The following is a 57,671-nucleotide window of genomic DNA, read 5'->3' as shown; positions in this document are numbered from 1 at the left end:
TTTGGTGGATAATAAAAAAAATATATAATAAAAATTTATTATATAAAGAATATAAAGTATTACCATATTCCCCTATAGCTGGTACACCAATTAGTTATCAAGAACTTAATTTTCCATATACTCATAAACCAATTATTGATATTTCAATATATGTATTTTTTGAGTTAAAAAATAATAATTTTTTTAAAAAAAAAAATATATATTTATTAGCTTGGACTACAACACCATGGACTTTACCATCTAATTCTGCATTATTGGTAAAACATGATATGTATTATTATTTAGTAAAAATATATAATATATATGATTTTAAATATATTTATATAATTTTATCTAAATATTCAATAAAAAAAATATTAAATAATAAAAAATATAAAATATTATTAAAATTTTTAGGTAAAAAATTAATTGGTTTAAAATATAAACAATTAATTAAATGGTTTAAACCAATAGATAATAAAAAAAATAATTTTTTAATAATTAATGATACATTGAATATAATAAAAAAAAACGTAGGTACAGGTATTATACATATAGCACCAAATTATGGTAAAGAAGATTTTGAAATAGCTAAATTAAATAATATTGATAATTTCTATCCTATAGTAGATAATAATGGTAAATTTATAAAACAAGTTCCATTAGGATTGGGGGGAAAATATATTAAAAAAGAATATTATAAAAATAAAAAATTTTCAGTAGATAAAATAATAATAAAATATTTAAAAAAAAAAAAAAAAATATTAAAAATAAAAAAATATAAACATTTATATCCACATTGTTGGAGAACTAATAAACCAATTATATATTATCCAATAAAATCATGGTTTATAAATTTAAAAAAAATAAAAAATAAATTAATTAAATTAAGTAATAATATAAATTGGTGTTCTACTAATTTTATAAAAAATAAATTTAAAAATTGGTTAAAAAATATAAAAAATTGGAATATTTCAAGATCTAGATTTTGGGGAACTCCATTACCAATATGGAAAACTAAAAATGAAAAAGAATTTATAGTTATAGGATCATTAAAAGAATTAAATAAAGAAATTAAAAAATCAATAAAATTAGGATTTATGAAAATAAATCCTTTAAAAAATAATATTGATTTACATAAACATTTTATTGATAATATTATTTTATCTTCAAAAAAAGATAAAAAAATGTATAGAGAACCAGATGTAATTGATGTATGGTTTGATTCTGGAGTTTCTCCTTATGCTCAACATAATTATCCTTTTAAAAAAAAAAAATTAATATTACCTTATGATTTTATAACAGAAGGTATTGATCAAACTAGAGGTTGGTTTTTTACATTACATACTATATCAACTATTATTTCAAATTCTATATCTTATAAAAATGTATTACCATTAGGAATAATTTTAGATAAAAATGGTAAAAAAATGTCAAAAAGTAAAGGAAATACAATAGATCCATTTAAAATTATTAAAAAATATGGACCAGATTGTATAAGATGGTATATGGTTTATAATAATTTACCATGGGAAAATTTAAAATTTAATATTAATAATATAAAAAAAATAAAAAATAAATTTTTTAATACATTATATAATATATTTATATTTTTTTATAATTATTCTAAAATTGATAATTTTAATATTAAAGATAAATATAAAAAAAAATATATTGATTATTGGATATTATCAAAGATTAATAAATTATTATTAAAAACTTATAAAAATTATAAATTATATAATATTACTTCTATAGCTAGAAATATATATAATTTTGTTATTAATGATTTAAGTAATTGGTATATTAGATTATCAAGAAAAAGATTTTGGAAAAAAAAATATGATAATGATAAAATATCAGCTTATAATATTTTATATATATGTTTAAAACAAATATTTAAAATATCTTATCCAATATCTCCATTTGTTATGGAATATTTAAATAAAAAATTATATTATATTGAAAAAAAAAATAAAGTAAATATAATATTACAATCATTTCCAAAATATAAAAATAAATATATTAATTATTCTATAGAAAAAAATATGTTATATATTAAAAAATATTCTACTATTATATTATCTTTAAGAAAAAAAAAAAATATAAAAGTTAGACAACCTTTAAATAATGTATATATAGTAAAAAATAAACATAATAATAAATTTTTTAAAAATAAAGAAATTATAAATTTATTAAAAAATGAAGTTAATATTAAAAATATTAATTTTATAAATATTAATAAAATAAAAAAATATATAAAAAAAAAAATAAAATTAAATTATAAAATATTAGGTCCAAAATATAAAAATAATATTAATAAAATTTCTGAATTATTAAATAAATTAAATCAAAAAGAAATAGAAAAATTTTATAATAATAAATATATCAATTTAAATATTAAAAATAATAAAATAAAAATTAAATTAAATGAAATTTTTATAGAGCATGAAAATATAAATAATAATATTATTATGTATTCTAAAAATAATATTATTATTATTTTAGATATAAATATTACTAATGATTTAAAAAATGAATGTTTTATTAGAGATTTAATTAGAAAAATTCAAATTTTAAGAAAAGAAAAAAATTATTTTTTAACTGATAAAATTAATATTATTATAAATAAAAATATTAAATATTATATATTTAAAATAATTTTTAAATATAATAATATTATTAGTAAAGATACATTAACTAACAAAATAATTTATAAAAATATTAATAATAAATATTTTATTATTTATAATAATAAAAAAATATATTTTGATATAATTAAAAATTAATATATTATTATATTAATTATTATATTAATATTATATTAATATTATATTAATATATATTATTGGTCTCGTAGCTTAGTTTGGTTATAGCACTTGACTCATAATCAAGAGGTCGCTGGTTCAAATCCAGCCGAGACCATTAAAATTAATTCTTTTAATTTATTTATATATATATTATTTTGTTTAGTAAAAAATATGAATTTTATTTTTTTTTTATATATTTTATTTTTTTTTTTATAAATAAAATAAATATAATTATTTTTTAATAATAAATTTTTATTTTTAAATAAATTTTTTATATATAAAACATTAAAATTTTTTATTTTATCTATTTTATTAAAAACAATTATTATTTTTTTTTTTATTAAATTTAATTTTAATAAAAAATTCATTATATATAAAAATTTATCAATTACAAAATTAGATGATATATCTACTATATGTAAAATAATGTCTGATTTTTTTATTTCTAATAAAGTAGATTTAAATGATTCTATTAATGTAGTAGGAATTTTTCTTATAAATCCTATAGTATCAACTATTAAAAATATTTTATTTTTAAAATAATAATTATTTACTTTAGTATCTAAAGTTGTAAAAAATTTATTATCAATTAATAATTTTTTTTTTGTTAATTTACTAATTATTGTAGATTTACCTACATTCGTATATCCAATTAATGATATTGATACTTTATTTTTTCTTCTCTTTCTTTGAATTAATAATTGATTATTTAATTTTTTTATTTTTTTTTTTAATATCAAAATAGAATTTTTAATTAATCTTCTATCTGTTTCTATTTCTTTTTCTCCAGGTCCACGTAATCCAATACCACCTTTTTGTCTTTTTAAATGACTCCACATATGAGTTAATCTAGGTAATAAATATTCATATTGAGCCAATTTAATTTGCATTTTAGAATATGATGTTTTTGATTTATATAAAAAAATATCTAATATTAATTTAGTTCTATCAGATATTATACATTTTATTTCTTTTTCAATATTTTTTATTTGACTTAATGTTAATTCATCATCAAATATAACAGTATCAATTAAATTTTCCTTAACATATAAAGCAACTTTTTTTAAAAAACCTTTACCTACATATGTTAAATTATGTGGTTTAAATCTTCTTTGTAAAAATTTTTTTTTTACTTTACCATTAAATACCTTTAAAAGATTTTCTAATTCATTTAAATATTCTACCGATTTATATTTAAAATTTTTAAATACTCCTATTAATATATTTTTATTATACATTTTATTATATTATACTATATAAAGACGTAATAACTCAGTGGTAGAGTATTGGTTTCATAACCCAAATGTCGGGGGTTCAACTCCCCCTTACGTCAAAGGAGAGATGGCAGAGTGGTTAAATGCGACGGTCTTGAAAACCGTTTAAGAATATTAATTCTTACGGGGGTTCGAATCCCTCTCTCTCCGTTATATGTTTATAAATGACGATATAAATATTACAATTAATAATATAAAAAATATAATAAATATAGAAAAATTAAGAAAATTAAATAAACATAAAAAAATAATAAAAATTTATAATATTATTATGTCAATTAATAAAGATATAAAATTATTATATAATTTATTTGAAAATAATAATATTAAATATGAAATAAATATATATAAAAAAAAAATTTATAAATTAATAGAAAAATTAAAAGAAATAATATTTCCTAAAAAATATAAATTTAATGCTTTAATTAAAATAAAGACTGGTATTGGTGGAAAAGATAGTTATAATTGGGTAGAAATTCTAGAAAGAATGTATATAATGTGGGCAAAAAAAAATAATTTATCTTATGTAATAATTAATTCAATAAAAGATAATAATAAAAAATCTTCTTTAATAGAAATAAAAAATAAATATGCTTATGGTTATTTACATGGGGAAAACGGTATACATAAATTAATTAGAAAATCACCTTTTAATAAACTAAATAAAAGACAAACTTCTTATGCATATGTTTATATATTACCTTTAATTAAAAAAAAAAATAATATTAAAATAAATTATAAGGATTTAATAATTAATACTTTTAGATCAAGTGGGGCAGGAGGACAAAATGTAAATAAAGTAGAAACTGGTGTAAGAATTAAACATATTCCTTCTAATATAACAGTAGAATGTACTAAAACTAGATATCAAATAATTAATAAAAAATATGCTATTAAATTATTAAAATATAAATTATTTAATAAATTAATTGATAAAGAAAATAAAAAAGAAGAAATTTTATCACATACTAGAAATTATATTATGCATCCATATAAATTAATTAAAGATCTAAAAACTGGTTATAAAACTAAAAATATTGATAAAATAATCAATGGTAATATTAATGAAATTATTTATAATTATATAAATAATTATATAATTAATTAAAATAATAATTTATTAATTATTTAATACATTAATTTTAATATATATAGATTTATATTTTAAATATTTAATTATTATTTTATAATTTCCTATTCTTCTAATTTTTTTTTTTAATAAAATATTATTTTTATTAATTTTTATATTATTTTCTTTTAATTTATTTATTATATCTTTTTTTGTAATAGTGCCATAAATAATACCATTTTTTTTAGTTTTTACTTTAAAAATAATATTTAACTTTTTAAGCTTTTCAATATTTTTATTAATTTTATCTATAATTTTTTTTTTTTGTTTTATTATTTCATTATTTTTTTTTATTTCTAATTTAGTTGCTATTACAGCATAATTTTTAGGAATTAAATAATTTATTGCATAACCAAATTTAACAATTTTAATTTCATTTTTTAATCCTAAATTTTTAATATTTTTTTTTAAAATTATTTTTATCATGATATTTTTTTTACTCTAAAGATAATAAATAATTATTATTTTTATAATTATTTTTTTTTTGTGAATATTCTATAGCGTATTTATTCATTTTTATTGTTAAAAATCTTAATATACGTTCATCTTGTATCATTTTTAAATTAATTTTTTTAATAAATTTAGTTTCACTTTCATATTCTAATAAATAAAAAATTCCATTTTTTTTTTTTTTTATAGTATATGCTAATTTTTTTAATCCAAATTTTTCTTCTTTTATTATTTTTACATTCTTTTTTATTAAAAAATTTTTATATTCTTCATAACAACTTTCTATTTCTAATAAATCTGGAGTAAATACTATAATTGTTTCATAATGTTTATTCATATTAATATAAAATTTAAATATTTTTTAATAAATAAAATTAAAAATATATTAAAAATATATTTTTAATTTTATTTACTCTTATTTTAAATCTTTTTTATCTTTTAAAGATTTTTTAGTTTTTAAAGATTTTTTAGTATTTAAAGATTTTTTAGTTTTTAAAGATTTTTTAGTATTTAAAGATTCTTTATCTTTTAAAGATTCTTTATCTTTTAAAGATTTTTTATCTTTTAAAGATTCTTTATCTTTTAAAGATTTTTTAGGTTTTAAAGATTTTTTAGTTGTTAAAGCTTGTTTAGTTTTTAAAGCTTGTTTAGTTTTAAAAGCTTTTTTTGCTTTTAAAGATTTATATTGTTTTATTATTAAAGGTTTTTTATCTACTTTTAATATTTTTTTTATTATTGTAAATACATTTAAATCTACTAACGAAGATACTTGTAATAATGTTAATACAGGTAATACCAGAATATTTGGATAATTAATTTTTAATACTTTAAATTTAATTCTAAAATTAATTTTATATATTTTATTTTTCTTATCAAAATTCATTAATAGAAGTAAATTATCATGTAATTCAGTTTTTATAAAATAGTAGTACTTATAAATATATTTTATTTTTCCATTATGTATACTATTTACATTATATAATTTTTTATATTTTTTCCATTTGTTTTTATTTATTATTTTAGTTGTTAATAATACTTTTCTTATATCTATATAATAAACAATAAATTTAATATTTTCTTTATATATATCTTTGTCTAATAAATGAAAGAAAATATTAAATTTTTTTTTTAATTTAAGTATTAAATTATTATTTATTATTTTTCCTTTATGTACTGTACCAATTTTATATTTTTTTATTATTTTTTTAAATGGATCTTTATGTAATTGTTTTATACTTAAAAATATTTTTTTATTTTTTTCATCTATATTTATTATTTTACATTTTAATTTATCATTTATTTTAATTTTATTTTTTGTATTAAACCATGATATTTCTGAAAAATGTAATAATCCAACAATACCATATTTAATATATACATATACTACATTATCTTTTATTATATTTACTTTTACATTAATTATTATACCTATTTTAATTTTTTTAATTAATAAATTCCATGGTTTTTCCATTAAATGTTTTAATCCTAATTGTACTCTAAATTTTTTTTTATCAATATTTAAAACTATAAATTTATATAATTTCCCTATTTTTAAATATTTTAATGGATTATCTAAATTTTTCCATGATATATCCTTTACCTGTAATAATCCTTCTAAACCATTTATATCTACATAAGCTCCATAAGAAGTAATATTTTTAATTGGAGCATATATTATTTTTCCTTTATATAATCCAATCATTAAATGATATTTTTTATTTTCTATATCTTGTTCTATTAATTTTTTATGTGATACTATAACATTATTATTTCTATAATTAATATTTAATATTTGTACATCAATAGTACTATCTACATAATTATAATTATTATTTATATCTATTTGAGAACCTGGTAAAAAACTTAATATATTATTATATAATTTTATTATTAATCCACCTTTAGTTTTATTTACTATTTTACCTTTTAAAATTTTTTTATTTTTATAATCATTAATAAGTTTAATCCAATATTTTAATTTTTTAGCTTTTTTATATGATATTATACATTTACCATTATAATCTAATTTTAAAATTATTATATTAATTTTATCACCTATTTTAATTTTTTTATTTTTAAATTCATTTAAAGGAATAATACCTTCAAATTTTCCACCATAATTAATAATTACATAATCTTCCAATATATTAATAATTTTACCGACATATATATCATTTTCATTAAGAAATTTTAAATTATTTAAATATTTTTTAAATAAATTATATTTTTTATCTAATTTAAAAATATTATTATTCATTAAAGAGTTTTATTATTTTTATAAATTATAATTAAAATTATTATAATTTATATGAATGATAAAATTTTAATATATGGATATCATACTATTAAAGAAGCAATTAATTCTAATAAAATAAAAATATTATTAATAATTATTGATAAAAATAAAATTTATAAATATTCAAATTTAATTAATAATATTAAAAAAAAAAATATTTCTATTAAATTTTTAAATAAAAATTATATTGAAAATATAATTAAAAATAATAAAAATAATAAAAAAATAAATTACCAAGGAATAATAGCTTATATATATTTTATAAAAAAAATAATATTAAATAATATTAATTATAATAATAATTTAAAAATATTAATATTATATAATATTACAGATACAAAAAATATAGGATCAATTATAAGAAGTAGTGTTTGTTTAAATATAAATTTAATTATAATACCAAAAAATTATTATATTTTTAATCCTGAAATAATAAAAATTTCTTCAGGAGCAATATTTAAAATAAATATATGTAAAGTTAAAAATATAGAAAATACTATTAAATATTTAAAAAAAAAAAATATTAAAATAATATCTATTACAGAAAAATCTAATAATAATTGTATAAATTTTTTTAAAAATATTACATCATTTGCATTAATATTTGGTAATGAAGAAAAAGGAATTTCAAATAATATATTATCATTATCTAATTATAAAATTAAAATTCCTATAATAAGTAATAAAATATCATCATTAAATGTTTCTGTAGCATGTGGAATAATATTATATGAAATAAATAGAAATAAAATTATTTAAATTGTTTTATAAATCTTATATCATTTTTAAAAAATTCTCTTATATCATTAATATTATAAAATATCATTGCTATTCTTTCTATTCCTAGTCCTAAGGCAAAACCTGAATATTTATTATAATTTATGTTAACATTATTTAATACTTTTTTATTTACTAAACCACAACCAATAATTTCTACCCATTTTTTGTTATAATATAAATCTATTTCAAAACTAGGTTTTGTAAAAGGAAAATAAGAGATTCTATATCTATATTTATATTTATTATAAAATAAATTTTTCAATAAATATAATATAATATTTTTTAAATCTATTATTGAAACATTTTTATTAATATATAATAATTCAATTTGATGAAACATATTAAATGACGAATAAGATATTGATTCATTTCTATATACTTTACCAAAAGTAAAAACTTTAATTGGAGGTTTATTATTTTTCATATATCTAATTTGTATAGAAGATGTATGTGTTCTTAATAAAATATTATTATTTATAAAAAATGTATCTTGCATATTTCTAGAAGGATGATATTTAGTAAAATTTAAAGAAGTAAAATTATACCAATCCTCTTCTATTTCTTTATTATCTATAAATTTAAAATTTAAATTAATTAATAAATATTTTATTTTTTCTTTTATTAAATAAATTGGATTTTTTGATCCTAATTTATATTGTTTTTTTTTAATATAAAAAAAATCATAATCAATTTTATTATTTTTATTAATATTATTATTATTATTTTTAATTATTTTTAATATTTCACTTTTTAAAAAATTAATTTTTATTCCAGTTTTTTTTTTATCTTTTATTTTTTTTAAATTTATTAATAATTTATTAATAATTCCATTTTTACTTAAAAATTTTTTTTTTATATTAATTATTTCTAAATTATTAAATTTATTTTTTTTTATTTTTTTAATATATTTATCTATTATTTTTATTAAATTCATTATATGAAAAAATATTTTTTTTATAATAAAATTAAAAATATTATTAATAAATATAAATACATTTATTATTTAATAATTGGAAAAAAAAAATATTTTAAAAAAAAATATAATAATAAAATTTATAAATCTATTAATAATTTATTATTTTTATATAAAAAATATAAAATTAATAAAATAAAAATTAAAGAATTTAATAAAATTTTAAAACATATAAAAAATGATAAAAAATTTTTATTAGAAATTAATAATAATATAAAATATAATAAATATAAAATTAAAATTATTAAAAAATCAATTATATATTTTATTAAAAATATTAATATTAATATTATTAATTATGCTATTATTGAAATTCGTTCAGGTACAGGTGGAAATGAAGCTTGTTTATTTGTAAAAGATATATATCGAATGTATATAATGTATTTTAAAAAAAATCATATTAAATATGAAATATTAAATATTAATAGATCTAATAATGGATATAGAGAAGTTATATTAAATGTTAAAAAAAAAGGTATATATAATTATTTAAAATATGAATCTGGTGTTCATAGAGTTCAAAGAATACCTAAAACTGAAACACAAGGAAGATTACATACTTCTGCAATTACTGTTGCTGTTTTACCTAAATTAGATGATATTAATCTTAATATTCAATCAACTGATATAAAAAGATTTACTTTTAGATCTAGTGGAGCAGGTGGACAACATGTAAATAAAACTGAATCAGCTGTTAGATTAATACATTTACCTACTAATATTATTGTAGAATGTCAAGAAGAAAGATCACAACATAAAAATTATAATAAAGCTATGAAAATATTAAAATCTAAATTATATAAATTTATTTATTTAAATAAAATAAAAAATATTGAAAATAAAAGAAAATTATTAATATCTACTGGTGATAGATCAAATAAAATAAGAACTTATAATTTTCCTCAAAATAGAGTTACTGATCATAGAATAAAATTAACATTATACAATTTAGAAAAAATAATGAATGGTGAAATAGATAAATTAATTAATAATTTAAATAAATTTTATAAAAATTAATTAAATAATATTAATAATTTTATTATATACTAAAAAATATATTTTATTATATAATACATTTAAATCATTATTATTAATTTTTTCTAATACATATTTATTTTGATTACCATATTTAAAATTATTACCTATTCCAATTTTTATTCTTATATAATTATTTGTATTAAATGTATTTTCTATACTTTTTAATCCATTATGTCCTCCTGAACCACCTTTAAGTTTTAATTTAATTTTACCAAATTTTATATAAATATCATCACAAATAATTATTAAATTTTTAATTTTTAAATTATATTTATTTAAAAAATATTTTATTGATATACCTATTTCATTCATATAAAAATTAGATAATAAAAATAATAATTTTGTATTATAATAATATCTTTTATATATAATACCATATAAATTCTTAAAATTAATATTTTTATTATTAAAAATTAATTTGTTAACTATTAATTTACCTATATTATGTCTAGTATATTTAAATTTATTATTTGGATTACCTAATCCAACTATTAAATATTTATTATTCATAATAAATTTTTTTTAAAATTAAATTTATTATATTTTTTAATATATTAAAATTTAATAATTTATTTTTTTTTTTTAATANATTTAAATTTATTATTTGGATTACCTAATCCAACTATTAAATATTTATTATTCATAATAAATTTTTTTTAAAATTAAATTTATTATATTTTTTAATATATTAAAATTTAATAATTTATTTTTTTTTTTTTTAATAAACATTTTAATTAAATTTAAAATTAATAATAATTTAAAAAATAAATAAATATGTCAGAACAAGAAAAAATAAGATTAGAAAAACTAAATAATATAAAAATATTAGGTATTAATCCGTATCCTTCTAAAGGATATAATATTAATTATAATATTAAATTATTATTAAAAAATAAAAAAAAAATTATTAAAAATAATGAATTAATATTAATTTCAGGTAGAATAATAAGTATAAGAAATATGAAATCTTCATCTTTTATTGATATAAAAGATTATAGTGAAAAAAAAATACAATTATATTATAATATTAATAATTTAAATAAAAAATATAAAAAACATGAATATTATATTAATTTATTTAAAAAATATTTAGATATAGGTGATATTATATTTATAAAAGGTAATTTATTTATTACTAAAGTAAAAGAATATACTGTATTAGTAAAAAAAATAATTTTATTATCTAAATGTATTTATCCTATTCCTAATGTAAAAACTAAAAATGATATAATATATGATAAATTTAATAATAAAGAAAAAAGATATAGAATGAGATATATAGATCTTATAGTAAATAAGAATATTAAAAAATTATTTTTAATTAGATCATTAATAATAAAAAATATAAGAAAATTTTTAAACAAATATAATATTATTGAAGTAGATACTCCAATATTACAAAATATTCCAGGTGGGGCAAATGCTAAACCTTTTATAACATATCATAATAAATTTAAAAAAAATTTATATTTAAGAATTTCTAATGAATTATATTTAAAAAGATTAATAGTAGGGGGTTTTAAAGGAGTTTATGAATTTTCAAGAAATTTTAGAAATGAAAGTATAGATAAAAATCATAATCCGGAATTTACTATTTTAGAATTTTATGTAGCTTATAAAAATTATAAATGGATGATGAATTTTTTACAAAAATTATTAAAATATATTTGTAAAAAAACTTTTAATAAATATACAATAAATATTAATAATAAAATTATAGATTTTTCAAAAAAAATAAAAAAAATAAAATTATTTGATTATATAAATAAAAATACTAATTTATATATTAACGAAAAATTTTCATTTAAAGAATTAATTAAAATTAGTAAAAAATTAAATATTGATATAAATATAAAAAAAAAAGATAAATTAATTGATAATATATTTGATACTTATTGTAAAAAAAATATTATAAAACCTATATTTATTACAGATTATCCTAAATATATGAGTCCTTTAGCTAAATGTAAAAATAATAATAATAATTTAACTGAAAGATTTGAATTATATATTAATGGTAAAGAAATAGCTAATGCATATTCAGAATTAAATGATCCAATTGAACAATTATATAGATTTAAACAACAAAATAAAAAAGTAATTGATAAAGACTTTATAAAATCATTAAAAATTGGTATGCCACCTACTGTAGGTATAGGAATAGGAATTGATAGATTAATAGCATTATTTACTAATAATGAATATATACAAGAAGTAATATTATTTCCACAAATGAAATAATTATTAATTCATATAATCTAAAAATTCTTTATTACTTTTAGTAATTAATAATTTTTCTTTTATTAATTCTATTGCATCTATAGAATTTATATTTGATATATATTTTCTTAATATTGACATTTTATCATAAGTATATTTATCTAATAATAATTCTTCTCTTCTAGTACTAGATGAAATTAAATCTATAGCTGGAAAAATTCTTTTATTAGCTATTTTTCTACTTAATTGTAATTCCATATTTCCAGTACCTTTAAATTCTTCATAAATTACTTCATCCATTTTAGAACCTGTTTCTATCATTGCAGTAGCTATTATTGTTAAAGAGCCACCATTTTCAATATTTCTAGCTGATCCAAAAAATCTTTTAGGTTTTTGTAATGCCTTAGAATCTATTCCACCTGATAATATTCTACCTGAAGTAGGAGTAATACTATTATAAGCTCTGGCTAATCTAGTAATAGAATCTAATAAAATAACTACATCATGACCACATTCTACCATTCTCATAGATTTATTTAATACTATATTAGCTACTTTTACATGTTTTTCAGGATGTTCATCAAATGTAGATGAAATTACTTCACCATTAACATTTATTTTCATATCTGTTACTTCTTCTGGTCTTTCATCTATTAATAATATTATTTGATAAACTTCTGGATGATTTTTATCAATACAATTAGCGCAATCTTTTACTAAATTAGTTTTTCCTGCTTTAGGAGGGGCAACAATTAATGCTCTTTGACCTTTCCCTATAGGTGCGAATAAATCTATTATTCTAGTTGATATAGAAGATTTTTTCCCTGATAAATTAAATTTTTCATTAGGAAAAAGAGGAATTAAATGTTCAAAAGTTAATCTATCAATTGTTTTAGAAGGTGATAGACCATTTATTTTAATTACTTTTACTAATTGAAAATATTTTTCTCCATTTATAGGAGGTCTTATAAGTCCTTTAATAGTATCACCATTTTTCAATTCAAATAATTTAATTTGTGATTTAGATACATAAATATCATCAGGTGAAGTAATATAATTATAATCTGAAGATCTTAAAAAACCATAATTTTCATTATTAATTTCTAAAACTCCTTCACTTATTATTTCCAATATTTCATTTAATAACATTTTAAGTAAATTGTATGGATTATATATATATAATAAATATATATATTAAATTAATAAAATGAAAATTATAGATTGTGTAATAATTGGTTCAGGACCAGCAGGATATACATCAGCTATATATTTAGCTAGATCTAATATTAAACATTATTTATATACTGGTGATTTACCAGGGGGACAATTAGTAAATACTACAATTGTGGAAAATTATCCAGGTTTTTCTAAAGGGATATTAGGGAGAAAATTAATGTCAGAAATGTATAAACAAGCAATTAAATTTGGTACAAAAATAAAATATAATAAAATATTAAAAGTATCATTAAATAATAAAAAATTACATATTTTGTATACTAAAGATAATAAAAAAATTATTACAAAATCAGTAATAATAGCAACTGGTTCATTACCTAAATATTTAAATATTAAATATGAAAAAAAATATTTAGGTTATGGTATTTCATATTGTGCTATATGTGATGGAATGTTTTATAAAAAAAAAAAAGTAGCTGTTATTGGAGGAGGAGATACAGCATTAGAGGATAGTATATTATTATCTAAAATATGTAAAAAAATTTATTTAATAGTTAGAAAAAATAAATTAAAAGCTTCAAAATATTTACAAAATATATTATATAAAATAAAAAATATAAAAATATTATTTAATAAAAAAGTAAATAAATTTTTAGGTGATAAAAAATTAAAATATATTAATTTATTAAATAATAAAAATAAAATTATTACTATTAAAGTATCAGGGGTATTTATAGCTATAGGAAGTTATCCAAATACATTAATATTTAAAAATAAAATAAAAATGGATAAAACAGGATATATAATTACTAAAAAAAAATCTACAAAAACTAATATACCTGGAATATTTGCAGCTGGTGAGGTACAAGATAAAAAATATAGACAAGCTATAACATCTGCTGGATCTGGATGTATGGCGGCTTTAGATGTAGAAAAATATCTTTTAAATTAATAATATGATTAATAGTTATAATATTTCATTATTATCTAATAATGAAAAAATTTTATTTAATATAAATAATAAATTTTTTAAAAAATTTAATTATAATAAAGAAAAATTTTTAAATCCTAAAATAAAATTATTATTTGAAAAAATAAATAATAATAATTATTTTATATTTAAATTTTATTTTTTAGGTAAAATTACATTAATTTGTGATATTAGTAATAATAAATTTTTATTTAAAATAAAAAAAAAAAAAATATTAAATATATTTTTTGGAAAAAAAAAAGTAGAATCTGATAATTATTTAATTATACCTTTAAATTCTCGTAATATAAATATTTCTAAATATATATATGAGTATATTTTATTAATGTTACCATTTAAAAGAATTGATCCAAAAATAAAAAGTTTAATTTATTAAAATATTATGGCACATCCTAAAAAAAAAACTTCAATATCAAAAAAAAAATTAAGAAGAGCTGGTAATATAAATAAATTTTTATTTCCTTTATTTTTTAATAAAAAATTAAATAAATATCAAAAATATCATAATGTAATAATTAAAAAAAATATTATTTATTATAAAAATAAAATTTATAAAAATATTTTATAAAAAAATATTTTTATTATATTTTATTTTTTTTAAATATAAACCATATGGTGGAATATTAATATTAAAAAAAATTTTTTTTTTTTTAATTTTATTTTTTAAATCATAAATAGTTATTTTATTTAATCCTATTTCTATACATAGAGATATGATAAATCTTACCATTTTTCTTAAAAATCTATTAGATTTTATAATAAAATAAATATATTTATTTTTTTTATTCCAATAAGCATAATATATATTACAATTATAATTTTTTAATTTTTTATTAGTAGTTGAAAATAAAATAAAATTTTTTCTATTAATAATAATATTAATAGCTTTATTCATTAAATTTATATTTAATTTATTTTTATATTTCCAATACCAATATAAATTTTTATAAAATGGATTTTTTTTATAACCTATTATATATTTATATATTCTATATATAGCGCTAAATCTAGCATGTACATTATTTTTTACCTTAAATAAATCATAAATAATTATATAAGAAGAAATTAATAAATTTATTTTATATAAAAATTTTTTTTTATTTATTGTATTATTATAATCAAAATGAGCAAACATTAATTTTGCGTGTACTCCACTATCTGTTCTACTGGCACCTATTAAATTAATAGGTTTATTTAAAATAATTGAAATTTTATTTTCAATTTCTTCTTCAATAGTTAATTTATTATTTTTTTGTTTTTGCCATCCTTTAAAATGAAAGCCATTATATGATAATTTTATAAAATATCTCATATTTTAAAACCTAATTTAATAAATTGTTTTATAATAAAACTATTAAAATATTTTTTTATATTTTTTTCTATATTTTTTCCTAAAAATTTAATATTATTTTTTTTAATATTTTTTAATAAATTATATAAATTTTTATATTTTTTTTCAATTTTTTTACAAATATATTTACCAATACTAGGAATACATAAAGCAAATAAAAAATTATTTAAATTATTTTTTTTAGAATTTTTAATTTCATTTAAAATTCTAATATATACTTTAGATTTAACATTAATAAGTAAAAAATCATTTTTAGTTAAATAATATAAATCAGTAATATTATTTAATTTATTATTATCAAATAATTGATTAATAATATTATTATTAATTTTTATTTTCATTGCACTAATAAAATGTTTAATTTTTTCAATTATTTGTTTTTTACATTTTTTATCATTTTTACAAATTAAAATATTATTTTTTTTTTTTAATAATTTATTACAACTAGGACAATATAAAGGAAAATTGATATATTTATTTTTATTTTTATTAAAATTTATATTTTTAATTATTTTAGGAATTATATTACCTGATTTTTTTATTATTATTTTATCATTTATTGATAAATTATAGTTATTATAAATATTACTATTATATAATGACGCTTTTTTTATTATTGTACCATTTATAATAATAGGTTTAAAATAAACAACTGGTACAATTATTCCACTTTTACCTACATTAAATTTAACTTTTTTTACTTTTGTTATTAATTCTTTATCTTTAAATTTATAAGCTATACACCATTTATAAAAAATATTATTAGATTTTAATTTTTTTTGAATATTAAAATCATTTATTTTTATTACTATTCCATCTATAGGATATATAGATATATTTTTTTCCCAATATGATATATAATTAATTATTTGTTTACTACTTTTACATAATTTATAAGCTTTTTTTTGATATTTTAAATATAAATTTTCTATTAATTTAATTGATTTAAATTGATTATTAATTTTTAAATTAATATTATTATCATTAGTATATATACTATATGGGATAAAATCTAAATATTTAATATTTTTATTATAATATTTACTATGTATAGTTCCATTAGCTGCATTTCTTGGATTAGAAAATTTTTTTTTATTTATTTTATTAATAATAGAAAAATTTATTTTAGAAAATACTATTTCCCCTTTAATATTAAAAATTTTTATATTTTTTATTTTTTTTATATATTTTTTAATATTATTTATAAATAAAATATTATTAATTACTTCATTACCATATTTTCCATCACCTCTAGTAATAGCACTTTTTAATTTTCCATATTTATATATTAAACTCATTGCTATTCCATCATATTTTAATTCACATATATAATTATTTTTTTTTCCTATTTTTTTATCCATTTTTTTTTTCCATATTATCAAATTCTCTTTACTATATACATTATTTATAGAATACATTTTAAAATAATGTTTAGTTACTTTAAATTTTTTATTTAATAAATTTTTATTAAATTTTTTAATTGGAGAATTTTTATAAATAAAATTATATTTTTTTTCTAATTTTATCAATTTATTTAATATTTTATCATATTCATAATTTGAAATTATAGGTTTATTAAGTATATAATATCTATAATTATGTTTATTTATTTTTTTTGATAAATTAATTATTAATTTTTTATTATTATTTTTCAATTTTTCCTATTATTATATTTTTATTATTTTCTATTTTTTCTAAAATTACATTTATAATTTTATTTCTATTTTTATTAGAACCTTTTATTTTAACTTTTATATAATTATCTGTATAACCATATATCCAATCATTTTTTTTATTTTCAAATAATACTTTTCTTTTAGTACCTAAAAATTTTTTATAAAATAATCTAGTTTTTAAATAAGATATTTGTCTTAATATTTTACTTCTATATTTTATTCTATTATTATCTATTTTATTTTTCATTTTTAATGCTATAGTGTTTTTTCTAGGTGAAAAAGAAAATACATGTAAATATGATATTTTTATTGATTTTATTAAATTATAAGTTTCCATAAAATATTTATTTTTTTCACCCGGAAAACCTACTATTACATCAGAACCTATACAAGCATCTGGTATTATAGATATTATTTTATTTATTTTATTTAAATATAGTTTAGTTAAATATCTTCTTCTCATTTTTTTTAAAATATAATCACTACCTGATTGTAATGGTATATGAAAGTGATTTAAAAATTTTTTACTTTTAGATATAAATTTTATTATATTATCTGTTAATAAATTAGGTTCTATTGAAGATATTCTTATTCTTTTTAACTTTTTTATTTTATCTATTTTTTTTATTAAAAATAAAAAATCTTTATTATTATATTTATAATCTCCTATATTTACTCCTGTTAAAACTATTTCTTTTATTCCTTTATTTAAAATATAATATATATTATTTATAATATTTTTAATACTATTAGAACGTGATAATCCTCTAGCTAATGGTATTGTACAATATGAACATTTATAATTACATCCATCTTGTATTTTTAAAAAAGATCTAGTTCTATTTTTTTCTATTGAATATGCATCTTTATATTCGTTAGGTAATGTAAATAATTCACAAGAATATATATTTTTTTTTTTTTCTATATAATCAATAATATTAAATTTTTTATCATTACCTAATACTAAATTTATTCCTTTAATATTATATAATTTTTTTTTTTCAATTTGTGAATAACAACCTAATGCTATTATAAATGCCTTATTATTTTTTTTTAATATATATTTTACTTTATATTTTAAATCTTTTTCAGCTTTGTGAGTAACTGCACATGTATTTATTACATATATATCAGCATAATCTTTAAAATCTACTATTTTATATTTTTTTTTATTAAAACTTTTACTAATTATTGAAGTTTCAGAAAAATTTAATTTACATCCAATAGTAAAAAAGGCTATTTTTTTCATATTATTCCTGAACCTATTAATTCATTATTAATATACCATACAATAAATTGGCCTGGAGTAACTGCAAATTGATTTTTATCAAATTTTACTAAAATACCTAAATTATTAAAAAATAAAATTGCTTTTTCCATATTTTGATTATATCTTATTTTACACATTACTTTTATTTTTCCTTTATTTTTTTTTATTAAATTTAATATATATTTTTTTCTTATCCAATGTATAGTTTTTTTTTTATAAAAATAAATTTTTTATATAATTCTTTATGATTTTTTTTACATACATATAATATATTTCTATTTTTATTTTTATAAAATAAAAATAAAGGATATTTATATCCTTTTATATTTAAATGTTTTCTTTGTCTTTTTTATAAGCATTATAAAATTTTAATTTTAATGCTAATTTTCTTACTTCCTTTTTAGTTAAATTGCCTAATGGAAATAAACTTTTAGATAATTGATATTGATTTAATCTACATAAAAAATAAGATTGATCTTTTTTTTTATCTTTACCTGATAATAAACAATAAATAATTTTTTTTTTATTATAAATTTTTTTTTTTCTTACATAATGACCAGTTGCTATATAATCGACTTTTAGTTTTAATGCTTTCTTTAAAAATATCCCAAATTTTATTTTTTCATTACATATTATATCAGGATTAGGAGTAATTCCTTTTTTATATCCTTCATACATATAATTTATTACTCCTTTCCTATATTCTTTTCTTAAATCAAAAACATAAAATGGTATTTTTAATTTATTTGATATTAACATTGCATCTCTTATATCCTCCCACATACAATTATTATTACTCCAATTATACATAAATATTCCTATAACTTCATATCCCATTTTTTTTAATAAATATGCTGATACACTTGAATCTACTCCTCCTGATAATGCTATTACTACTTTTTTCATTTATTTTTCATAAATAAAATTTTTATCTTTTTTTATTTTTTCAAATATTTTTTTTTGTTTATTATTTATTCTTTTAGGTATCCATACAATTATTTTTATTATAAAATCTCCATATTCATATCCATTAATTGATGGTAATCCTTTTTTTTTTATTCTTATTTTTTGTCCATTTTGAGTTCCAGATTTAATCTTTATTTTAATTATTTCATCATTTAATGTATTTATATTTTTCACTGTTCCTAATAAAGCATCAGGTATAGATATATATAAATTATAATATATATTTTTTCCTTTTCTATTAAATATTTTATGTTGTTTTTCTTTTATTATAATTATTAAATCCCCTGTTTTTCCACCATAAGGTGCTTCATTTCCTTTTCCCTGTATTTTTAATTCTATACCTTCAGTAACTCCAGAAGGTATATTTATTTTTATTAATTCCTCTACTTTAATTAACACTTTCTTATTAGCAATTTGTGGAAATATTACTTTTCCTATACCATTACAAATATTACATTTAATAGTAGTTTGCATTCTTCCTAAAAAAGTCTTAGTTATATTAGTTACAACTCCAGTACCATTACAATTATAACAATTTTTAAATTTTATATTTGGGTCAACTTTTAATCTTTTAACTTTTATTATTTTTTCTACTCCATTATAAATTTCTTCTAAAGTAACATTTAAATTTATTCTTAAATTACTTCCTTTTATTTTATTATATTTTTTTTTTTTTCTTGTAAAATTAAAATCTGTAAAACTTTCACTAAAAATATCTCCAAAATTACTAAATATATCATCCATAGCTTCTTCTGTATATGAATAATTTTCTGAATAATTTTCTTTATTTCTATCATACATTTTTTTTTTATTAGAATCGCTTAAAACACTATAAGCTTCTGCTGCTTCTTTAAATTTTTCCTCTGCTATTTTATTATTTTGATTTTTATCTGGATGATATTTTATTGCTAATTTTCTATAAGCTTGTTTTATTTCATTTAATGAAGCATTTTTAGAGACTCCTAAAATTTTATAATAATCTTTCATAATAATTTATTTATAATTTTATTTCTTTATTAATAACCTACTATTACTTTTGCACAACGAATTAATTTATCGTATATATAATAACCTTCTTCTAATATTTTAACTATTTTATTTTTCATTTTTTCATTATTCACTTTTTTTTTAGATATAGCATTATGTATATCATAATTAAATTTATCACCAATTTTAACCTCTATTTTTTTAAGTCCATTATTTTCTAAAATACTTATAAATTTTTTATATATTAAATATATCCCATTTTTTTTTGTTATTTTTTCTTCTTTTATATAACGTTCAAAATCATCTAATATAGGTAAAATATTATTTATTATTTGTCCTTTATAATTTTTATATATTTTTTTATTTTCCTTTTCATTTCTATTTTTATAATTTTCAAATTCTGCTAATGTTCTTAAATATTTATCTTTATAATTTTCTTTATTACTTTTTTTATCGATATTATTTTTTTTATCGATATTACTTTTTTTATCGATATTAATATTTTTATCGATATTACTTTTTTTATCGATATTAATATTTTTATCGATATTACTTTTTTTATCGATATTAATATCCATATTATTATTTTTTATTTTTTCCGTATTATTCATTATTTTATAATTTTTATTATTAAATATATGATTTAATTAATAAAAAAAAACATTAATTATTATTTTTATTAATTTTTTAAAATTTATTTTTTATTTATTAATTAATATTTTTTTTTTTAAATTTATTATTAATTTTACAATATCTTTTTTTTTTTTTTTTTCTAAATTTATTATTTTAATAGGTGCTTTTAATAAATATTGTTTATTTTTTAATTTATTATTTATATTTAATAAATATTTTTTATAATACTTTATTTTTTTATATATTTTTTTATTTTCATTATTTTTATTAAATATTATTTTTTTTTTTAATAAAAAAAAAATTATATTTTTATAAATAAATAATAAATATTTATTTTTATTTTTTAATTTACTTTTTATTTTAATTTTTTTTATTAAAGTCAATTTATATATTAATTTAATATATATATTATTTTTAAAATTCTGTTTATTACTTTTATATATATAAATTACATTATTATTATTTGAATATTTAATAGTATTTAAATATTTTATAAAATTTAATGTATTATTAAATTTATTTATTATTTTTTTATTAAATTTTTTAATTTTAGGCCAACTAGAAATTGTTATATTTTTTTTTTTTTTAATAATTTCCAAATATATTCCGTTATAAAAGGAGCATATGGATGTAAAATTTTTAATAAGATATAAAAATAATTAAAAGTTTTTTTAATTAAATATTTATCTTTTATTTGTTTTTTAATATACTCTAAATATATAGAACAAAATGTTTTTTTAAATAAATTTTTTATTAAAATAAATGATTTATATATTTTATAATTATCTAAATAATTATTTAATTTATATATTTTATAATATAAAATATTTTTAAACCATTTTACCATTATTTTATTTAGTTTTTTTGTTTTTTTTTTATTATTTTGTTTTACTTTATATTTAATTTTTATTATTAATTGAAATGCATTCCATATTTTATTTATAAAATTTCTACCTTTTATACATAAATTATCATTAAAAATAAAATCATATTCAAAATTAGTACTTAATATTCCTGTTCTTATTCCATCTGCACCATATTTGTTTAATAATACATATAAATTTTTATAATTTCCTAAAGATTTAGATATTTTAATTTTATTATTATCTCTTGCTATACCTGTTAAATATACTTTTTTAAATGGATTTTTTTTTATTAAAAAACAACTTAACATTATCATTCTTAAAACCCAAAAAAATAATATATCATAACCAGTAACTAATATTTCTATAGGAAAATAATAATTAAAATCAATATTATTAGGTTTATTTATACCATATAATACTGATATTGGTAATATACAAGAAGAAAACCAAGTATCTAATACATCTTTATCTTGTTTTATATTATTTATGTTAATTTTTTTATATTTATTTTTTAATTTTTTAATAGCATTTTTAAAATTTTTTGCTACTACTAAATTATTTTTATAATAATAAACTGGTATTCTATGTCCCCATTTTAATTGTCTTGAAATATTCCAATCTTTAATATTATTTAACCATTTATTACATAAATTATTATATTTATTTTTAGGATAAAATATTATATTTTTTATTTTTTTTAATACAGGTTGAATTAAATATTTCATTTTTAAAAACCATTGTGAAGATAATTTATTTTCTATTATTGTATTTGATCTATCTGAATAAGCTATTTTACTTATTATTTTTTCTTTTTTTACTAAATTTCCTAATTTTTTCAATTTTTTATAAATTTTTTTTCTTCCATAAAATCTATCTTTACCTTTTAAATACTTACAATTTTCATTTAATGTACCATCGTCATTAAAAATATTAATTATATTTAATTTATGTTTTTTATATATTTTATAATCTTCTTTACTATGGGCAGGAGTAATTTTTATACATCCTGTTCCAAAATTTTTATCTACTGATTTATCTGTTATTATTGGTATTACTCTATTTACTATTGGAACTATTAATTTATAATTTATAAAATTTTTATATCTTTTATCTTTTGGATTAATACATACAGCAGTATCTCCAAATATTGTTTCTGGTCTTGTAGTAGCTATTACTAAATATTTTTTTTTATCCTCTGTAAAATATTTTATATAATATAAAGTTTTTTTTATTTTTTTATATATTATTTCTTCATCAGAAATTGTAGTTTTTGCATAAGTATCCCAATTTACTAATTTATTTTTTTTATATATTATTCCTTTTTCATATAATTTTATAAATACTTTAATTACAGATTTATAATTATTTTTATCCATAGTAAATTGTTTTCTATTCCAATCACATGAACAACCTATACTTTTTAATTGTTTAATTATAATTTTATTATATTTTTTAGCCCAATTTAATAATATTTTATAATATTTTTTTTTTCTTAAATTTTTTATATTTATTCCATTGTTTTTTAATTCTTTTATTACTTTTATTTCTGTAGCTATAGAAGCATGATCTGTTCCAGGTATCCAACATACATTATATCCTAACATTCTATGTCTTCTTGCTAATATATCTAATATAGTACTATTTAATATATGTCCAATATGTAAATCTCCTGTTATATTAGGGGGAGGAAGTAATAATAAATAAGGTTTTTTCTTTATATTGAAATTAGAATTAAAATATTTTTTTTTTAACCAAATTTTATATATTTTTTTATTTATTATTTTAAAATTATAATTATTCATTTATTTTATAATAATCAACTAATTGTATTATTGACATTATAGATGCATCTCCTTTTCTATATCCAAATTTTAAAATTCTTGTATATCCTCCTTTTCTATTAATAGTTTTTTTTAAAATTTCATTAAATAAAATTTTTACTACTTTTTTATTTTTTAATTTTTTTAATATTATTCTTTTAGTATGAATATTATTTTTTTTTAATTTATTTATTATTGGCTCAATATATTTTTGTAATTCTTTTGCTTTACATAAAGTAGTATATATAGATTTATAAATAATTAAATTACATGACAAATTAGATAACAAACTTTTTCTATGTGAATATTTTCTACTTAAATTTTTTTTATTTTTTATATGTCTCACGTATTTTAAAATATTGTTTTTTATTTATTAAATTATTAAAATTTTTAATTAAAATTTTAGAAGCTTTTATTAATGCCTTTAGAGGTTTTATTGAACTATCAGTTAAAATTTCTATTCTTAAAATATCTATTTTTTCAATATTTTCATTGTAGTTATCTATTTGTTTAATAAAATATTTTACATTTAAAATTGGTGTATAAATACTATCAATAGCTATATAATCTTTATATCTTGGTTTATTTTCACTTTCTATATATCCTTTTCCTTTTTTTACTATTATTTTTATATTAAACTTTGCTTTTTCATCTTTATTACAAATTATTAATTTTTTATTTATTATTTTAAAATATTTTGAATATTTTTCTATTTCCCCTGCATATATTTTATTTTTTTTATTATTTATTTTAATATTTATTTTTTCTGTTTTTATTTTTTTTTTAGAATTTTTTAATTTAAATCTTATTTTTTTTAAATTTAAAATTATTTCAGGTACATCTTCTATAAACCCTTTTATATAACTTAATTCATGTTTTATTCCCTTTATTTTAAAATAATTTATTGCATAACCATATATAGAAGATAATAAAACTCTTCTTAAAGAATTACCTATTATAACTCCATAACCACTATTTATATTGTAAATTTTAAATATTCCTAAATTTTTATTATTTTTTTTTATTATTATTTTAAAATCTTTCATAATAATTTATTATATAATTATTTATTATATAATTATTTATTATATAATTCTACAATTAATTGATGATCAATGTCTATATTTTTTATATTAGGTAATTTTAAACATTCTGAAGACATATTTTCTTCATTCCATTTTAACCAATCTTTATTTTTATTTTTATTTATTGTTAATGCATTTAAAACATTTATATTATTTTTCATTTTTTCATTTAATGAGATTATATCACCTATTTTTATATTAAATGAAGGTATATTAATAGTTTTATTATTTACTTTAATATGTTTATGAGTCACTAATTGTCTAGCTGCATATCTAGATACTGCATAACCTATTCTATATACTACATTATCTAATCTACGTTCACACATTTGTAATAATAATTCTCCTGTTATTCCTTTTTTTTTATTTACTATATTAAACATTCTTTTAAATTGTTTTTCTAATATTCCATATTTATATTTTACTTTTTGTTTTTCTAATAATTGAATATAATAATTAGATTTTTTTACTATTCTTTTTTTTAATAAACCATGTTGACCTGGTGGATATTGTTTTTTTTTAAAATATTTTTTATTTCCGTATATATATTTATTTAATCTTCTTGAAATTTTATTTCTTGGTCCTATATATCTTGACATAATTTATTATATTATATTCTTCTTTTTTTTGGTGGTCTACATCCATTATGAGGTAATGGTGTTCTATCTTTTATTGATCTAATATTAATCCCATTATTACTTATTGTTCTTATAGCTGATTCTCTTCCAGAACCTGGTCCTTTAATTATTATACTTACTTTTTTTATACCTAATTGAATACATTTTTCACAAATATTTTTAGCTGTTATTTGTCCTGCAAATGGAGTATTTTTTTTTGATCCTTTTAATTTCATTTTACCGGATGAAGACCATGCTAAAACATTACCTTTTTTATCCGTTAATGATATAATTATATTATTAAATGTAGAATGTATATATATATTTCCATCCCCATAATATATTTTTTTTTTTTTTAATTTATTTTTAATTTTCTTCTTTTTCATTTTTTTTTTATTTAGTTCGTTATTCATATTATTAATTTATGTTTTTTTAGTATTACTTTCATATAATTTTTATTTTATACCATTTTCAAATTTTTTTTAATGATCATTTTTTTTGTTTTTTGATATTTTCATTAATTTTTAATTTTAAATAATAATTTTCTTTTATTTCTTTTAATGCATTATAAGTTGCTTTTACACAATTATATACATTAGAAGAGCCTATAAATTTTGCGTATACATTTTTTATTCCTGCTAATTCTAATACTATTCTTGCAGATCCTCCTGCAATTACTCCAGTTCCTTTATAAGCTGGATATAATAATATTTTTGAACTACAATATTTATAACTTTGTTCATGAGGAATAGTTTCATTTACTATTGGAATTTTTATTAAATTTTTATTAGCTTTTACTTCAGCTTTATATATAGAATTTGGAATTTCTTTTGCTTTTCCCATTCCATAACCTACTATTCCATTATAATTACCTTTTACTATTATACAAGTAAAACTAAAATCTCTTCTTCCTTTTGTAACTTTACATACTCTTTTTATTTTAACTATCTTTTCTTTAATATCTTTTATTTTTATCATTTTTTTTTTATATTTTTATTCCATTTTTTCTAATTGCTTCTATTAAAATTTTTATTCTTCCTTTATATCTATATTTTTTTATATCTACAAATATTTTTTTAATCTTTAATTTTAACATTTTTTCAGCTATTTTTTTTCCTACTATATTTGACATTTCTGATTTAGTCATTTTTTTATTATTTTTTTTTTTTTCTATTATTGAAGAATATGATATTAGTGTAATTTGATTAATATCATCTATTATTTGAACATATATTTCTTTATTACTTCTAAATACTGATAATCTTGGTATATTCATATTTCTTATATTTCTATTATTACCTTTCATTATTATATTATTATACTGATTTTCCTTTTTTAATTATTATTTTTTCATTTATATATCTTATACCTTTTCCTTTATATGGTTCAGGTTTTTTTAAAGATCTTATTTTTGATGCTACTATTCCTAATAATTGTTTATTAATACAAAAAATATTTATTATTATATTATTATTATCTCCTATTTCCTTTTCTGTTGTTATATTTATTTCTTTACAAAATTTCATTACTATTTTATGTGAATATCCTACATTTAAATTTAATATTTGCCCATTTCCTATTGCATTATATCCTACTCCTACTAATTTTAATTTTTTATTATATCCTTTATTTACTCCTTTTATCATATTATATATTAACATTCTATAAAGTCCATGTAAACTTTTATATTTTTTAATATTTTTTTTTTTATTTATTAAATATATTTTATCTTCTAATATTTTTATTATTATATTATTATTTATTTTTTGTTTTAAATTGCCTAATTTTCCTTTTACATATATATATTTATCTTTTTTATATATATTTACATTATTAGGAATAATTATATATTTTTTTCCTATTCTTGACATATTATTATTTTATTTAATATATTATACATAATATTTCTCCTCCTATTTTTTTAATTTTTGCTTCTTTTCCTGTCATTACTCCACTTGAAGTAGATATTATTGATATTCCATATCCATTTAATACTTTATAAATATTTTTATATTTTAAATATTTTCTTAAACTTGGTTTACTTATTCTTTTTATTTTTCTTATTACTGAATTATTATTTATATATTTTAAATATATTTTTATTTTCTTAATTTTATTTTTATATATTTTATATTTTTTTATATAATTATTATTATATAATACTTTAGTTATATTTTTATTTATTTTTGAATAATTTACTTTTACATATTTTTTTTTAACATTACATGCATTTCTTATTAATGTTAAATAATTTCCGATAGTATCCATTTCCTATTTTTTTTTATTTTTTTTTCTTTTTATAATTCTTTTGCATCTTCCTCCATATATATTATTATTTTTAAATGGTAATCCTAAATTTATTAATAATTCTTTAGCTGAATTATCATCTTTTGTACTTGTTACAAAACTTATATTCATTCCATAAATTCTTTTTACTTTTTCAAAATTAATTTCTGGAAATATTATATGTTCTTTTATACCTAAATTATAATTTCCTTTTCCATCAAAACTATTTTCTTTTATTCCATTAAAATCTTTTGATCTTGGTAATGCTACTGAAATTAATCTTTCTAAAAATTCATACATTATATTTCTTCTTAATGTTACCATACATCCTATTTTTGTTCCTTTTCTTAATTTTAATCCTGATATATCTTTTTTTGATAATCTATAAGTTGATTTTTGACCTGTTAATAATGATAAATCTTCCATAGTATCTACTATATTATTTTTATTTCTTACCCCTACCCCTATATTAATTACAATTTTTTTTAATTTAGGTACTTGCATTATATTTTTATATTTTAATTTTTTTTTTAAATTATTAATTACTTTTTTTTCATATAATAATTTTATTCTTGGTATATACATAATTATTATTCCTCTTTTTTATATGTTTTTCCTACTCTTATTATTTTTTTTTTTTTTGACTTATATTTTAATTCTTTATTATAATTAGTGAAATATTTTTTCATTTCATATATTTCTCCTTTCATTATCCAGACTTTAACTCCTATTTTTCCATATTTAGTATTGGCTTCTGATAATGAATAATCAATATTTGATCTTATTGTTGACAATTTTATACTTCCTTCTTTATATACTTCTGTTCTAGCTATTTCTGATCCATTTAATCTCCCTGATATTTTTATTTTTATTCCCTTTATTTTTTTTTTCATTGCTGATTTTATTGCATATTTAATAGATTTTTTATAAGATATTCTACTTTCTACTTGTCTACATATATTTTTAGATACTAATATTGAATCTATTTCAGGATATTTTACATCTACTACATTAATATAAACAAATCTCTTAGTTATTTTTTCTTTTTTTTTATAATATAAATATTCTTTTTTCTTTATTATATTATTTATTTCTTTTTTTAACTTATCTACTTCTTTTCCTTTTTTTCCTATTACTATTGCAGGTTTAGATGTACATATAGTTATTACTACTCTATTATTCATTTTTTCTATTATTATTGTCGATATACAATATTTATATCTATTATTTATATATTTTCTTATCCTATTATCTTCATTTACATTTAAATAATAATTTTTTATCCATATTGATTTCCATCCATAAATTATTCCTAATCTATTAGATATTGGATTTGATTTTTGTCCCATTTTTATTTTTTATTTCTAATTTTATTATACTTAATCTTTTTCTTATTTCATTTATCCTTCCTTGTGGGGCATATTTTACTCTTTTTATTATTCCTGAACTATTAACTATTAAACTATAAATATATAAATTTTTTATATCCTTTTTTCCTGTTTTTATTTTATAATTTGATATTGTTGATAATATTAAATTTATTAATATTTTTGATTTTTTATAACTTATATAATTTTTTAAAATTTCAATTGCTGTTAAAACCTTTTTACCTTTTATTAAATTTATTAAATTTCTTATTTTTCTTGGAGATATTCTTACATTTTTTATATAAGAATAAAATTTTGTTTTATTTTTTTTTTTTATTTTTAACGCTGTATTTCTTTTTCTTTTTCCCATTTTTTATTATTATTTTTTATTTTTTTCTTTTTTTCCTGAATGACCTTTAAAATTTCTAGTTGGTGCAAATTCTCCTAATTTATAACCTACCATTTCTTCGGTAATAAATACTGAAATAAATTTTTTACCATTATGTACTAATATTGTGTTTCCTATGAATTCTGGTATTATTACTGATGATCTTGACCAAGTTTTTATAGATTTTTTATTTTTTCTTTCTAAATTATTTATTTTTATTTTTTTTAATAATTTATAATCTATATATGGTCCTTTTTTTAATGATCTAGGCATTTTTTTTTATTTTAAAATATATTTTGAATATTTTTTATTTTTTTTACGTGTTTTAAATCCTTTTGCGTAAATTCCTTTTCTACTTTTTGGATGTCCTCCTGATGCTTTACCTTCACCCCCACCCATCGGATGATCAATAGGATTCATTGCTACTCCTCTTGTTCTTGGTCTTTTTCCTAACCATCTATTATTTCCTGCTTTTTTTAATTTTTTAAATTTATGATTTTTATTTGATATACTTCCTATTGTTGCCATACTCTTTAATAATACCATTTTTTTTTCATTTGATGATAATTTTATAATTGCATATTTTTTATCCTTTGATATTAATTTTGAATATGTTCCTGCACTTCTTGAATATATAGCTCCATTTCCTGGTATATTTTCTACACAACATATTATAGTTCCTAAAGGAATTAAATCTAATGTAGTTGAATCTCCTATATTTAATGATGATTTTTTTTTTGATGATATTATTCTATCTCCTATTTTTAATCCTTTTACTGATAAAATATATTTTTTTTCTCCATCTTTATAATACAATAATGATATATATGATGATCTATTAGGATCATATTCTTTTTTTTTAACTGTTGCTATTACATCATATTTATTTCTTTTAAAATCTATTAATCTATATTTTTTTTTATGGCCTCCTCCTATATATCTTACCGTTATTCTACCTTGATTATTTCTACCTCCTGATTTTAATTTTCCATATATTAATTTATTGTACTTAAATCTCTTTTTTTTTATTATTTTCATTATTAATCAATAATTTAATTTTTTTTTTATTATTTTCATTATTATTCAATAATTTAATTTTTTTTTTATTATTAAAATATTTTACTATTATTTTTCTAATTATTTTATTTTTTTTTTTTATTTTAATAATATTTATTTTTTTTACTATTAAACTATAATTTATTTTAAAATATTTTTTTAATTGTATTTTATTAATATTTTTATTATTTAAATAATAACTATATAAATTATATTTTTTATATAATTTAATTGACTTATAAGTTTTTAAAGGCCTTATTAATAATTTCATAATTTTATTATATTAATTATATTTTTTATTTTTTTATTTATAAATATTATATAATCTGATATTAATATTTTATATATATTAATTTGTTTTATATTATTAATTGTAACAGTTTTAATATTTTTTGATGATATTAGTAAGTTTTTATATTTTTTATCTGTTATTATTAAATATTTTTTTTTATTATTTATTTTTATTTTTAATTTTTTAAAATAATTAATAAAATATTTAGTTTTATGTGAATAAAATTTTATTTTTTTTAATCTAAATACTTTTTTATTAATTATTTTATTACATAATAAAATTTTTTTCACTATTTTATAAACCTTTTTATTTATTTTATTTTTATAATTTCTATTATTTTTTGGTCCAAATATTCTTCCTCCTCCTCTAAATATAGGATTTTTTATATCTCCTTTTCTTGCCTTTCCTGTTCCTTTTTGCTTTTGTAATTTTCTAGTACTTCCTTTTATTTCACTTCTTTCTTTTGTTTTACTTGTATTTTTTCTTTTTGAATTAAGATATTTTTTTACATATAAATAAATTATATGTTCTTTATTTTTGAACATATTATATTTATTTATTATATTTATATTTTTTTTTATCTTATTATTATTTATTAAATTTTCCATATTTTTTTTTTATTATTAAATATTTATTATTTTTTCCTGGTACTGATCCTTTTACTAATAAAATATTTTTTTTTATTAATAATATTTTTATTTTTTTAACGGTTACTTTTTTATTTCCCATTCTTCCTGCCATTTTCAATCCTTTTATTACTTTAGCTGGATAAGTTCCTGCTCCTATAGATCCTGGTGCTCTTAATCTATTATGTTGTCCATGTGTTTTTGATCCAACTCCTGAAAATTTATGTCTTTTAACTACTCCTTGAAAACCTTTTCCTAAAGAATATCCTGTTATATCTATTTTTTCTCCTATATTAAATATCTCTAAATCAATTTTTTTTTTATTTTTTATATATTTTATTTCATTCTCTGTTAATCTATTAAATTCTATAATTTTTTTATAATATTTACTATTATATTTTTTAAATATTCCCATTAATGGTTTATTTACTTTTTTTACTTTTATATACCCTAATAATATTTTATTATTACTTTTTTTTATAATAAATCCTTTTTCTGTTTTTATTACTGTACATGTATATATTTTACCTTTTCTAAATACATTTATCATTTTTATTTTTTTTCCTATTAAACCTATCATTTACTTACTTTTTTTTTATATTCGTATTTTCTTTTATTTTTTTTAACTCGTATGATATATAGTAATATTTAATTATCATATTATATATTATAATTTATTATCTATTATTTTATTTAAAATATTTTTTGGTACTTCTTCATAATGTGAAAATATCATATTTGAATATGCTCTACCTGATGATAATGATCTTAATATTGTCACATACCCAAACATTTCTGATAAAGGTACTAAAGCATTAATTATTTTTTCATTATTTTTATTATCTATTATATTTTTTATTATTCCTCTTCTTTTATTTATATCACTCACTATATTACCCATATTTTCATTTTGACAATTAATTACTAATTTCATTATAGGTTCCATTATTATTGGTTTAGTTTTTTTTGATGAATTTCTATACCCATTTTTAGCTACTATTTCAAATGATAAAGAATCTGAATCTACTGAATGATAAGATCCATCTAATAATACTATTTCCATTGAATCTATTTCATATCCTAATAATGGCCCTATTTGCATAGAATATTTAAATCCTTTTTCTATTGAACTTATATATTCCTTTGGAATATTCCCTCCTTTTACTTTATTTATAAATTTTAATCCTTTTTTTTTATATGGTCCTATAGTAAATAAAATTTCTGCAAATTTTCCTCTTCCACCTGTCTGTTTTTTATATATTTCTCTATGAGTAATTTTTTTAGTTATTTTTTCTTTATATTCTACTTTTGGTTTACCTTTATTAATATCTAAATTAAATTCTCTTTTTATTCTATCTATTATAATATCTAAATGTAATTCTCCCATTCCATAAATTATTATTTGTCCTGTTTTATTATCCATTTTTACTTTAAATGTTGGATCTTCTTCTTCCATTTTAGATAAAGCTAAATTTAATTTTTCTATTTCAGATTTTATTTTTGTTTCTATCGCTATTCCCATAACTGGTTTAGGAAATAATATTTTTTCTAATATTATTGGATTATTTTCATCACATAATGTATCTCCTGTTTTTATATCTTTTAATCCTACTCCTGCAAATATATCTCCTGCACATATTTTATTTATAGGAATTTGTTTATTTGCATGCATTTGATACATTCTGGATATTCTTTCGGTTTTATTAGTTCTTGAGTTTAATACATAATCACCAACTTTTAAACTTCCTGAATATACTCTAATAAATACTAATTTACCATAATATTTATTAGTAGATATTTTAAATACTAATGAACAATAAGGATATTTATAATTTGGTTTAACAATACATTTTTTTTTATTTATTTTTTCTATTCCTATTATTTTTTTTGATTTTAAAGGAGAAGGTAAATACATACATATTGCATCTAACATTTTTTGTACTCCTTTATTTTTAAATGAAGAACCACATAACATAGGTATTAAATTCATTTTACATGTTTCTTTTTTTATTATAGATATTATTTTTTTTTTTTTAATTTTTTTTCCTTCTAAATAATTATTCATTATTTCTTCATCGTATTCAGATAAATTCTCTAATATTTTTTTTTTATATTTTTTTATTTTTTCTATTTCATTCTCTGGTATATCTTTTATATTATATTTCATTCCATAATTTTTATTCTCCCATATTATATATTTTTCTAATATTATATCTATAATACCTATAAATTTTCCCTCTTTTTCTAATGGCAATTGTAATATAATCGTATTACATTTTAATTTTTTTTTTACATCTTTACAAACTTTTAAGTAATTAGAACCTTTTCTATCCATTTTATTTACATACCCTATTCTTGGTATTTTATATTTATTTGCTTGTTTCCAAACTGTTTCTGATTGTGGTTCTACTCCTTCTACTGAACTAAATAATACTACCATTCCATCTAATACTCTTAATGATCTTTCTACTTCTACTGTAAAATCTACATGACCAGGAGTATCTATTATATTTATATAATAATCTTTTTTATTATATTTCCATATACATCTAGTTGCTGCAGATGTTATTGTTATCCCTCTTTCTTGCTCTTGTTCCATCCAATCCATTGTTGTATTTCCTTCATGTACCTCTCCTATTTTATGACTTCTTCCTGTATAATATAATATTCTTTCTGTTGTTGTTGTTTTTCCTGCATCAATATGCGCTACTATTCCTATATTTCTAGTATATTTTAATTTATTTTTATTCATATTTTTATTTTATATATTAATATTTTTAAATGCTTTATTAGATTCTGCTAATTTATATATATTATTTCTTTTTTTTATTGCCTCTCCTATTCCATTATAAGCGGCTATTATTTCATTAGCTAATTTATCAGACATTGTTTTTTCTTTTCTTTTTTTGGCATATAATATTAACCATTTAATTGATAAATATATTTTTTTTCTTTTATTAATTTCAATTGGTATATTATAATTAGTTCCTCCTATTTTTTTATTTTTTATTATTTTTTTAGGCGCAATATTTTTTAACGATTTTTTAAATATTATTAACGGATTTATATCTTTTATTTTATTATTTATGATATTTAACGCATTATAAAATATTTTATAAGCTAAATTTTTTTTTCCATCTCTCATTAAATTATTTACAAAATAAGTTACTAATTTACTATTATATTTATAATCTTTTTTATAAATTCTTTTTTTAAATTTTATTTTTCTCATTTATTTATATATTATATATTATTTATATATTTAAATGTTGATAATATTTTTGTTTTATTATCTATAATAGCTATATTATGCTCATAATGGGCTGATAACAAATTATCTTTAGTTAAATAAGTCCATTTATCTTTACTTAATTTTATTTTACTTGTTCCTTGATTAACTATAGGTTCAATTGATAATACCATTCCATTTTTTATTTTTATCCCTGTATTTTTTTTTCCATAATTAGGAATATTTGGATATTCATGTATTTTTCTGCCTATTCCATGTCCAAATAAATCTTTTACTACTTTAAACCCCTTATTAGTTATAAATTTATTTATTTTATATCCTATATCTCCTATTCTTTTTCCAATTTTACTCTCTTTTATTCCTATATATAATGATTTTTTTGTATATTTTAATAATTTTTTTTTTATTTTTGATATTTCCCCTACTCCAAAAGTATATGCATGTTCACCATAATATTTATTCATTAATACTCCACAATCTATAGATATTATATCTCCTTCTTTTAAATTAATATTTCTAGGTATTCCATGAACTACTTCATTATTTATAGATGTACAAATAGTATTTGGATAATTATATAATCCTAAAAACGCTGGTTTTCCACCATTATCATTAATATATTCATAAGCTATTTTATCTAATTTTAATAAATTTACTCCAGGTTTTATATATTCTGACATTATTCCTAATGTTTTAGAAGTTAATATTGAACTTTTTTTTATTAACTTTATTTCTTCTTTATTTTTTATCAACATTTTTTTTTATATAGGTGGTACTAGATTCGAACTAGTGACCTTTTGCTTGTAAGGCAAACGCTCTAAACCAACTGAGCTAACCACCTTTTTAGAAATTATATTTCTATAATTTAATTTTATTATAATTAATTTTATTATAATTAATTTTATTATAATTAATTTTATTATAATTAATTTTATTATAATTAATTTTATTATAATTAATTTTATTATAATTAATTTTTATTATTAACTATTAATTATTTTTTTTTCAATTTTGAAATTAATTCTATATCATTTAATATATTACTATATTTAATATTTTTTTTATTATTCCATTTAATATAATTAATTTTCATTTTATTGGCTATATAATATTTATATTTATATTTATTTTTTATTTTTTTAATACTTTTTATTAATTTTGGTATTATTTTTCCGTAATATTTATATTCATTTCCATTTTTAGGATAATCTAATTTTTTAATTTTTTTTTTTTTTAAATAATAAATAGGTTTTTTATTTTTAAATGGATATTCTTTTTTTTTTAATTTTTTATTAGTTAATAAATATAATTGATCCCATAATATACGTTTATATATATTTATATTACTTATAATTTTTTTATTTTTCATTATTTTTAATATATATATATATTGACTTATTCTATTTGTATTTTTTAATTTCTTTAACGTATCTTCTATTAATTTTTGTATATTTCTTCCATATTGAGGAAATATTATTTTACTTTTTTTAGTATTATATTCCATTTTTATTATTTATTGAATTATTTTATTTATTAATATTTTTTTTTTTTATGTCAAAAATATGTAAAATTACTAATAAACGTCCAATTAAAGGTAATAAAATATCTCATTCAAATATTAAAACTAAAAGATGGTTTAAAATTAATTTTTTTAATAAAAAATTTTTTATTAATAACAAATGGATAAAACTTAAACTATCTACTTCAGCTATTAGATTAATTAAAAAAAAAGGTATTAATTTTATTATTAAACTATTAAATATTAAATAATGTAATTATATTAATATTATTTTATTATTTTATTTAAATAATAATAAAATTTATCTATTTCTTCTTTATTATTATATAATCCTAAACTTACTCTTATTGTACCATTTAATTTTAAATATTTCATTAATGGTTCTGCACATTGATTTCCTATTCTTACTTGTATACCATAGTTATTTAATAATAATCCAATATCATAATTATTTTTATTTTTTATATTAAATGACAATATTGATGATGAATTAATATTATCTTTTCCATATAAAATAATTTTTTTATTTTTTAATAATAATTTTTTCAAATAATTAATTAATTTATTTTCATATATATTAATGTTATAAATTTTTATTTTATTTAAATATTTTATTACATACATAAAACTATATATTGAAGCTATATTTATTGTTCCTGCTTCTAATTGTTTATATCCATTCTCATATATAGTATTCTTATATCTTACTTCTTTTATCATTCCTCCTCCATATTGATATGGTATTAATTTATTTAATATTTCTTCTTTACAATATAATATTCCTAATCCTGTAGGACCATATATTTTATGACTAGAAAATACTAAAATATCTACATTTAATTTTTGTACATCTATAGGGATATGAGCAATTGATTGAGCACAATCTAAAATAATTAATATGTTTCTATTATAATTTTTTATTATTTCTACTATTTTTTTTATAGGTAAAATAGTACCAAATACATTTGATATATGAGTAATAGAAACAATTTTAGTTTTTTTAGATAATTTATATTTCAAGTATTTTAAAGATATATTATATTTTTCATTAATTTTTAATATTTTTAATTTAAGTTTTTTTTTTTTACATAATATTTGCCATGGAATTAGATTTGAATGATGTTCTAATTGAGAGATAATAATTTCATCATTTTTTTTATTAATATTTTTTAAACATACTGATAATAAATTAATTGATTCGGTAGTACTTTTAGTAAATATTATTTCTTTATAACTATTAGCATTAATTAATTTTTTAATTGTTTTTCTACATTCATCTACATATATTGTAGATTTTACACTTAAATAATTATTATATCTATAAAGATTAGAATTATAATTATAATAATAATATTTTATTTTATCTATTAGAATTTTAGGTTTTTGTGTAGTTGAAGAATTATCGAAATATATTAATTTATAGCCATTTATAATTTTTTTTAATATAGGAAATTCTTTTCTTATTAATTTAATTTCTTTTTTATTAAACATTTTAAATAATTGTATATAATTTTTTAATAATATTATTTTTTATATTATTTAAATATTTATTTTTTAAAATTAAATATTTATAAATATTTGATAAATAAAATATTATTTTACATTTTTTTAATTTTAATCCTCTAGTTAATAAATAATAAATTATATTTTTATCTATTTTTCCTAATGTAAATCCATGTGAACATATTACTTTATTAGAATTAATATTTAATTCTGGTTTAGCAAATAAAAATACTTTATTAGATAAAATAAAATTTTTATAATTTTGTAATGATATATTATTTTTAGTTTTATTTTTTATATTTATATTTCCATTTATTACACAATATGAATTATAATTATAAACTCCTATATAATATAATTTATTATTACAATAATTATAATTATTTTTTATATTTATATAATTTTCTAATATTTGATTTTTGCTTAATATTATTATATTATATACTCTAGTATAACATTTATTATTTATATATTTTATATTTATATCATTTAAAGTTAATCTATTATTATAATCTATATTATATAATATTAATTTACTTTTATAATCTTGATATATATAGATATTGTTAATATTATTTATATATAATGTTTTATTATTATATTTATAATAATTTACTTCACTGTTTTTTTTTAATAATATATTAATTATTGAATTATTAATTATTTTTTTTTTATTATTATTAATTATATATTCCTCTATAATATTAATTTTATTTTTTACTTTTATAAATACATTATCATTTATTATTTCTTTATATTTATAATTTTTTAAATATATATAATATATTTTTAAATCTATTATTAAAATGTTTTTTATATCTATTAAATAAATATATTTTTTTTTATTTGATAAGTATAATATATTAATTAAAGAATAATAATTATAAAATCTAAAATATTTTAAATATTTATTAATTATTTTTTTTATTAATATTTTTTTAATTTTTATTAATTTTTTTATATTTTTTTTAATTATTATATTTGTTAATTTCCCATTTTTATATGTAATATTTATATCATTATTATATTTTATATTTAATTTATATTTTTTTTCATTTTTATTATATTTATTATTTTTATTATTATATATTTTATTTAATTTTATAATATTTTTAATTTTTGAATATTTATATTTATCCTTTATATTATTTTTTTTTTTTTTTAATTTTTTTAATAATTTTTTTTTTTTTTTTTTTTTTTTTTTTTTTTTTTTTTTTTTTTTTTTTTTTTTTTTTTTTTTTTTTTTTTTTTTTTTTTTTTTTTTTTTTTTTTTTTTTTTATTTTTTTTTTTTTTTTTTTTTTTTTTTTTTATTTTTTTTTTTTTTTTTTTTTTTTTTTTTTTTTTTTTTTTTTTTTTTTTTTTTTTTTTTATTTTTTTATTTTTTTTATTTTTTAATTTTTTTATTTTTTTTTTTTTTTTTTTTTTTTTTTTATTAATATTTTTAATAATTTTTTTCTTTTTTTTTTATTTATATTTTTTATTAATTCTTCTATTTTCATTGTTTTACTATTTTTTTATATCCATATTTTTCTATTTTTTCTATTATATTCTTATTACTACTTTTTATTATTTTTCCATTATATAATATATGCACATAATTAGTATTTATATATTTTATAATATTTGTATTATGTGTAATTATTATTATTGAACATTTATATTTTTTTTTATATTTATTTATATTTTTAAATATTATATTTAATGTATCTATATCTAATCCAGAATCAATTTCATCTAATATAACTAATTTAGGTTTTAATAATAACATTTGTAATATTTCATTTTTTTTCTTTTCTCCACCTGAAAAACCTACATTAAAATAACGATATAAATAATTTTTATTTATTTTTAATTTTTTACATACTTTATATATTTTTTTTAATATTACTCTATTATTATATTTTTTTTTTAATATAGTTTTTAAATAACTATACATTGTTATACCATTTATTTCTATTGGATATTGAAATGATAAATAAATTCCTAATTTTGATATTTCATAAGGTGATAAATTATTAATTAATTTATTATTAAATAATATTTTTCCTTTTTCAATTATATATTTTTGTTTACCTGATATTACATATGATAATGTACTTTTTCCTGATCCATTTGGTCCCATAATGATATGAATTTCATTATTTTTAATTTTTAAATTTAAACCTTTAATAATTAAATTATTTTTTATTTTTACATATAAATTATTTATATCTAACATATATTTATTCTATTCTATTCTATTCTATTCTATTCTATTATATTATATTCTATTATATTATATTATTTTATTTTATCCTACAGTATTCTTTAATTTTATATTTAATAATTCTTTAGCTTCTAATGCAAATTCTAAAGGTAATTCTTTAATTATTTCCATACTAAAACCATTTACTATTATTGACATTGCATTTTCATTATTTATTCCTCTTTGATTACAATAATAGATTTGTTCTTCTTCTATATTAGATATCGTTGATTCATGTTCTATTTTAGCTGAAGAATTAGTAGATATTATATAAGGTAAAGTATGAGTACTACATTTATTACCTATTAATAATGAATCACATTGAGTATAATTATTAGAATTTTTAGAATTCTTATTTATCTTTACTAATCCTCTATATGTATTAATTGATTTATCCATACATATACTTTTAGATATTATTATACTTTTTGTATTTTTTCCTATATGTATCATTTTAGTTCCTGTATCTATTTGTTGATAATTTTTAGTTAATGAAACTGATCTAAATTCGCCAATTGAATTATCTCCTTTTAAAATACATGATGGATATTTCCAAGTTAATAATGAACCAGTTTCTAACTGTATCCATGTAATTTTTGAATTTTTATTGCATATTCCTCTTTTAGTAACAAAATTATATATTCCCCCTTTTCCTTTTTTATTACCAGGATACCAATTTTGTACTGTTGAATATTTAATGTTTGCATTTTTTAATGCTATTAATTCTACTACTGCTCCATGTAATTGATTTTTTTTTCTTATTGGGGCTGTACAACCTTCTAAATAACTTACTGATCCACCTTCATCAACTATTATTAATGTTCTTTCAAATTGACCAATTAAACTATTATTTATTCTAAAATATGTTGATAAATCAATTGGACATTTTACTCCTTTTGGAATATAACAAAAAGAACCATCTGAAAAAACTGCTGAATTTAATGAGGCATAATAATTATCTTTATAAGATACTACAGTACCCATATATTTTTTTATTAAATTACTATATTTAGTTATTGCTTCATTTATTGAACAAAATATGATACCATATTTATTCAATATTTTTTTATAAGTTGTAGTAATACTAGTAGAATCAAAAATAAAATCAATTGATACTTTTTTATTTTTTTTATTATTTTTTATAGGAACTCCTAATTTTTCAAAAGTTTTTATTATTTTTTTATCTAATTTATTATTTTTTTTTACAATTTCTGAAAAATAACTAATTAAATTAAAATTAATTTTTTTATAATTTAAGTTTGACCATTTAGGATATTTTAATTTTTTCCAATACTTAAAAGATTTTAATCTCCATTTTGTCATCCATTTTGGTTCATTTTTTAATTTTGATATTTTTTTAATTATTTTTTTATTTATACCTATTGATAACGTATTAGATTTTATATTTGTATAAAATCCATATTTATATATATTATTTTTAATTTTCATTATTTATATTATATTAATTTATTATTTTATATAATTTTATTATTTCATATATATTTAATTCTTCTATTCTTTTAAAAAACAATTTATTATTTTTTTTATTTTTTAAATAATTAAATAATGAATTTTTTATTATTTTTCTTTTATATTTAAAACATTCTTTTATAAATAAAATAAATTTTTTATATTTTATATTATTTATTTTTAATAAATTTGTTTTTTTTTTTTTTAACTTAATTACTGTTGAATTTACTTTTGGAATAGGAAAAAAATTTTTATTATTTATATTAAATAATTTAATTACTTTAAAATATAAATTAATGTTAATTGATAATTTAGTTTTAAATTTCTTATTAAGACTTAATATACTATTTACAAATTCTTTTTGAAACATACCAATACATTCAACTATATATTTTTTATTCTTTATTATCCATAATATTAATTTACTTGATATATTATATGGAAAATTACCAATTATATAATATTTTTTATAACCTAATTTTTTTAAATTACAATTTAAAATATTTTTATTAATTATTTTATATTTTTTAAACTTTTTTTTTAATATATTAATTAATGTTTTATCAATTTCTATTAATATAATTTTTTTTTTTTTTATTTTAATAATTTCCTTACTTAAATTTCCTATTCCTGCACCTATTTCTAATATACAATCATAATTAATATTACTTTTTTTTAATATATTAATTATTTTTATTATATAATAGTTATTAATTAAATAATTTTGACTATAATATTTTTTTATTTTCATCTATTATTTAAAATATTTTTTATTTTATTAATATCATTTTTATAAATTTTATTAAATATAATTTTATTTTTATTAATTTTATGATTATTTAATTCTTTTTTATTTAATATTATATTATTTATATCTTTTCTTTTTAAGTTTAAAATATTTAATAATTTTTTATTTGTATTAGGTAAATATATATATGATAAATAACTAATCATTATAATAATTTTAAATACTATATACATTATATAATTAACCTTTTTTTTTTCTTTTATATTCCATGGTTTTTTATAAGATATATATTTATTACCAATTCTTGATAAATTAATAAATTTACATATTGAATCCTTAAATTTAAATTGTTTAATTAATTTATAAATTTTAATTGGATATTTATTAATTAATTTTAATATTTTTTTATCTTTTTTTTTTATATTTAATGGTTTTAAAATAATTCCATTACTTTTTTTGTTTAATAATACTATTGATCTATTGATAAAATTACCTAATATTCCTATTAATATTGAATTATTATATAATCTTAAATTTTTTAATGTAAAATTTGTATCTTTATTTTCTGGCATATCCATAATTAATGCATATCTTATTGTATCTTGCATATTAGGTAAAATAGTTAATATTTCATGTAAATTTATTGTCCAATTATTAGAGGTAGATATTTTTTTACCTTCTAATTTTAAAAAATTATTTGATTGTATATAATTAGGAATTATCAATTTCTTATTATAATTTTTATATATTATCGGTAATAAAATACTATGAAAATAAATATTATCTTTTCCTATAAATGTTATTAATCTAGTATTATTATTTTTCCAATATTTATACCATTTTATTTTTTTTTTTTCACAATATTCTATACTAGAAGATAAATATCCTATTAATGCATCAAACCATACATATATTACTTTATTTTTATATTTTTTAATTGGTAATTTTACTCCCCATTTTAAATCTCTTGTAATTGATCTATTTTTTAAACTTTTTAAATAATATTTTATATTATTAATTACATTTATTTTATTATATTTGTTATTAATTAAATGATTTAAGTAATTATTTATTAATTTTTTATTATCTTTAATTTTTATAAAATAATTAATAGTTTTTTTTAAAATTGGTTTTTTTTTACTTAATATAGATATAGGTTTTAATAATTTTCCTTCTTTTATTATATTTCCACATTTTTCACATTGATCAGAATAAGAATTTTTATTATTACAATAAGGGCATATTCCTATTACATATCTATCCGATAAATATTGTTTGTAATATTTATCATAATATTCATAACTTGTTTTTTTTTTTAACTTTTTTTTAACTAATAATTTTTTAAATATTTTTTTTACTAAATTATGATGTTTTTTTTTTGTAGTTCTATAGTAGTTATTTAATTTTATATTAAATATTTTTAAATATTTTTTATTATAATTATGATATTTATTTATTATATTTTTAATATTTTTTTTTTCATTTAATGATTTTATTAAAATTGATGATCCATGTTCATCAGATCCTGAAATATATATTACTTTTTTTTTATTATTTAATCTTAAATATCTATAATATATATCACTTGGTATATATATCCCTGACATATGTCCTATATGTATATAACCATTAGTATAAGGAAATGCAGCAGTTATTATATACCTCATTAATTATTATTATTTAATAAGGCTATTTTTATTATATCATCTAACTTATCTATATAATAGATTTTTATATTTTTTAATAAATTTTTATTAATTTCTTTTACATCATTTATATTTTTTTTAGGTAAAATTATGTATTTTATTAATGATCTTTTAGCCCCTAATATTTTATCTTTAATTCCCCCAACGGCTAATATTTTACCACTTAATGTTATTTCTCCTGTCATTGCAGTATAAGGTTTTATTTTTTTATTAGTTAATATTGATACCAATGATGTAAAAATTGTTACTCCTGCTGATGGTCCATCTTTATGAATTGAACCTTCTGGGATATGTAAATGAATATCATAATTAATTAATAATTTGTAATTAATATTATATTTTTTATAATTAGCTTTTATATATTTCATAGAAATTATAACTGATTCTTTCATTATTTTTCCTACATTACCAGTAATACTTAATTCTCCTTTTCCTTTCATTATATTAGTTTCTATATATATAATTTCTCCGCCATATTTAGTCCATGCTAATCCGACACATACCCCTGGTATATTAATAATTTCATAATTATTATGTATCTTAGAATTACCTAATATTTTAGTTACTAATTTATTATTTATTTTATATATAATTTTTTTTTTCATTACTATATTTTTTGCTATATTTCTAATTATTTTTTCTATACATTCTTTTAATTTTCTTATTCCACCTTCGTAAGTATAATTTAAAATTATATTTTTTAATATTTTTTCTTCTATTTTAATATTCTTGTTTATTCTGTTAATGCCATTATTTTTTATTAGTTGTGGGATTATAAAATTTTTAGCTATATTTATTTTTTCTTCTACTATATATCCATTTATATTAATTATTTCCATTCTATCTAATAAAGCATCATTTATATTATTAATATTATTTGCAGTAGCAATAAATAATGTTTTTGATAAATCATATCCAATTTCTAAATAATTATCATAAAAATTTTTATTTTGTTCTGGATCTAATATTTCTAACATAGCTGATGAAGCATCTCCATTATATCCTATACTTATTTTATCTATTTCATCTAAAACAAATACTGGATTTGAACTTTTAGCTTTTTTTATATTTTGTAATATTCTTCCTGGCATTGCACCTATATAAGTTTTTCTATGTCCTCTTAATTCTGCTTCATCATGTAAACCTGCTAATGATATTCTTACATATTTTCTATTTAATGCTTTAGCAATAGATATTCCTAATGAAGTTTTACCAACGCCTGGAGGACCATATAAACATATAATAGGAGATTTTACATTACCTTTATTTAATTTATAAACTGCTAAATATTCTAATATTCTATTTTTTATTTCTTTTAATCCATAATGATTATTATCTAATAATTTTTTAGCTCTTTTTAAATCATAATTATCTTTTGTATATTTATTCCATGGTAAATTAATAAGATAATTTAAATATTTAATATTTACGTTATATTCTGGTAATTGATTATTTATTTTTTTTATATTTGAAAATTCAGTTTTAAAATGTTTTTTAACTTTTTTAGATAATTTTTTTTTTTTTTTATATAATTTAAATAATGATATTAATAACTTATCTTCCTTAACATTAAAGATTTCATGAATAATATTAGAATTAGGATTATATTTTAATTTAAATTTTTTTATTTTTTTATTTATTTTATCTTTTATCTTTTTATAATATAAAACTTTTTTATATTCTAATTTTAAAATTATTAATAGTATATATAATTTTTTTATTATATTATTTTCTTCTAATAAAATTTGTTTATAAATATAATTAAATTTAAAATTAACATTTATAATATTTATTAATTCTAATATACATTTTGTTTCTAATATATTATTTATTAAATTATTATTTAAATAATCATTATATTTAATTATTTTTATAGTTAAATTTTTTATTAAGTCAAAATATATTAATGATTTTTTATTATTAATATTATTATATTTAATTCTTTTTATTTTTGCTTTAAAATACTTATTATTATTATTTGATAATTTATTAATTATTTTAAATCTATATTTTCCTTTTACTATTAATATTATATTTTTTTTAATATTTATTATTTTTAATATTTTTCCTATTGTTCCTATATTATATATATTAATATTTTTAAAATTATTATTAATATAAAATTTATTTTTAAAATCTAAAAAAAAATTTTTATTTAATTTTAAAGTTTTATTAATTTTTTTTTTAACTGTAATTATTCCTATTAATTGTTTATTTTTATATAAGTTTCTTATTTTATTAACTATATTTTTATTTTTTATGTTAATCATTAATAATAATCCTGGCAATAATACATTATTATTAATAGATAATATATCATATATATTATTAATTTTATTATTATTAATTTTATTTATATTATTAATTCTTTTTATCTTTTCTTTCTTTATATAATTTTTGTATCTTTTAATAATATTCATAAATTAAATTTAATAATTATAATAATGAATATTAATAAAAAAAATATCATTATTGGTATAGATCCTGGAATTAATAATATAGGTTTATCAGTAATAGAATATAATAATAATAAAATTTATATACATTTATTAAAAGAAATAAAAATTAATTCCATTAATAATATATATTTAAAATTAATTACTATTTATTTAAAAATTAAAAAAATTATTTTATTATATAAACCTACTTTATTAGTTATTGAATCAATATTTTTAGGAAATAATGTTAAAACTATGATAAATTTAATTAAATTACATACAACTATTTTAATATTATTTATTTATTATAATATTCCTTTTATTGAATATTCTCCTAAAACTATTAAATATATAATTTCAGGTAATGGTAATTGTAGTAAACAGAATATTAAACTAATTTTAGAAAATATATTAAATAAAAAATTAAATTATAATAAATCATATGATTATATAGATAGTTTAAGTATAGTTATTTGTCATATTTTAATAATTAAAACTAAACTTAATTTAAAATAAAATATTAATAATTTTATTTTTTATATAAATTATTTTTTTATAATTTTTAACATTTAAATAACTATTATTAATTATTTTTTTTATTAAATATTTTTTATTATTATTTTTATTATTTACATAAATAATAATTTTTTTTTTATTATTTATCATAACTATATATTTATTTTTTTTTTTAATTAAATATTTATTATTTATTTTAGGATTTTTTTCAAAAAATATACTTTTTTTATTTCCTAATAAGTACCATATTTCTTCTGATATATAAGGTGCAAATAAAGATAATAAAATTATAAATTTTTTAATAATTTTTTTATTTTTACATTTTATTTTAATAATTTTTTTTAATGTTATCATTAAATAACTTATAGAAGTATTTAAATTATAATTTTTAAAATCATTATTTATTTTAAGTATTAATTTATTAATTATATAATTTTCTTCAAAATTCGGTTTATTTTTAAACCAATTATCTTTAATATTAATTATATAATTCCATATTTTATTTAAAAATCTATATATACCTTTTATATTATTTACATTCCATATTTTTTTTTTATTAAAAGGTCCCATAAATACTTGATATAATCTTAAAGTATCTATTCCATATTTATTAATTATTTCATCTGGATTTACTATATTTAATTTTGATTTTGACATTTTTTCTAATTTTAGTTTACATATAAATTTTTTATTATTATTTAATTTAAATTTGTATTTTTTATATATTTTATTAAACTTTATAAATTTATTAATATTTAAATATTTTTTATTATTTATATAATCTTTTATAACATATACTTTTTGATAATATTTTTTATTATTTATTTTATCATATGAAACAAATATATTTTTATTTTTTTTTTTATATATTATATTGGAATAATACAAAATTATTCCTTGGTTAATAAAGTATTTAAATGGTTCTTTTGAATTCAATAATTTTATATCTTTCAAAAATTTATAACAAAATCTAGAATATAATAAATGGCCATTAGTATGTTCAGAACCACCAATATATAAATCTACATTTTTCCAATATTTTATATATTTACTATTTACAATTTCATTATTATTATAAGGATCTATAAATCTTATATAATACCAATTTGATGCTGCTACACTAGGCATAGTATTAACATCTAATTTATATATATGATTATTATTATTAATTAATTTTTTACTAACTATAGTATTAGTTTTATTATTCCAAGCCCATTTATCATAATTTTTTAATTTTAAAATATTAATATTTTTTATATAAGGTAATTTTAAAGGTAAACTATTAATATCTATATTATAAGGGATATTATGTTTATAATATATTGGTATTGGTTCTCCCCAATATCTTTGTCTTGAAAATACAATATCTTTTAAATTAAATATTATTATTTTTTTAATATTTTTATTGTTAATTTTAATATTTTTTATATTAAAATCTTTTTCTAAATTTAATATTTTATTATTTTTTAATTTAAAAAATTTATCATTATTATTAGTGGTAGTATATACATTATTTAAACTTTTATTAATAAAATAATTACTTATATATAAGTTAATTTTTTCATTATTACTATTATATATTTTAGTATTAATTAATATTTTTTTATTTTTATTATAATAAATACTTTTAATTATATTATTTATTTTATTTTTTTCTTTTATATAATTATTTATTAATATATCTGTATTAGTTGAAGGGGCTACAAAAATTATATTTTTTATTCTATTTATATCTTTTTTCTTATAACAATATAATTTTAATTTTACTTTATTATTTTTTAAATAAAATTTATTAACCTTTTTTTTTCCTATCCATTGTTTTTGAGAATTTTTTATTTTTTTAGGCCATCTAATATATTTAAAATCTTTTAATAATCTATTACAATATTTAGTAATTCTAATATGCCATTGTAACATTTTTTTTTTTATTATTTCATAACCTCCTCTTATACTTTTTCCGTTATTAATTTCTTCATTAGATAATACAGTAGATAATTTAGGACACCAATTAACATAAGTTTTTTTTAAATAAATTAATCTAAATTTATTTAAAATTTTATTTTTATTATTTTCATCTAATAAATTCCATTTAATTAATTTTTTATTTAAATAAAAATTTTTATTTTTTATTTTTTTAATTAAGAGATTTATATTTTTTGCTTTATTTTTATCATACCATGAATTAAATAATTTTATAAATATCCACTGTGTCCATTTATAATATTTACTACTATGAGTAGTTATTTCTCTATCCCAATTAAAAAATACTCCTAATCTTTTTATTTGTTTTTTAAAATTTTTAATTGATTTTTTTATTATTTTTATCGGATGTTCATTATTATTAATTGCATAATGTTCAGCTGGTAAACCAAAAGAATCAAAACCTATAGGATTTAATATATTATAGTTTTTTCTTAATTTATATTTAGCTATTATATCTGAATATATATATCCTATTGTATGTCCTACATGTAAACCATATCCAGATGGATAAGGAAACATATTAAGAATATAAAATTTTTTTTTATTTTTTTTATTAAATTTTAAAAAATTAATTTTTTTATGTTTTTTAATCCATTTTTCCTCTATATTTTTAAAATTATATTTCATTTAATTACCATATTTAATTTTTTATTTTTATTATTAATATTATTATATTTATATTAAAATATAATTTTTTATTGCCGATGTAGCTCAATTGGTAGAGCCCGTGATTTGTAATCTCGTAGTTGTAGGTTCAAATCCTACCATCGGCTTAATAATATTTTATTATGATGGGGAGATACTCAAGTGGTTAACGAGGACAGACTGTAAATCTGTTGATTTATTATCTTCGTAGGTTCAAATCCTACTCTCCCCATAAAATTGCGGAAATAGCTCAATTGGTAGAGCATCAGCCTTCCAAGCTGAAGATTACGGGTTCGAGACCCGTTTTCCGCTTATCTTATATTATAATTAATAAAATAAAAATTAATTAAATGTCAAAAAAAAAATTTATTAGAAATAAACCTCATATAAATATAGGTACAATTGGCCATGTTGATCATGGTAAAACAACATTAACTGCAGCGATTACAAAAGCATTATCTATAAAAGGTTTAGCCGTAGAAAAAAAATTCTCATCTATAGATAATGCACCAGAAGAAAAAGAAAGAGGTATCACTATTAATACTTCACATATAGAATATGAAACAGAAAATTATCATTATGCTCATATTGATTGTCCTGGACATTCAGATTATATAAAAAATATGATTACTGGGGCTGCTCAAATGGATGGAGCTATATTAGTAATAGCTGCAACTGATGGACCTATGCCACAAACTAGAGAACATATATTATTAGCTAAACAAGTAGGTGTACCAAATTTAATAGTATTTATAAACAAAATAGATTTAATAAAAGATAAAGAATTATTAGAATTAGTAAAAATTGAAAGTAAAGAATTATTAAGTTATTACAATTATAATAATGTACCAATTATAGAAGGTTCTGCATTAAAAGCACTAAACGGTGACAAAAAATATATAGATATTATATATAAATTAATGAATACAATTGATAAACATATTCCTAATCCTATTAGAGATATAAATAAACCTTTTTTAATGTCAATAGAAGATATATTCACAATTACTGGAAGAGGTACTGTTTGTACAGGAAAAATTGAAACTGGTACTATAAAAATAGGTGATCAAATACAATGTATAGGAATGAATAAAAAAATTGATACTACAGTAACAGGAATAGAAATGTTTAAAAAAATATTAGATAAAGGTGAAGCTGGAGATAATGTTGGACTATTATTACGTGGTATAGAAAAAAAACAAATTAAAAGAGGAATGGTTTTATGTGCACCAAATTCAATAAAATCATATAATAAATTTAAAGCTCATATTTATATTCTTAAAAAAGAAGAAGGTGGAAGACATACTCCATTTTATAATAAATATAAACCTCAATTTTATTTAAGAACTATTGATATTACAGGAACTATTAATTTAGAAAAAGGAATAGAAATGGTTATGCCAGGAGACAATATTAATGCAACTATTAAATTAGAAAAATATATTGCTATTAATAAAGGATTAAATTTTGCTATTAGAGAAGGTGGTAAAACAGTAGGTGCAGGAAAAATAACTGAATTATTATAATTATTATAATTATTATAATAATTATAATTATTTATTATATATATTAATATAAAATAATTATAAATAACGGATGTAGCTTAATTGGTAGAGCTTCGGTCTCCAAAACCGAATGATGTAAGTTCGAATCTTACCATCCGTGAATATAATAATAAATAAAATATATGAAAAACAAAAAATGGTATATAATAAAAATAAAAAATGGAGAAGAAATTAATATAATTAATAGAATAAAATATAATTTATTAAAAATAAATAAATTAAAATATATTAAATATATATTTATACCTACAAAAAAGTATATAAATATTAAAAATGGAAAAAAAATAATATATAAAAAAAAAATTTTACCTAGTTATATGTTTATTAATATATATTTAAATAAATATATATTTTTAATTTTAAAGAAAATTAAAGGTATATTTGGCTTTTTAAATGAAAGATATAAAAATTTACCTTTAAATATTAATAAAAATGAATTAAAAAAAATTATTGATATTAATAATAATAATAATAATAATAATTATAAAATAGGTGATAATGTAATAATAAATTCAGGAATATTTAATAATATTAATGGAAAAATAGAAAAAATTAATAATAATAATGTTATATTATCTATTAATTTTTTAGGTAAAAAAACTAATTTAAAATTAAACATTAATAATATTAATAAATATTAACTTATTAGAATTATTTGTATATAATTAAATTACATATATTATGATTTTATTATAAATAAATTAATTATGTGTGATAATATTAATAATGATAATAAATTAGAAAAAATATTTAATAAAATAAAAAAAGATAATAAAACTAAATTTGATTCTTCAATTGATATTTATATAAATTTAATATTTAATAAAAAAAAAAATAAAACTAATAATATTAATCTAATTAAAGAAAACTTATTATTACCTTATGGAAATGGAAAAAAATATATTATTTTAGCTATTATTCCTAAAAATAAAAGAAAACAAATTAAAAAATTAAATTATAAACATATTTATATAGGAGGTAATAAATATATAAATAAAATAAAAAATAAAAAGTGGACTAAATTTAATGTAATTGTAACTACAAAACATTATATTAATAAAATATTAAAGTTAGGTAAAATATTAGGTAGTAAAGGTTTAATACCTTCTAATAATTATATTACAAACGACCCATATAAAGAAATTAAAAATATTATTTCAAGCAAATATATAGAAATTAAAAATAATAATAACAAAATAATTAATATTACTATAGGAAAAACTTCCTTTGAAAATAAAATATTAATTAAAAATTTAAAATTTATTTTAAATAAAATTGAAATAATAAAAAAGAAATATTTGTTTAATATTAAAAACATATATTTATCTAGCACTATGGGAACAAGTTTTAAATTAAATAATTAATATATTACTTAAATTATTAAATAACTATATGATTAATAAAAAATTTAAAAAAAAAATATTAAATTATTTAAATATATTATTTAATAAATATAAAAATTTTTATATTATTGATATATCCAATTTTAATTCTAATAAATTATTTATTTTAAAAAAAGATTGTTACAAATTTAATATTAAATTATTAAAACTAAAAAATACTTTATTTAAAAAATATTTAATTATTAATAAAAAAAAATATATATTTAATAAATTATCTTCTCTATTAATTAATAATAATTCAATAATGTTTTCAAATAATGCTAAAAATATTGCTAATGTAATAAAAAATAATAAAAAATTAAATAATAATTATCCTATTTTAAAAGTTGCCTATATAGATGAATATGATATATTTTATTATGGCGATAAATATGTAGATATATTATGTAATTTAAAATCTAAAAATGAATTAATTAATTATATTATTTTTATATTAATTAATAAAATTAAAAATTTTATTAAGTTTATTATTCAATATAATAAAATTAATATTTTAAATATTAATAAAATATTATTTAATAAATTAAATATTAATTAATTTATTAATAATATGAAATATATTAAAATTATAATAATAGCTTTAAGCTATTAGTAAATTAAATTAATAATAATAATGTATAAAAAAAAAATTTATTTAACTAACAAAAAAGTTAATTATCCAGATTTTTTATTACCACAATTACAATCTTTTAAAAAATTTATTAATTTTTACTCTAACAATATTAATAATAAAAAAAATTATTTATATAAAGTATTAAAAAATATATTTCCTATTTATAATAAAAAAAATAATATATATTTAAAGTTCTTAAATTATTATATAGAACAACCAAAATATTCAATAAATGAGTGTATAAAATATAAATTAACATATAATATATCTATTTATTTAAAACTTAAATTAACTAATAATAATAAATCAATTATAGAAAAAGTATATTTAGGTACATGTCCATTAATTACTTCAAAAGGTTCATTTATAATAAATGGAAATGAAAGAGTAATAGTATTTCAAATTCATAGATCACCTGGTTTATTTATTGGTAATAATAGTGCAAAAATTATACCTAAAAAAGGTTCATGGTTAGAATTCAATTTAAATAAAAATAATATTTTATATCTAATAATAGATAAAAAAAATAAAATACCTTTAACTACATTTTTAAAAGCCATTGGGTATAAAAGTGAAAAAAAAATAATGAAAATATTTAACGTTATTAAAAAAATTAAAGTTAAATATTCAATTAATGCTAAAAATGCATTTGACATTATTATTAATAATAAATTATTAATTAAAAAATATGATATAATTAACAATAATAATATTAAATTACTATTAAATAATAATATTAATAAAATATATGTAATAAAAAATAATATATTATTTAATATTTATTATAATACTATTAATAAAGATTTATATAATAATAAAAAAGATAATGTTAAATATCTATATTCTATATTAAATAATAATTTACCACCTAATTATAAAATAGCTAAAAATTTTATTTATACTAAATTTTTTTCAAAAAAAAAATATAATTTAGGTAATATAGGAAGATATAAAATTAATAAATTTTTTAATATTAAAAATAATTTAAAAATAGTTAACAAGAAAGATATTAAATATATAATTAAATTTTTAATTAATTCTTTTATTTATAAAAATTATATTGATGATAATGATAGTTTATCTAATAGAAAAATAAAACATATTGGTGATCAATTATATAATTTATTTTATATTGGTTTAACTAGATTAGCTAATATTATAAAAGATAAATTCAATTATCATTATAAAGATAAGAATTTAATTAAAAAATTAACTCCTAATAATTTAATTCATTCTAAAATTTTATCTTCTTTAATAAATAATTTTTTTTGCACTAGTCAATTTTCTCAATATTTAGAACAATCAAATCCGTTATCTGAAATTACACATAAAAGAAGATTAACTTTATTAGGTCCTGGAGGATTAATAAAAGATAGAGCTAGTTTTGAAGTAAGAGATGTAAATTATTCACATTATGGAAGATTATGTCCTATTGAAACACCAGAAGGACCAAATATAGGATTAATTTATTCATTATGTTTATTTACTAAAATAAATAAAATGGGATTTTTAATTTCTCCTTATTATAAATTAAATAATTGTAAAAGAGGTAAAAAAAAAATTTATTTAACTTCCTACGAAGAATATAATAAAATTATAGCACCATATAACATAAATAATAAAAATAACATAATAATAGGAAGAAAAAATAATGAATGTAATTTTTATAAAATAAAATATTTAAATTATAAAGATTATTATTATAATCAAATGTTATCAATATCAGCAGCTTTAATACCATTTATAGAACATGATGATGCAAATAGAGCATTAATGGGTTCTAATATGATGAGACAAGCAATTCCTTTATTAAAATTAGAACCACCTATAGTAGGTACAGGAATAGAAAAAAAAGTAATATATTATTCTAGAAATTATATAAATGCTAAATATAATGGAATAGTAAAATATGTTGATTCTAGTAAAATTATAATCAAATATAAATATACTAATAATAAATTAAATTTTAACAAAAAATATTATATACATAAATTAAAAAAATTTAAAAAAACTAATCAGAATACTTGTATTAATTTAAAACCTATTGTAAAAAAAGGACAAAATATAAAAAAAAATCAAATATTATGTGAAGGTTTTTGCAATAAGAATGGTGAATTAGCTTTAGGAAAAAATTTATTAGTTGCTTTTATGACTTGGAAAGGTTATAATTTTGAAGATGCTATAATAATATCTAAAAAAATTATTAAAAATGATACATTTACTTCTATACATATAGAAGAATTTACCTTAGAATTAAAAAATAATAAATTAGGTAAAGAAGAATTTACTAATGATATTCCTAATTTAAATAAAAATGAAACTAAAAATTTAAATAAAAATGGTTTAATTAAAATAGGAACTTATGTAAAACCTGGGGATATATTAATTGGTAAAATAGTACCTAAAGAAAAATCAATTATAAGTCCAGAAGAGAAATTATTAAAATTAATATTTGGAAATAAAGCTGAAAAAGTAATTGATAAATCTTTAAGAGCACATTCATCATTATATGGAGTAGTTATAAAAACAGAGATTTTAAATAAAAAAAATAATAAAAAAAATAAAATAAATAAAATAAATAAAATAAATAAATTAATATTTAGTAAACAAAAAAATAAATTATATAAATCTTTTTTAAAAAAAATTTATAATATTATAAAAAATTGTAAATTAAAAAAAAATATTTTAAATTATATTAAAATTAATTTTAATAATTTAAATAAAAAACAATATATTAATCAAATACATAAATTATTGTTAAAATATAATAAATATTTTATATTTTTATTTGATTTAAATAAAATTAAATTAAATAATATTTATTCATTAATAAATAATTATAATTTCAAAATTAAATATTTAATTAATAAGTTTAAAATTAATAAAAATAAAAATCAAATTTTTGATGAATTATCTAATGATATAATTAAAATTGCTAAAGTTCGTATAGCTATAAAAAGAAAATTAAAAGTAGGTGATAAAATGTCTGGTAGACATGGAAATAAAGGTGTAATCGCAAAAATATTAAATGAAGAAGATATGCCTTATCTTAAAGATGGTTCAATAATAGATATTATTTTAAATCCTCTTAGTGTACCTTCTAGAATGAATATTGGTCAAATTTTAGAATCCATCTTAGGTTATATAGGATATAAAAATAAAATTAGTTTTTATTCCCCTGTATTTAGTGGTAATTCAATTGATAATATTAATTATTATTATAATAAATATAATAACTCTATTAAACTTAAAAAATATTGTCAAACTGATTTATATGATGGTTTAACTGGTGAAAAATTTAATAAAAAAGTAACTATAGGAGTAATATATATGTTAAAATTAGGTCATATGGTTGATGATAAAATACATTCTAGATCTATTGGACCATATTCTTTAATTACTCAACAACCATTAGGAGGTAAATCGCAATATGGAGGACAAAGATTTGGTGAAATGGAAGTATGGGCTTTAGAAGCATATGGCGCTTCTAATATATTAAGAGAATTATTAACAATTAAATCAGATGATATAATTGGAAGAAAAAAAACTTATGAAGCTATTGTAAAAGGTAAAATAATTCCTAAACCAGGAATTCCAGAATCATTTAATGTATTAATAAAAGAATTAAAAGGTTTATGTTTAAATATAAAATTAAAATAATAAT

At 15.3% G+C, this 57,671-nt stretch carries 58 protein-coding genes, 8 tRNA genes and 1 pseudogene (1 of these 67 running past the window's edge); 22 read left to right on the top strand and 45 right to left on the bottom strand.

Annotated features, from left to right (window positions below; genetic code table 11):
• Window positions 1-2,768 carry the 3' portion of an isoleucine--tRNA ligase gene (ileS, locus tag N2590_RS00330; protein WP_318165826.1) on the top strand. Its footprint begins 442 nt before the window's first position, so the window shows 2,768 of its 3,210 coding nt (coding positions 443-3,210); the start codon falls outside the window, past its left edge; its stop codon occupies window positions 2,766-2,768.
• Between the two features lie 61 nt (window positions 2,769-2,829).
• Window positions 2,830-2,904, top strand: a tRNA-Ile gene (locus N2590_RS00325).
• Here the strand turns inward: N2590_RS00325 and hflX are convergent.
• Window positions 2,870-4,027: a GTPase HflX gene (hflX, locus tag N2590_RS00320; RefSeq protein WP_318165825.1), complete on the bottom strand. Its 1,158-nt coding sequence runs from the start codon at window positions 4,025-4,027 to the stop codon at window positions 2,870-2,872. The two genes, N2590_RS00325 and hflX, sit on opposite strands and share 35 nt — an antisense overlap.
• Before the next feature lie 23 nt (window positions 4,028-4,050).
• Between hflX and N2590_RS00315 the strand changes: the two genes are divergently transcribed.
• From N2590_RS00315 to N2590_RS00305, 3 genes are all read left to right on the top strand, one after another.
• Window positions 4,051-4,122 (top strand) — tRNA-Met (locus N2590_RS00315).
• 2 nt (window positions 4,123-4,124) lie between these two features.
• Window positions 4,125-4,213: transfer RNA gene (locus tag N2590_RS00310), tRNA-Ser, on the top strand.
• Between the two features lie 4 nt (window positions 4,214-4,217).
• On the top strand, window positions 4,218-5,171 hold the full coding sequence (locus N2590_RS00305; RefSeq protein ID WP_318165824.1) for a PCRF domain-containing protein: 954 nt from the start codon (window positions 4,218-4,220) through the stop codon (window positions 5,169-5,171).
• Between the two features lie 12 nt (window positions 5,172-5,183).
• Here the strand turns inward: N2590_RS00305 and rplI are convergent, their stop codons facing one another.
• The 3 genes from rplI to N2590_RS00290 all read right to left on the bottom strand — a co-directional run bounded on the left by rplI (window position 5,184) and on the right by N2590_RS00290 (window position 7,899).
• Window positions 5,184-5,618, bottom strand: a complete 435-nt coding sequence (gene rplI, locus N2590_RS00300; RefSeq protein ID WP_318165823.1) for a 50S ribosomal protein L9 — start codon at window positions 5,616-5,618, stop codon at window positions 5,184-5,186.
• A 10-nt stretch (window positions 5,619-5,628) separates the two neighbouring features.
• The gene (rpsF, locus tag N2590_RS00295; protein ID WP_318165822.1) at window positions 5,629-5,979 is read right to left on the bottom strand and encodes a 30S ribosomal protein S6; all 351 of its coding nucleotides are present in this window, start codon (window positions 5,977-5,979) and stop codon (window positions 5,629-5,631) included.
• Window positions 5,980-6,057: 78 nt separating this feature from the next.
• Window positions 6,058-7,899 (bottom strand): S1 RNA-binding domain-containing protein, encoded by a 1,842-nt coding sequence (locus N2590_RS00290; RefSeq protein WP_318165821.1) that lies wholly within the window; start codon window positions 7,897-7,899, stop codon window positions 6,058-6,060.
• 51 nt (window positions 7,900-7,950) lie between these two features.
• On the opposite strand from N2590_RS00290, the gene N2590_RS00285 reads away from it, so the two are divergent.
• Complete coding sequence (locus N2590_RS00285) at window positions 7,951-8,697, top strand: TrmH family RNA methyltransferase (RefSeq protein WP_318165820.1); 747 nt, start codon at window positions 7,951-7,953, stop codon at window positions 8,695-8,697.
• Here the strand turns inward: N2590_RS00285 and pheS are convergent.
• On the bottom strand, window positions 8,690-9,655 hold the full coding sequence (gene pheS, locus N2590_RS00280; protein WP_318165850.1) for a phenylalanine--tRNA ligase subunit alpha: 966 nt from the start codon (window positions 9,653-9,655) through the stop codon (window positions 8,690-8,692). The two genes, N2590_RS00285 and pheS, sit on opposite strands and share 8 nt — an antisense overlap.
• Here pheS and N2590_RS00275 point away from each other — a divergent pair, their 5' ends adjacent.
• A complete protein-coding gene (locus N2590_RS00275; protein WP_318165819.1) occupies window positions 9,656-10,708 on the top strand; it encodes a PCRF domain-containing protein in 1,053 nt (350 codons plus the stop codon).
• Here the strand turns inward: N2590_RS00275 and pth are convergent, their stop codons facing one another.
• A complete protein-coding gene (gene pth, locus N2590_RS00270; protein ID WP_318165818.1) occupies window positions 10,709-11,239 on the bottom strand; it encodes an aminoacyl-tRNA hydrolase in 531 nt (176 codons plus the stop codon).
• A gap of 264 nt (window positions 11,240-11,503) precedes the next feature.
• Between pth and lysS the strand changes: the two genes are divergently transcribed.
• Entirely contained in the window at window positions 11,504-12,970 is a 1,467-nt protein-coding gene (gene lysS, locus N2590_RS00265) for a lysine--tRNA ligase (protein ID WP_318165817.1), read from the top strand.
• A 3-nt stretch (window positions 12,971-12,973) separates the two neighbouring features.
• On the opposite strand, the pseudogene rho reads toward lysS, so the two are convergent.
• A pseudogene (gene rho, locus N2590_RS00260) lies at window positions 12,974-14,074 on the bottom strand (transcription termination factor Rho); the annotation flags it as partial.
• Window positions 14,075-14,156: 82 nt separating this feature from the next.
• Between rho and trxB the strand changes: the two are divergent.
• The 3 genes from trxB to N2590_RS00245 are packed head-to-tail and all read left to right on the top strand — an operon-like array spanning window position 14,157 to window position 15,684.
• Window positions 14,157-15,077 (top strand): thioredoxin-disulfide reductase, encoded by a 921-nt coding sequence (gene trxB, locus N2590_RS00255; RefSeq protein ID WP_318165815.1) that lies wholly within the window; start codon window positions 14,157-14,159, stop codon window positions 15,075-15,077.
• 4 nt (window positions 15,078-15,081) lie between these two features.
• Window positions 15,082-15,492 carry a DUF177 domain-containing protein gene (locus N2590_RS00250; protein ID WP_318165814.1) on the top strand — a complete coding sequence of 137 codons (411 nt, stop codon included), beginning with the start codon at window positions 15,082-15,084 and terminating at the stop codon, window positions 15,490-15,492.
• Between the two features lie 6 nt (window positions 15,493-15,498).
• Window positions 15,499-15,684, top strand: coding sequence for a 50S ribosomal protein L32 (locus N2590_RS00245; RefSeq protein ID WP_318165813.1), 186 nt, complete (start codon window positions 15,499-15,501; stop codon window positions 15,682-15,684).
• Here N2590_RS00245 and truA read toward each other — a convergent pair.
• The 30 genes from truA to N2590_RS00095 form a co-directional block, all read right to left on the bottom strand.
• On the bottom strand, window positions 15,679-16,428 hold the full coding sequence (gene truA / locus N2590_RS00240; RefSeq protein WP_318165812.1) for a tRNA pseudouridine(38-40) synthase TruA: 750 nt from the start codon (window positions 16,426-16,428) through the stop codon (window positions 15,679-15,681). The two genes, N2590_RS00245 and truA, sit on opposite strands and share 6 nt — an antisense overlap.
• Window positions 16,425-18,122 carry an NAD-dependent DNA ligase LigA gene (gene ligA / locus N2590_RS00235; protein ID WP_318165811.1) on the bottom strand — a complete coding sequence of 566 codons (1,698 nt, stop codon included), beginning with the start codon at window positions 18,120-18,122 and terminating at the stop codon, window positions 16,425-16,427. Before ligA ends, truA begins: the two co-directional genes overlap by 4 nt.
• A complete protein-coding gene (gene mtaB / locus N2590_RS00230; protein ID WP_318165810.1) occupies window positions 18,112-19,392 on the bottom strand; it encodes a tRNA (N(6)-L-threonylcarbamoyladenosine(37)-C(2))-methylthiotransferase MtaB in 1,281 nt (426 codons plus the stop codon). Before mtaB ends, ligA begins: the two co-directional genes overlap by 11 nt.
• On the bottom strand, window positions 19,389-19,559 hold the full coding sequence (locus tag N2590_RS00225) for an aminomethyltransferase beta-barrel domain-containing protein (RefSeq protein WP_318165849.1): 171 nt from the start codon (window positions 19,557-19,559) through the stop codon (window positions 19,389-19,391). Before N2590_RS00225 ends, mtaB begins: the two co-directional genes overlap by 4 nt.
• 181 nt (window positions 19,560-19,740) lie before the next feature.
• On the bottom strand, window positions 19,741-20,319 hold the full coding sequence (locus N2590_RS00220) for an MnmA/TRMU family protein (protein ID WP_318165809.1): 579 nt from the start codon (window positions 20,317-20,319) through the stop codon (window positions 19,741-19,743).
• Window positions 20,320-21,366 carry a DnaJ C-terminal domain-containing protein gene (locus N2590_RS00215; protein ID WP_318165808.1) on the bottom strand — a complete coding sequence of 349 codons (1,047 nt, stop codon included), beginning with the start codon at window positions 21,364-21,366 and terminating at the stop codon, window positions 20,320-20,322. It lies immediately after the preceding gene.
• A gap of 29 nt (window positions 21,367-21,395) precedes the next feature.
• On the bottom strand, window positions 21,396-21,977 hold the full coding sequence (locus N2590_RS00210; protein WP_318165807.1) for a nucleotide exchange factor GrpE: 582 nt from the start codon (window positions 21,975-21,977) through the stop codon (window positions 21,396-21,398).
• 90 nt (window positions 21,978-22,067) lie between these two features.
• Window positions 22,068-22,598, bottom strand: coding sequence for a hypothetical protein (locus tag N2590_RS00205; RefSeq protein ID WP_318165806.1), 531 nt, complete (start codon window positions 22,596-22,598; stop codon window positions 22,068-22,070).
• On the bottom strand, window positions 22,568-24,667 hold the full coding sequence (locus tag N2590_RS00200) for a valine--tRNA ligase (protein WP_318165805.1): 2,100 nt from the start codon (window positions 24,665-24,667) through the stop codon (window positions 22,568-22,570). Before N2590_RS00200 ends, N2590_RS00205 begins: the two co-directional genes overlap by 31 nt.
• Entirely contained in the window at window positions 24,660-25,031 is a 372-nt protein-coding gene (gene rplQ, locus N2590_RS00195) for a 50S ribosomal protein L17 (protein WP_318165804.1), read from the bottom strand. The genes N2590_RS00200 and rplQ overlap by 8 nt, the downstream gene beginning before the upstream one ends.
• A complete protein-coding gene (locus N2590_RS00190; RefSeq protein WP_318165803.1) occupies window positions 25,012-25,731 on the bottom strand; it encodes a DNA-directed RNA polymerase subunit alpha in 720 nt (239 codons plus the stop codon). Before N2590_RS00190 ends, rplQ begins: the two co-directional genes overlap by 20 nt.
• Window positions 25,732-25,763: 32 nt before the next feature.
• Complete coding sequence (rpsD, locus tag N2590_RS00185; protein WP_318165802.1) at window positions 25,764-26,369, bottom strand: 30S ribosomal protein S4; 606 nt, start codon at window positions 26,367-26,369, stop codon at window positions 25,764-25,766.
• An 11-nt stretch (window positions 26,370-26,380) separates the two neighbouring features.
• Complete coding sequence (gene rpsK, locus N2590_RS00180) at window positions 26,381-26,800, bottom strand: 30S ribosomal protein S11 (RefSeq protein ID WP_318165801.1); 420 nt, start codon at window positions 26,798-26,800, stop codon at window positions 26,381-26,383.
• Window positions 26,801-26,876: 76 nt separating this feature from the next.
• Window positions 26,877-27,365 carry a 30S ribosomal protein S5 gene (rpsE, locus tag N2590_RS00175; protein WP_318165800.1) on the bottom strand — a complete coding sequence of 163 codons (489 nt, stop codon included), beginning with the start codon at window positions 27,363-27,365 and terminating at the stop codon, window positions 26,877-26,879.
• 7 nt (window positions 27,366-27,372) lie between these two features.
• Window positions 27,373-27,693, bottom strand: a complete 321-nt coding sequence (locus N2590_RS00170; protein ID WP_318165799.1) for a 50S ribosomal protein L18 — start codon at window positions 27,691-27,693, stop codon at window positions 27,373-27,375.
• Window positions 27,694-27,703: 10 nt separating this feature from the next.
• Complete coding sequence (gene rplF, locus N2590_RS00165; RefSeq protein WP_318165798.1) at window positions 27,704-28,258, bottom strand: 50S ribosomal protein L6; 555 nt, start codon at window positions 28,256-28,258, stop codon at window positions 27,704-27,706.
• Window positions 28,259-28,271: 13 nt separating this feature from the next.
• A complete protein-coding gene (gene rpsH / locus N2590_RS00160) occupies window positions 28,272-28,655 on the bottom strand; it encodes a 30S ribosomal protein S8 (RefSeq protein WP_318165797.1) in 384 nt (127 codons plus the stop codon).
• Window positions 28,656-28,658: 3 nt separating this feature from the next.
• Window positions 28,659-29,261 (bottom strand): 50S ribosomal protein L5, encoded by a 603-nt coding sequence (rplE, locus tag N2590_RS00155; RefSeq protein ID WP_318165848.1) that lies wholly within the window; start codon window positions 29,259-29,261, stop codon window positions 28,659-28,661.
• A 2-nt stretch (window positions 29,262-29,263) separates the two neighbouring features.
• Complete coding sequence (gene rpsC / locus N2590_RS00150) at window positions 29,264-30,022, bottom strand: 30S ribosomal protein S3 (protein WP_318165796.1); 759 nt, start codon at window positions 30,020-30,022, stop codon at window positions 29,264-29,266.
• Entirely contained in the window at window positions 29,994-30,410 is a 417-nt protein-coding gene (locus N2590_RS00145) for a large ribosomal subunit protein uL22 (RefSeq protein ID WP_318165795.1), read from the bottom strand. Before N2590_RS00145 ends, rpsC begins: the two co-directional genes overlap by 29 nt.
• Window positions 30,411-30,419: 9 nt before the next feature.
• The gene (gene rpsS / locus N2590_RS00140) at window positions 30,420-30,701 is read right to left on the bottom strand and encodes a 30S ribosomal protein S19 (protein WP_318165794.1); all 282 of its coding nucleotides are present in this window, start codon (window positions 30,699-30,701) and stop codon (window positions 30,420-30,422) included.
• Window positions 30,702-30,707: 6 nt separating this feature from the next.
• Entirely contained in the window at window positions 30,708-31,466 is a 759-nt protein-coding gene (gene rplB / locus N2590_RS00135; protein ID WP_318165793.1) for a 50S ribosomal protein L2, read from the bottom strand.
• Complete coding sequence (locus N2590_RS00130) at window positions 31,438-31,755, bottom strand: hypothetical protein (RefSeq protein WP_318165792.1); 318 nt, start codon at window positions 31,753-31,755, stop codon at window positions 31,438-31,440. The genes rplB and N2590_RS00130 overlap by 29 nt, the downstream gene beginning before the upstream one ends.
• On the bottom strand, window positions 31,752-32,384 hold the full coding sequence (rplD, locus tag N2590_RS00125) for a 50S ribosomal protein L4 (protein WP_318165791.1): 633 nt from the start codon (window positions 32,382-32,384) through the stop codon (window positions 31,752-31,754). Before rplD ends, N2590_RS00130 begins: the two co-directional genes overlap by 4 nt.
• Complete coding sequence (gene rplC / locus N2590_RS00120; RefSeq protein WP_318165790.1) at window positions 32,365-32,982, bottom strand: 50S ribosomal protein L3; 618 nt, start codon at window positions 32,980-32,982, stop codon at window positions 32,365-32,367. The genes rplD and rplC overlap by 20 nt, the downstream gene beginning before the upstream one ends.
• A gap of 87 nt (window positions 32,983-33,069) precedes the next feature.
• Window positions 33,070-35,154, bottom strand: a complete 2,085-nt coding sequence (gene fusA, locus N2590_RS00115; protein ID WP_318165789.1) for an elongation factor G — start codon at window positions 35,152-35,154, stop codon at window positions 33,070-33,072.
• A gap of 9 nt (window positions 35,155-35,163) precedes the next feature.
• Complete coding sequence (gene rpsG / locus N2590_RS00110) at window positions 35,164-35,634, bottom strand: 30S ribosomal protein S7 (RefSeq protein WP_318165788.1); 471 nt, start codon at window positions 35,632-35,634, stop codon at window positions 35,164-35,166.
• Between the two features lie 11 nt (window positions 35,635-35,645).
• Window positions 35,646-36,407, bottom strand: coding sequence for a type I methionyl aminopeptidase (gene map / locus N2590_RS00105; protein WP_318165787.1), 762 nt, complete (start codon window positions 36,405-36,407; stop codon window positions 35,646-35,648).
• A gap of 11 nt (window positions 36,408-36,418) precedes the next feature.
• Window positions 36,419-36,493, bottom strand: a tRNA-Val gene (locus N2590_RS00100).
• A gap of 153 nt (window positions 36,494-36,646) precedes the next feature.
• Window positions 36,647-37,156, bottom strand: coding sequence for a DUF4290 domain-containing protein (locus tag N2590_RS00095; protein WP_318165786.1), 510 nt, complete (start codon window positions 37,154-37,156; stop codon window positions 36,647-36,649).
• Window positions 37,157-37,203: 47 nt separating this feature from the next.
• Between N2590_RS00095 and rpmB the strand changes: the two genes are divergently transcribed.
• Window positions 37,204-37,422 carry a 50S ribosomal protein L28 gene (gene rpmB, locus N2590_RS00090; RefSeq protein ID WP_318165785.1) on the top strand — a complete coding sequence of 73 codons (219 nt, stop codon included), beginning with the start codon at window positions 37,204-37,206 and terminating at the stop codon, window positions 37,420-37,422.
• 16 nt (window positions 37,423-37,438) lie between these two features.
• On the opposite strand, the gene N2590_RS00085 is transcribed toward rpmB, so the two are convergent.
• From N2590_RS00085 to lon, 7 genes are all read right to left on the bottom strand, one after another.
• Window positions 37,439-38,662 carry an aminotransferase class V-fold PLP-dependent enzyme gene (locus tag N2590_RS00085; RefSeq protein ID WP_318165784.1) on the bottom strand — a complete coding sequence of 408 codons (1,224 nt, stop codon included), beginning with the start codon at window positions 38,660-38,662 and terminating at the stop codon, window positions 37,439-37,441.
• A gap of 1 nt (window position 38,663) precedes the next feature.
• Window positions 38,664-39,335 carry a SufD family Fe-S cluster assembly protein gene (locus N2590_RS00855; RefSeq protein ID WP_474373859.1) on the bottom strand — a complete coding sequence of 224 codons (672 nt, stop codon included), beginning with the start codon at window positions 39,333-39,335 and terminating at the stop codon, window positions 38,664-38,666.
• Window positions 39,336-40,170: 835 nt separating this feature from the next.
• Entirely contained in the window at window positions 40,171-40,893 is a 723-nt protein-coding gene (gene sufC, locus N2590_RS00080; RefSeq protein ID WP_318165783.1) for a Fe-S cluster assembly ATPase SufC, read from the bottom strand.
• 72 nt (window positions 40,894-40,965) lie between these two features.
• Window positions 40,966-42,369, bottom strand: a complete 1,404-nt coding sequence (gene sufB, locus N2590_RS00075) for a Fe-S cluster assembly protein SufB (RefSeq protein WP_318165782.1) — start codon at window positions 42,367-42,369, stop codon at window positions 40,966-40,968.
• Window positions 42,370-42,382: 13 nt separating this feature from the next.
• Window positions 42,383-43,141: a 16S rRNA (adenine(1518)-N(6)/adenine(1519)-N(6))-dimethyltransferase RsmA gene (gene rsmA, locus N2590_RS00070; protein ID WP_318165781.1), complete on the bottom strand. Its 759-nt coding sequence runs from the start codon at window positions 43,139-43,141 to the stop codon at window positions 42,383-42,385.
• Entirely contained in the window at window positions 43,138-44,805 is a 1,668-nt protein-coding gene (gene metG, locus N2590_RS00065; RefSeq protein ID WP_318165780.1) for a methionine--tRNA ligase, read from the bottom strand. Before metG ends, rsmA begins: the two co-directional genes overlap by 4 nt.
• Window positions 44,805-47,264 carry an endopeptidase La gene (gene lon, locus N2590_RS00060; RefSeq protein ID WP_318165779.1) on the bottom strand — a complete coding sequence of 820 codons (2,460 nt, stop codon included), beginning with the start codon at window positions 47,262-47,264 and terminating at the stop codon, window positions 44,805-44,807. Before lon ends, metG begins: the two co-directional genes overlap by 1 nt.
• 24 nt (window positions 47,265-47,288) lie before the next feature.
• On the opposite strand from lon, the gene N2590_RS00055 reads away from it, so the two are divergent.
• The gene (locus N2590_RS00055) at window positions 47,289-47,798 is read left to right on the top strand and encodes a crossover junction endodeoxyribonuclease RuvC (RefSeq protein WP_318165778.1); all 510 of its coding nucleotides are present in this window, start codon (window positions 47,289-47,291) and stop codon (window positions 47,796-47,798) included.
• On the opposite strand, the gene N2590_RS00050 is transcribed toward N2590_RS00055, so the two are convergent.
• Complete coding sequence (locus N2590_RS00050) at window positions 47,790-50,408, bottom strand: class I tRNA ligase family protein (protein ID WP_318165777.1); 2,619 nt, start codon at window positions 50,406-50,408, stop codon at window positions 47,790-47,792. The two genes, N2590_RS00055 and N2590_RS00050, sit on opposite strands and share 9 nt — an antisense overlap.
• 73 nt (window positions 50,409-50,481) lie before the next feature.
• On the opposite strand from N2590_RS00050, the gene N2590_RS00045 reads away from it, so the two are divergent.
• The 9 genes from N2590_RS00045 to rpoB all read left to right on the top strand — a co-directional run bounded on the left by N2590_RS00045 (window position 50,482) and on the right by rpoB (window position 57,667).
• A tRNA-Thr gene (locus tag N2590_RS00045) sits at window positions 50,482-50,554 on the top strand.
• Between the two features lie 20 nt (window positions 50,555-50,574).
• Window positions 50,575-50,658 (top strand) — tRNA-Tyr (locus N2590_RS00040).
• Window positions 50,659-50,665: 7 nt separating this feature from the next.
• A tRNA-Gly gene (locus tag N2590_RS00035) sits at window positions 50,666-50,738 on the top strand.
• A gap of 38 nt (window positions 50,739-50,776) precedes the next feature.
• A complete protein-coding gene (gene tuf, locus N2590_RS00030; RefSeq protein ID WP_318165776.1) occupies window positions 50,777-51,952 on the top strand; it encodes an elongation factor Tu in 1,176 nt (391 codons plus the stop codon).
• Between the two features lie 66 nt (window positions 51,953-52,018).
• A tRNA-Trp gene (locus N2590_RS00025) sits at window positions 52,019-52,091 on the top strand.
• A 22-nt stretch (window positions 52,092-52,113) separates the two neighbouring features.
• The gene (nusG, locus tag N2590_RS00020; protein WP_318165775.1) at window positions 52,114-52,632 is read left to right on the top strand and encodes a transcription termination/antitermination protein NusG; all 519 of its coding nucleotides are present in this window, start codon (window positions 52,114-52,116) and stop codon (window positions 52,630-52,632) included.
• A gap of 66 nt (window positions 52,633-52,698) precedes the next feature.
• Window positions 52,699-53,355 (top strand): ribosomal L1 domain-containing protein, encoded by a 657-nt coding sequence (locus N2590_RS00015; protein ID WP_318165774.1) that lies wholly within the window; start codon window positions 52,699-52,701, stop codon window positions 53,353-53,355.
• A gap of 28 nt (window positions 53,356-53,383) precedes the next feature.
• Window positions 53,384-53,932 carry a 50S ribosomal protein L10 gene (rplJ, locus tag N2590_RS00010; RefSeq protein ID WP_318165773.1) on the top strand — a complete coding sequence of 183 codons (549 nt, stop codon included), beginning with the start codon at window positions 53,384-53,386 and terminating at the stop codon, window positions 53,930-53,932.
• 75 nt (window positions 53,933-54,007) lie between these two features.
• Complete coding sequence (gene rpoB, locus N2590_RS00005) at window positions 54,008-57,667, top strand: DNA-directed RNA polymerase subunit beta (protein ID WP_318165772.1); 3,660 nt, start codon at window positions 54,008-54,010, stop codon at window positions 57,665-57,667.
• Window positions 57,668-57,671: the final 4 nt, after the last annotated feature.

This window comes from Candidatus Shikimatogenerans bostrichidophilus (genome assembly GCF_033372575.1).
Taxonomy (GTDB): Bacteria; Bacteroidota; Bacteroidia; order Flavobacteriales; family Blattabacteriaceae; genus Shikimatogenerans; species Shikimatogenerans bostrichidophilus_L.
This window is presented reverse-complemented; position numbering and strand designations above follow the sequence as displayed.

Excerpts from the sequence above, each read along its gene's own strand:
- hflX (WP_318165825.1), bottom strand. The coding sequence starts at position 4,027 with ATGTATAATAAAAATATATTAATAGGAGTATTTAAAAATTTTAAATAT.
- N2590_RS00305 (WP_318165824.1), top strand. The coding sequence starts at position 4,218 with ATGTTTATAAATGACGATATAAATATTACAATTAATAATATAAAAAAT.
- rplI (WP_318165823.1), bottom strand. The coding sequence starts at position 5,618 with ATGATAAAAATAATTTTAAAAAAAAATATTAAAAATTTAGGATTAAAA.
- rpsF (WP_318165822.1), bottom strand. The coding sequence starts at position 5,979 with ATGAATAAACATTATGAAACAATTATAGTATTTACTCCAGATTTATTA.
- N2590_RS00290 (WP_318165821.1), bottom strand. The coding sequence starts at position 7,899 with ATGAATAATAATATTTTTAAATTAGATAAAAAATATAATTTATTTAAA.
- N2590_RS00285 (WP_318165820.1), top strand. The coding sequence starts at position 7,951 with ATGAATGATAAAATTTTAATATATGGATATCATACTATTAAAGAAGCA.
- N2590_RS00275 (WP_318165819.1), top strand. The coding sequence starts at position 9,656 with ATGAAAAAATATTTTTTTTATAATAAAATTAAAAATATTATTAATAAA.
- pth (WP_318165818.1), bottom strand. The coding sequence starts at position 11,239 with ATGAATAATAAATATTTAATAGTTGGATTAGGTAATCCAAATAATAAA.
- lysS (WP_318165817.1), top strand. The coding sequence starts at position 11,504 with ATGTCAGAACAAGAAAAAATAAGATTAGAAAAACTAAATAATATAAAA.
- trxB (WP_318165815.1), top strand. The coding sequence starts at position 14,157 with ATGAAAATTATAGATTGTGTAATAATTGGTTCAGGACCAGCAGGATAT.
- N2590_RS00250 (WP_318165814.1), top strand. The coding sequence starts at position 15,082 with ATGATTAATAGTTATAATATTTCATTATTATCTAATAATGAAAAAATT.
- N2590_RS00245 (WP_318165813.1), top strand. The coding sequence starts at position 15,499 with ATGGCACATCCTAAAAAAAAAACTTCAATATCAAAAAAAAAATTAAGA.
- truA (WP_318165812.1), bottom strand. The coding sequence starts at position 16,428 with ATGAGATATTTTATAAAATTATCATATAATGGCTTTCATTTTAAAGGA.
- mtaB (WP_318165810.1), bottom strand. The coding sequence starts at position 19,392 with ATGAAAAAAATAGCCTTTTTTACTATTGGATGTAAATTAAATTTTTCT.
- N2590_RS00220 (WP_318165809.1), bottom strand. The coding sequence starts at position 20,319 with ATGAAAAAAGTAGTAATAGCATTATCAGGAGGAGTAGATTCAAGTGTA.
- N2590_RS00215 (WP_318165808.1), bottom strand. The coding sequence starts at position 21,366 with ATGAAAGATTATTATAAAATTTTAGGAGTCTCTAAAAATGCTTCATTA.
- N2590_RS00210 (WP_318165807.1), bottom strand. The coding sequence starts at position 21,977 with ATGAATAATACGGAAAAAATAAAAAATAATAATATGGATATTAATATC.
- N2590_RS00200 (WP_318165805.1), bottom strand. The coding sequence starts at position 24,667 with ATGAATAATTATAATTTTAAAATAATAAATAAAAAAATATATAAAATT.
- N2590_RS00190 (WP_318165803.1), bottom strand. The coding sequence starts at position 25,731 with ATGAAAGATTTTAAAATAATAATAAAAAAAAATAATAAAAATTTAGGA.
- rpsD (WP_318165802.1), bottom strand. The coding sequence starts at position 26,369 with ATGTCAAGATATATAGGACCAAGAAATAAAATTTCAAGAAGATTAAAT.
- rpsK (WP_318165801.1), bottom strand. The coding sequence starts at position 26,800 with ATGAATAACGAACTAAATAAAAAAAAAATGAAAAAGAAGAAAATTAAA.
- rpsE (WP_318165800.1), bottom strand. The coding sequence starts at position 27,365 with ATGATAAAAATAAAAGATATTAAAGAAAAGATAGTTAAAATAAAAAGA.
- N2590_RS00170 (WP_318165799.1), bottom strand. The coding sequence starts at position 27,693 with ATGAAAGGTAATAATAGAAATATAAGAAATATGAATATACCAAGATTA.
- rplF (WP_318165798.1), bottom strand. The coding sequence starts at position 28,258 with ATGTCAAGAATAGGAAAAAAATATATAATTATTCCTAATAATGTAAAT.
- rpsH (WP_318165797.1), bottom strand. The coding sequence starts at position 28,655 with ATGGATACTATCGGAAATTATTTAACATTAATAAGAAATGCATGTAAT.
- rpsC (WP_318165796.1), bottom strand. The coding sequence starts at position 30,022 with ATGGGACAAAAATCAAATCCAATATCTAATAGATTAGGAATAATTTAT.
- N2590_RS00145 (WP_318165795.1), bottom strand. The coding sequence starts at position 30,410 with ATGGGAAAAAGAAAAAGAAATACAGCGTTAAAAATAAAAAAAAAAAAT.
- rpsS (WP_318165794.1), bottom strand. The coding sequence starts at position 30,701 with ATGCCTAGATCATTAAAAAAAGGACCATATATAGATTATAAATTATTA.
- rplB (WP_318165793.1), bottom strand. The coding sequence starts at position 31,466 with ATGAAAATAATAAAAAAAAAGAGATTTAAGTACAATAAATTAATATAT.
- N2590_RS00130 (WP_318165792.1), bottom strand. The coding sequence starts at position 31,755 with ATGAAATTATTAATAAGGCCTTTAAAAACTTATAAGTCAATTAAATTA.
- rplD (WP_318165791.1), bottom strand. The coding sequence starts at position 32,384 with ATGGAAAATTTAATAAATAATAATAAGATAAAAAAAAATATAAATATA.
- rplC (WP_318165790.1), bottom strand. The coding sequence starts at position 32,982 with ATGATAGGTTTAATAGGAAAAAAAATAAAAATGATAAATGTATTTAGA.
- fusA (WP_318165789.1), bottom strand. The coding sequence starts at position 35,154 with ATGAATAAAAATAAATTAAAATATACTAGAAATATAGGAATAGTAGCG.
- rpsG (WP_318165788.1), bottom strand. The coding sequence starts at position 35,634 with ATGAGAAAAATAAAATTTAAAAAAAGAATTTATAAAAAAGATTATAAA.
- map (WP_318165787.1), bottom strand. The coding sequence starts at position 36,407 with ATGTTGATAAAAAATAAAGAAGAAATAAAGTTAATAAAAAAAAGTTCA.
- N2590_RS00095 (WP_318165786.1), bottom strand. The coding sequence starts at position 37,156 with ATGGAATATAATACTAAAAAAAGTAAAATAATATTTCCTCAATATGGA.
- rpmB (WP_318165785.1), top strand. The coding sequence starts at position 37,204 with ATGTCAAAAATATGTAAAATTACTAATAAACGTCCAATTAAAGGTAAT.
- N2590_RS00085 (WP_318165784.1), bottom strand. The coding sequence starts at position 38,662 with ATGTTTAATAAAAAAGAAATTAAATTAATAAGAAAAGAATTTCCTATA.
- sufC (WP_318165783.1), bottom strand. The coding sequence starts at position 40,893 with ATGTTAGATATAAATAATTTATATGTAAAAATAAAAAATAATTTAATT.
- sufB (WP_318165782.1), bottom strand. The coding sequence starts at position 42,369 with ATGAAAATTAAAAATAATATATATAAATATGGATTTTATACAAATATA.
- rsmA (WP_318165781.1), bottom strand. The coding sequence starts at position 43,141 with ATGAAAATAAAAAAATATTATAGTCAAAATTATTTAATTAATAACTAT.
- metG (WP_318165780.1), bottom strand. The coding sequence starts at position 44,805 with ATGAGGTATATAATAACTGCTGCATTTCCTTATACTAATGGTTATATA.
- lon (WP_318165779.1), bottom strand. The coding sequence starts at position 47,264 with ATGAATATTATTAAAAGATACAAAAATTATATAAAGAAAGAAAAGATA.
- N2590_RS00055 (WP_318165778.1), top strand. The coding sequence starts at position 47,289 with ATGAATATTAATAAAAAAAATATCATTATTGGTATAGATCCTGGAATT.
- N2590_RS00050 (WP_318165777.1), bottom strand. The coding sequence starts at position 50,408 with ATGAAATATAATTTTAAAAATATAGAGGAAAAATGGATTAAAAAACAT.
- tuf (WP_318165776.1), top strand. The coding sequence starts at position 50,777 with ATGTCAAAAAAAAAATTTATTAGAAATAAACCTCATATAAATATAGGT.
- nusG (WP_318165775.1), top strand. The coding sequence starts at position 52,114 with ATGAAAAACAAAAAATGGTATATAATAAAAATAAAAAATGGAGAAGAA.
- N2590_RS00015 (WP_318165774.1), top strand. The coding sequence starts at position 52,699 with ATGTGTGATAATATTAATAATGATAATAAATTAGAAAAAATATTTAAT.
- rplJ (WP_318165773.1), top strand. The coding sequence starts at position 53,384 with ATGATTAATAAAAAATTTAAAAAAAAAATATTAAATTATTTAAATATA.
- rpoB (WP_318165772.1), top strand. The coding sequence starts at position 54,008 with ATGTATAAAAAAAAAATTTATTTAACTAACAAAAAAGTTAATTATCCA.